A 56,724-nucleotide genomic window follows, 5' to 3' on the forward strand; every position below is an offset into this window, starting at 1 on the left:
AACACCCCCCCCCCCCCCCCCGTGGGGCCCCCCCGCGGGTCGCCCGGGGGCCGGCGCCCCCCCCCCCCGCGCCCCCGGCGACGCGTCGCCGTCGACCGAGCCGACCGAAACGGCCTCGCCGAGCCCGTCCAGCAACGACGACGGCGCGGGCGAGGGCCAGGGACGCGGGCGGCGCGCACACCAGCACTGATCCGATTTGTCGTAGTAAAACGGCTCGCGTGGCCCCGGCCCCGCGAGTCGTTTTATCCTGAATGCCCTGGTCAGCACTCTGTGCGGTACCCGTTAGGTCTCAGCTGTGAGGATCCTCATCTACCAGGCCCGGAAGGCCACATACACTTCACGCCGATGGACACGACTGTCGCCGACACATTGATCGGCACAACGATTGACGGGCGCTACCGGATCACCGGCCGGGTCGCCCGTGGTGGCATGGCGACCGTTTACACGGCGATGGACGATCGGCTCGGGCGGACGGTCGCGCTGAAGATCATTCACCCGTCGCAGGCGACGAACGTGCACTTCGTCGACCGCTTCACCGAAGAGGCGAAGACGATCGCCCGGCTCACCCATCCCAACGTCGTCGCCGTTTACGACCAGGGCCGCCACCAGGGCCTGCCCTACCTGGTGATGGAGTATGTGCAGGGCCGCACCCTGCGCGACCTGCTCAGCCAGCGCCGCCGGCTCAACCCGGTCGAGGCGCTCGCGATCCTGGAGCAGATGCTCGCCGCGATCGCCGCCGCGCACCGCGCCGGCCTGGTGCACCGCGACGTGAAGCCGGAGAACGTGCTGGTCGCCGAGGCGCCCAGCGGCGGCATCGCCAACCTCGTCGACAGCGTGGTGAAGGTGGCCGACTTCGGCCTGGCCCGCGCCGTCGAGGCGAGCTCTACCGACGACGCCGGCCAGCTGATGGCGACCGTGGCCTATGTCGCACCAGAGCTGGTCACCGACGGGCACGCGGACGCCCGCACCGACGTCTACTCGTCCGGCATCGTGCTCTTCGAGATGCTCACCGGCCGGGTGCCCTACGAGGACGGCGAGCCGGTGGAGGTCGCCTGGCAGCACGTCGACAACGACGTCCCGGCGCCGTCCGACATCGTCAAGGGCCTGCCGACCGTGCTCGACGACCTGGTCATCCGGGCCACCCGCCGCGACGCGGGCGCCCGGCCGACCGACGCGGGCGCGATGCTCTCCGAGGTGCAGGTGGTCCGCGACGACCTCGGCGCCGCGAACGTCGAGACCGCGCTGCTGCGCCAGGTCCCGGCCCGCCCGCTCGCCGCCGACGCCACCGCGCTGGTGCCCGCCGTCGGCGACACGCCCGGCAACCGGCCGACCTGGGCCCGACTGCCCGATCAGGGCCCGCGCCCCCGCGGCCAGCGCCGCGCCGGCGGGCCGCCGCCGCCCGCCGCCGGCACCGTGATCGGCGGGGCGGGCGTCGACCGGCGCCGCATCATGATCATCGCCGCGATCGCGGTGATGGTGCTCACCATCATCGGCAGCACCTGGTGGGTGACCCTCGGCCGCTACACCGACGCGCCGCAACTGGTGAACAGCAGCCGGGCGCAGGCCGAGCAGGCCGCCGCGCAGGAGGGCTTCGAGCTGCGCATCGGCGACGGCGCGTTCAGCGAGACAGTCGCCAAGGACGTCGTGCTGAGCCAGGACCCGCCGCCGGCCAAGCGGATCATCAAGGGCGGCATCATCACCGTCTCGCTGTCGCTGGGCCCCGAGCGCTACCAGGTGCCCGACGTCGTCGGCCTGGAGGCCTCCGCGGCCCGCGGCGACATCGAGGCCACCAAGCTGAAGTTCAAGCAGGGCACGGGCAAGTACAGCGACTCCGTGCCGCAGGGCGTCGTCATCTCCACCGACCCGAAGGCCGCGACGGAGCTCAAGCCCGGCGGGACAGTCACCGTGGTGGTCAGCAAGGGCCGCGCGCCGATCAGCGTGCCGGAGTTCAAGGGCAAGAACATCAACGAAGCCCGCAACGAGGCACAGCGCCTCGGCCTCATCGTGGTCGAGCAGTACAAGGACAACGATCAGCCCACCGACACGGTCATCGACCAGTCTCCGAAGGCGGGCACCGGCGCCGAGAAGGACGACGAGATCAAGCTGGTGGTCAGCAAGGGCCCGCCGCTGATCAGCGTGCCGAACCTCGCCAACCAGCCGTGTCAGCAGGCCGCCCAGGCGCTGCAGGGCCAGAACCTGCGGGCCCGGCTGGACGGCAACCCCAACGGCGCGGTCAAGTTCCAGAACCCGTTCGCGGACACGCCGGTGCCGCCGCAGACCGAGATCGTCCTGCTGTGCGGGTGAGCCGGCCCGTCGGTTCGCACACGAAGACGTCGGGCGGGCTGGCCAAGGCGGCCCTGCCCTACGCGGACGCGGCCGGCTCCGAGGCGCTGCAGGTCTACGTTTCCAACTCGCGCGGCTGGGCGCTGCCGCCGGGCGACCCGAAGCAGGACATCCTGTTCCGGGACGGCTGCGGCGAGCGGGGCCTGCCCGCATACATCCACGCCTCGCTGCTGGTCAATCTCGGTTCGCCGACCGAGCTGACCGTGGAGCGGTCGGTGCAGACGCTCGAGCACGCGCTGCGCCGGGGCGCCGCGATCGGCGCGACGGCGGTGGTCTACCACGCGGGCAGTGCGGTCGACGAGGACCACGAGGACAAGGCGCTGCACCGGCTCCGCGAGGCGCTGCTGCCGCTGCTGGACACCGCGGCGGCGCAGGGCCTGCCGAGGATCCTGGTGGAGCCCAGCGCGGGCGGCGGGCGCAGCCTGGCCTCGAAGGTGCAGGACCTGGGGCCGTACCTGGCCGCGGTCGAGCACCACCCGTGGCTGGGCGTCTGCTTCGACACCTGCCACGCCTGGGCGGCCGGGCACGACCTGGCCCGGCCCGGCGGCATGACGGAGACCCTGGACGCCCTGGTGGCGACGGTCGGCCCGGAGCGGCTCCAGCTGATTCACGCCAACGACTCCAAGGACGAGTGCGGCTCGACCCGCGACCGGCACGAGACCATCGGCGCGGGCCGGATCGGCACGGCGCCGTTCGCCGAACTGCTGGCCCACCCGGCGACCGCGGGCGTGCCGGTGATCGTCGAGACGCCGAGCAAGGAACACGAGGGCCACGCCGCCGACATCGCCGTGCTCAAGGAGCTGCGGCCGTAACGGGCCGGGGGCGAATAGTGCCCGTCCGGGGACACCCTGCGGCACCGGCGAGCCGCTAGGCTCCGAAGGTGAGCGGCAACGAGCTCGGGATGTTCCTGCGGACTCGGCGCAAGGGGATCACCCCCGCCGAGGCCGGGCTGCTCACCGGGCACAGCCGGCCGGCCGGGCTGCGCCGCTCCGATGTGGCCGCCCTCGCCGGGATCAGCGTGGCGGACCTCACCAGCATCGAGCAGGGCCGCGACCCCCACCCGGACCCGCCGGTGCTGGCGGCGCTCGGCGACGCGCTACGCCTCACCCCCACCGAGCGAATGCAGCTCTACCAACTCAGCAGGGCCGCCACCGACACCGGTTCCAGCCGCCCGCACCGGGAGGTACGGGCAACCGTGCTGGCCCTGCTGCGCAACCTCGAGCCGGCGCCGGCGGTGCTGCTCAACAACCTGAGCGAGGTGCTGGCGCACACGGACGGCTACGAGGCGGTGGGCGGCCCCGCCGGGCTGCTCGACGGCACCCCGCCCAGCCAGATCCGCTTCGTCTTCACCGACAGCCGGGCCCGGACCGTCTACCCCGACTGGGAGTGCATCGCGGACGAGCAGGTCGCCGCGCTGAAACGCGGCCCGTTCCGCGCGGACCCGGCCATCGCGGCGCTGGTGGACGAGCTGACCGTCACGGCCGGAGAGGCCTTCACCCGCCGACTGCACACCGTCACCGGCCCGGCGGGCGCCACCGGCGTCGCGCGCCTGTTCCACCCCGAGGCCCGCGAGATCCACCTGGCCTACGAGACGCTCGAACTGCCCCCGGCCGACAATCAGCGGCTGGTCGTCTACCTGCCCGCGGACCGGGCGGCCGCGGCCGCGCTCGCCCGGCTGACCACACCGGGCCCCACGGGCGCGCACCGTTACGCGGTCTTCGGACCGGTCCTCACCACCGACCCCGCCGGGACGGACCCGGACCTGCCGCAGCCGCGAAGGCCCGGGCTCCGCCTGATCTCCGGCGACTAGGTTCTGTCCCGAGCAGCGGAACTGATCTTCGGGGTCGAAGGGCCAGCAGGACTCGTCACGCTGGGAGCACCCTCCCATCCACGCATACATTTTCCACCCGGCCTCGGGCCAGAAGCATCCGGCCGCCGGGCCACGTTGGAACTGCTGTGATGAACCTCGGGCGCGCTTTGCCGGCGGCATTACCGGTATTATTTCGACGCGCGTGGTACTGCACCTAAATTGCCGCGCCGATCCGGTGAACGCTATTGCCGAAATGAGATTGGCATGATCATTCACGGGCGTGTCGGGGCGGGGTGCGGGAGAATTCTCCGGTGGGACAGATGTCATTGTTCGGCAGGTCGGAATTGGCGGCGATGCGGGACCGGACCGCGCGGCGAAACTATTCAGCCGCCGCTGAGGAATTTCGTCGTGAGCACGAGCGTCATCGCCGGTGGGGTCTTCAGCAACGCCATGGTGAGAAGCTTCGCCGTAACCGCCTGAGTCGCTCCGCAGCCCTGGCAGCGCCGGCTCCCGAGAGCGGGCCGGCCCACCTCACCGCGCCCGCGTCGCCTACTGCACCACGAGTGTCCGCCGCACCGCGCGTGCCTGCCCCATCCGCGTCGCCGTCCGCAGCACGAGTGCCTGCCGCGCCGCCAGCGGCCACCCCACCCACATCGCCCTCCGGACCACGCCTGCCAGCTGCACCGCCAGCAGCCACCCCACCTGCAGCACCCTCCACACCGCGCGTGCCCACCCCACCCACATCGCCCTCTGCACCACGTGTGCCTGCAGCGCCACAAGCGGCCACCCCACCCGCAGCACCCTCCGCACCACCCATGCCGGCCGCGCCGCCAGCGGCCACCCCACCCGCAGCACCTTCCACACCACCCGCGCCTGCTGCGCTACGAGCGGCCGCCCCATCCGCAGCGCCTTCGCACCGCGCGTGCCCACCCCACCCACATCGCCGCCTGCACCACCCGCGCCTGCAGCGCCACGAGCGGCCACCCCACCCCCAGCACCCTCCACACCGCGCGTGCCCACCCCACCCACATCGCCGCCTGCACCACCCGCGCCTGCACCGCCACGAGCAGCCACCCCACCCCCAGCACCCTCCACACCACCCATGCCGGCCGCGCCGCCAGCAGCCACCCCACCCGCAGCACCCTCCGCACCACGCGTGTCTGCCGCGCCGCGGCCTGGTCTCGCACCGCCGCCGACCCAGCCGCCGCAGCACCCGGCGGCACCGATCCCGGCACCGATCCCGACACTCCGGCGACCACGATCACCTCGGTCGCCGACCCGCCTGCCACCGCCGGCAGGGCACCCCTGCTGGCAGACACTGCCAGCCCGGACATCGCCTCGACGGCCGTGGACGGCACCGCCGGTGTCATCGCCGACAGCCGCGGTGCCACTGCCGTGCGTGCCACGACCAGCTCCCAGCGGACTCACCGCGGGAAAAGATGGGTCAGCAGCCACCCGGCGGGCGCCACCGATACCGTCGCCATCCGTCTCGCGACCGGAACCCTCCCCATCCGCCTCGCGAACAGGGCCTCCATCACCACCTCGGCCGCGATCGGGTCCCGGTGGGCATTCCCTGAATGAAGATGGCCACTGCGAGACGGTGGGCACGGTGACACTCGGCCATTTCCGCCACGCTCGGCTCCGCGACGGTCACCGTGCGAACGCCAGCCCAGAGTCCAACAGAAACCATTTCCCGCCAGGTAGATACTCGACACTCGCACGGCGGGTGAAACGGGCCGCCTAGCAGCAGGTGAAACGGGTCGCCCCTCGGTGGGCAAAAAGGGCCACCCCACTGCGGACGAAAGAAGTCACCGCGCGCCAGGTGAAATGTGTTGACCGCGGCAAGAAAAAAGGGTGCCCCGCAGCAGGTGAAATGTGCGGCGCAGGCGATTCGCCGCGATCGCGCGCCCCCGGAATGCGGACACGAGGCCGAGGTTTGACGATGCGGAATACGCGCTCACATCGGCCGCCAGAGAGCGCCCCCCGGCATCCAGTTAGGCGTCATCGCCTTGGTCTGCGCTTCGCGACCGGTCGCTGTGAGGCAGACCGGCTCCGGTGCAAGGTTGTCCTTGGCGGCATGGCCATGGGATCTCTGTCGATCAGGATCCGCGGGACAGAACCTGGGGAGAGGCGGCTAGGAGAGCAGTTCCCCGAGGACCGATGCCGCGTGGTCCACGTCGTCGTCGGTGAGGTCCAGGTGTGTCACCAGGCGCGCGATGCGCGGCAGCATCGCCGCGATCAGCACCCCTCGCTCCGCCGCCGCGGCGGCCAGCGCCGGCGCGTCCAGCTTCGCGCCGCTCAGGTCCAGCGGCACCAGGTTCGTCCGGACCCGGGCCGGGTCGACCACGCCGAACGGCTCGAGTGCCTCGGCGAGCCGACGGGCCCGTGCATGATCGACGGTGAGCCGGGCCAGGTGGTGGTCGAGCGCATGCCGCCCGGCCGCCGCCAGAATGCCGACCTGCCGCATGCCGCCGCCGAGCCGCTTGCGGATCAGCCGGGCCTCGGCGATCTTCTCCGTGCTGCCGACCACGAGCGAGCCGACCGGCGCGCCGAGGCCCTTGGAGAGGCACACCGACAGCGTGTCGAAGATCCGGCCGTAGACGTCGAGCGGCACGCCGTCGGCGATGTGCGCGTGCCAGATCCGGGCGCCGTCGCAGTGCAGCGCGACGCCGGCCTCGTCGGCCACCGCCCGCAGCCCGCGCAGGGTCTCCAGGCTGATCACCCCGCCGCCGCCCAGGTTGTGGGTCTGCTCGACGGCGATCGCCCGGGTCGGCACCGACGGGTAGCCCACCGGGCGGATCATCTCGGCGATCTGCTCCACGTCGAGGTCCGCGCCGGCCGACGGCCAGGTGCGGGTGGAGATGCCGCCGAGCGCGGCGGCCGCGCCCTGCTCGTACGTGACGACGTGCGCGTCGCCACCGGCGAGCAACTCGCCGCCCCGCGGCACGACGAGTTGCAGCGCGATCTGGTTGGCCATCGTGCCGGACGGGGTGAACAGGGCCGCCTCGTGCCCGAACAGCGCTGCCACGTGCCGCTCGAGGGAGATGACCGTCAGGTCGTCGCCGAAGACGTCGTCGCCGACCTCGGCGCCCGCCATCGCCGCGCGCATCGCCACGGTCGGCCTGGTGACGGTGTCCGACCGCAGGTCAGCCACGGAGCATCTCCGCGACCAGGAACGCCAGCTCGAGGCTCTGCTGGGTGTTGAGCCGCGGGTCGCAGGCGGTCTCGTAGCGGTCCGGCAGGTCGAGGTCCTCGATGCCCTGCGCGCCGCCCAGGCACTCGGTGACGTCCTCGCCGGTCAGCTCGATGTGGATGCCGCCCGGGTGGGTACGCAGGCCGCGGTGCACCTCGAAGTAGCCGAGCACCTCGTCGACGACCCGGTCGAAGTGCCGGGTCTTGTAGCCGTTCGACGACTCGTGCGTGTTGCCGTGCATCGGGTCGCACTGCCAGACGACCTTGGCGCCGCTGGCGGTGACCTTCTCCACGATCGGCGGCAGGTTGTCGCGGACCTTGCCGTTGCCCATCCGGCTGATCAGGGTGAGCCGGCCCGGGATGTTGTCCGGGTTGAGCTTCTCGCACAGCTCGATGGCGGTCTCCGGGCTGGTGCCCGGGCCGAGCTTGACGCCGATCGGGTTGGCGATGCGGCTGATGAAGTCGATGTGCGCGTGGTCCAGCTGCCGGGTGCGCTCGCCGATCCACAGGAAGTGGCCCGACAGGCCGTAGGCCTTGCCGTCGGAGACCCGGGTGAGCGCGCGGTCGTACTCCAGCGCCAGGGCCTCGTGCGAGCAGTACAGGCTGACCGTGCGCAGCGCCTCGTCCTCGGTCATGCCGCAGGCGCGGATGAAGTCGAGGGCGCGGTCGATCTCGCGGGCGATCGCCTCGTAGCGCTCGCCGGCCGGCGAGGCCCGGACGAAGTCCTTGTTCCAGTCGTGCAGGCCGGCCAGGTCGGCCAGGCCGCCCGACAGGTACGCCCGCAGCATGTTCATCGCGGCGGCCGAGTTCGCGTACGCCCGGATCATGCGCTGCGGATCGGCGACCCGGGCGGCCTCGTTCGCCTCGAGCGAGTTGATCAGATCGCCGCGGTACGCCGGCAGCCCGAGCGAGTCCGTCGCCGACGAGCGCGGCTTGGTGTACTGCCCCGCGACCCGCGCCACCTTCACCACCGGCATCGACGCGCCGTAGGTCAGCACGACCGCCATCTGCAGCAGGGTGCGCGCGTTGGCGAGCAGGTGGCTCTCGGTGTTGTCCGCGAAGGTCTCGGCGCAGTCGCCGCCCTGCAGCAGGAACGCGCGCCCCTCGCAGACCTCGGCGAGCCGCACCCGGAGCTGGTCGACCTCGTACGGCGCGACGACCGACGGCACGTTGTCGAGGACCTGACAGACCGACCGCACCTCGTCCAGGTCCTGCCACGGCGGCATCTGCACCCGCGGCAGGGACCGCCACCGGTCCAGGCCGAGGGCCTCGTCCTCGGCGGAGTCGGTGGAGGGACGGGAGGTCTGCAGGGCCGTGGCGCCGACCCCGGGATGACTGAGCTGGTGCCACTCTCGGCGCATGACGAGAGCCTAAACGTCGAACGAAAGGGGGCGCCGGGAGGATCCCCGGCGCCCCACTCTCTAGGAACTGATTGCTACGAGCCTCAGCCGAGGCCGTTCTTGATCGCGGTGATCAGCTCGCCGTTGCTGGTGTCGCCGGAGAACTCCCAGAAGAACGCGCCGCCGAGGCCCTGGTTCTTCACGTAGGTCATCTTGCCGGCGACGGTGCTCGGGGTGTCGTAGCTCCACCAGTTGCTGCCGCACTTCGAGTACGAGGTGCCGCCGACGGTGCCGGTGGACGGGCAGCTGTTCTTGAGGACCTTGTAGTCCTCGATGCCCGCCTCGTAGGTGCCCGGCGCCGCGCCGGTCGCCGTGCCGCCCGGTGCGGCCTGGGTGACGCCGGTCCAGCCGCGGCCGTAGAAGCCGATGCCGAGCAGCATCTTGCTGGCGGGCACGCCCTTGCTCTTCAGTTTCTGGATCGCCGCGTCGGACCAGAAGCCCTGCTGCGGGATGCCGGTGTACGAGGTCAGCGGCGAGTGCGGGGCGGTCGGGCCCTGCGGCGCGAAGGCGCCGAAGTAGTCGTAGGTCATCGGGAAGACCAGGTTCAGCTTCGAGATGCCCGACGCGTAGTCCGCCGCGTCCAGCTTGCCGCCGTTCGAGCCGTCGGCCGAGATCGCCGAGGTGACCAGGAAGTTCTGGCCGAACTTGTTGCGCAGCGCGCTGATCACGTTGTTGTAGGAGGCCGGGCCGCTGGCGTCGCAGGACAGGCCGCAGGCGTTCGGGTACTCCCAGTCGACGTCGATGCCGTCGAAGACGTCGGCCCAGCGGGAGTCCTTGATCAGGTTGTAGCAGGAGTTCGCGAACCCGGTCGGGTTGGCCGCCGCCTGGGTGAAGCCGCCGGACCAGGTCCAGCCGCCGAACGACCAGATCACCTTGATGTTCGGGTACGCCTTCTTGAGCTTGCGAAGCTGGTTGAACGAGCCGCGCAGCGCGCCGGCGTCCCACGTGTCGGCGACGCCGTCCACGCTGTCGGCCGCGGTGTAGGCCTTGTCGTAGTCGGCGTACGAGTCGCCGATCGAGCACTGGCCGCCGGTGGTGTTGCCGAAGGCGTACAGGATGTGGGTCAGCTTGGCGGCCGAGCCGCTCGTCACGATGTTCTTGACGTGGTAGTTGCGGCCGTAGACGCCCCACTCAGCGAAGTAGCCGACGACGGCCTTGCCACCCGGGGGCTGGGTCGGAGGCGTCGTGGGCGGCGTCGTGGGCGGGGTGGTGGGGGAAGTGGTCGGGGGCGTGGTGGGCGGCGTCGTCGGCGGGGTGGTGCCGCCGCAGGCGCCGTTGTCGATCCAGACGTCCCACTGACCGCTGTGGGTGGAGGGGCTCTCGTTCTGGGTCCACCACTTGGCGGTGAAGTTCTTGCCGGACTCTGACGCGGTCATGTCCTTGGTGTAAACCGCCGTGGGGCTCCAGGCGGCGGCACAGGCAGCGGCGGCCGACGCCTGGACCATGGGCAGCGCAGCGGTCGCGACCGCCACGATGGCCCCGGCCCACAAGGCGCGGCGGAGGGATTTCATCACTGCGTCTCCTCAAGAACAGTTAGGAAACCTTCCAAAGGGAAGTTGAAGAGACGGTAGTCATATCTATGAACTTCAGTCAAGAAGGTCAACGCCTAATAAGCGTGACGTTAACTTTTTCGAGTTGGAAGCGACGGCGTGCACTCGCTCGGCCACTGCGCGTAGTCTGCGGTCATGACCATCTTTGACGTCGACATTTCCGCACTCTCCGGCGGATCGGCCGATATGGACCGCTACCGCGGGCAGGTCGTCCTGGTGGTCAATGTGGCCTCCAAGTGCGGACTGACCCCCCAGTACGCGGGCCTGGAAACCCTCTACAACAGGTACGCGGACCGCGGACTGGTCGTCCTCGGCGTTCCGTGCAACCAGTTCGGCGGCCAGGAGCCGGGCACCGCCGCGGACATCGAGGACTTCTGCGTGGTCAACTATGGCGTCACCTTCCCGATCACCGAGAAGGTCGACGTCAACGGGCCCGGGCGGCACCCGCTTTACACCGAGCTTGTGGGCGACGGCCCGGACATCCAGTGGAACTTCGAGAAGTTCCTGATCGCCCCCGACGGCGAGGTCGCCGCGCGATACGGGCCGCGTACCGAGCCGGAGGACGGCGAGATCGTCGCCGCGGTCGAGAAGCTGCTCCCGTCCGATCGCCCCGCCACCGACCCTGACCGGACTGAAGACGGTCCCCCGAGCCGCCGATGAGCCTCCACGTGATCGGCGTCGACGCGTACGCACTCGGCTGGGTGGGCGTCGAGCTGCGCGACGGCGCGTTCGGCCGGGCGATGCTGGCGTCCACGCTCTACGAGATCGTCGCCGGCAGCTCCGGCGCGGCCGTGATCGGCGTCGACATACCCCTCGGGATGCTCCCCGACGGCTGGCGCGCGGCCGACACCCTCGCCGCCGACCAGCTCGGCCCGCGCCGCAGCAGCGTCTTCCGGGTGCCGCCGAAGGCCGTGTGGCAGGAGGGCGACTTCGCCGCCGCCAACCGGCTCTGCCGCGAGCTCACCGGCTCCGGGCTCAGCCGCCAGTCGTGGGCGCTGCGCCCGAAGCTGCTCGAGGCCAACGCCATCTGGGAGCGGCACCCGGGGCTGCTCTTCGAGGCGCACCCCGAGGTGTCGTTCCGGCAGATGGCGGGCGAGCCACTCGCGTACGCGAAGAAGACCTGGACCGGGCAGGCCCGGCGCCGGGAGCTGCTGGCCCGGCACGGCATCGTGCTGCCCGACCACCTCGGCCCGGCGGGCCAGGCCCCGCCGGACGACGTGCTGGACGCGGCCGCCGTGGCGTGGAGCGCGCATCGGATGGCGACCGGCGCGGCGCAGAGCCATCCGAGCCCCCCGGAGGAGAACAACGGCAGCCGCATCGCGATCTGGTACTAGGACGCATCTGGCCCTAAGCCTGCGCGGCGATCTCCCGGGCGCGGTCCCGGGCCGCCTCCAGCGCGGCCAGCATGGCGGCGCGCACGCCGTGGTTCTCAAGCTCGCGGATCGCCGAGATCGTCGTGCCCGCGGGCGACGTGACGGCCTCGCGCAGCTTCACCGGGTGCTCCCCCGAGTCGCGCAGCATGATCGCGGAGCCGATCGCCGTCTGCACGATCAGCTCGTGCGCGACCTGGCGCGGCAGGCCGAGCAGGATCCCGGCGTCGATCATCGCCTCGACGAGCAGGTAGAAGTAGGCCGGCCCCGAGCCCGAGAGCGCCGTGACGGCGTCCTGCTGCGATTCCGGCACCCGGATGGTCGCGCCGAGCGGCTTGAACATCTCCTCGGCGACGGCCAGGTGCTCGCCCGTCGCGTGCGGGCCGGCCGAGATGGCCGTCATCGCCTGGTCGACGAGCGCCGGGGTGTTCGTCATGACCCGCACGACCGGGGTGCCCTTGGGCAGCCGGGCCGCGAAGAAGCCGGTCGGCAGGCCCGCGCAGAGCGAGATGATCAACTTGTCGGCGGGAATCTTCGGACCGATCTCGGCCAGCAGCGCGTCCGCGTCCTGCGGCTTCACCGCGATGGCCAGCACGTCGGCCTCGGCCACGGCGGTCGCGTTGTCCACCGTCCGGACGCCGTAACGCTCCCGCAGCTCCTCGGCGCGGGCCGGGCGGCGGGCGGTGACGAGCAGCCGCGCCGCGGGCCATCCCGCGCGGAGCAGGCCGGACAGCACCAGCTCACCGATCTTGCCGGCGCCGAGCACCGCGACGACAGTCATGCGTCCTCCCCCTCGCAATGACGGAAAGGGGCGGGCTCGTCGTTACGCCCGCCCCTTTCCGCACACGGATCTCAGCTGCCGAAGAAGACTTCGGCCTCGTCGTACCGGGCAATCGGCACGGTCTTGAGCTCACCGGTGCCGTCGGCGAGCGGGACCCGGACGATGTCGGTGCCGCGCAGCGCCATCATCTTGCCGAAGTCGCCCTCGTGCACGGCGTCGATCGCCTGCAGGCCGAACCGGGTCGCGAGCACCCGGTCGAACGCGCTGGGCGTGCCACCGCGCTGGATGTGACCGAGAACGACCGTGCGGGCCTCCTTGCCGGTCTTCTCCTCCAGCTGCTGCGCCAGCCACTGGCCGATGCCGCCGAGGCGGACGTGGCCGAACGAGTCGAGCTCCTGGTTGTGCAGCACCATCTGGCCCTCGAGCGGCTGCGCGCCCTCGGCGACCACGACGATCGGCGCGTACTCGACCTGGAAGCGCTTGGTCACGTAGGTGGCGACCTGGTCGACGTCGAAGTTGCGCTCCGGCAGCAGGATGACGTTGGCGCCGCCGGCGAGGCCGGCGTGCAGCGCGATCCAGCCGGCGTGCCGGCCCATGACCTCGACCACCAGGGTGCGGTGGTGCGACTCGGCCGTGGTGTGCAGCCGGTCGATGGCCTCCATCGCGATGTTGACCGCGGTGTCGAAGCCGAAGGTGTAGTCGGTGGCGTTGAGGTCGTTGTCGATCGTCTTCGGCACGCCGACGACGTTCACGCCCAGGTCGTTGAGCTTGGTCGCGACGCCGAGGGTGTCCTCGCCGCCGATCGCGACGAGCGCGTCGACGCCCTGCTCGGCCAGGTTGGCCTTGATCCGCTCTACGCCACCCTCGATCTTGAAGGGGTTGGTGCGGGAAGAGCCCAGGATGGTGCCGCCGCGCGGCAGGATCCCCCGGACCTCGGCGATGCCGAGGGGCTTCGTGAGGCCCTCCAGCGGGCCCTTCCACCCATCGCGGAATCCAACGAACTCGTGCCCGTAAGTGGCAACACCCTTACGGACGACAGCCCGGATCACCGCGTTCAGACCGGGGCAGTCGCCGCCGCCGGTGAGCACGCCGATACGCATGATTACTCGTCCTCCCTGATCGGGTCGCGAGATGCCCGTCTCCCTGGGGAAATGTCGTCCGGCTGCATTGCCGGGTCCCGGGGCGGGCCGCAAACGCACTGTAGTCGCCGGGCCGGGCCGGGACCAAAACGCCCCTCCGGCAACCGCGGTGTTTCGTTCTCGCCGGTCCGGGGTCTTTCCGGGGGCGGCGGCCCCGCGCCGACGCCGCGCGGGCGGTCCGGGCCGCCCGGGCCCCGGTCACGTCGCGTCACCTCGGCGACGTGACGCGGCGGTGCCTCACGCCGTCGATCGGGCCTCGGTCATGGCGTTCCAGCGGGCCAGGTTGTGCTTCGCGTCCACCAGGGCGTCGTGGCGGCCCTGCGCCGTCGGCAGCGCCGGCTTGCCCAGCTCGTCCCAGAGCTGGCGCAGGTCCTTGGTGAAGCGGGGAATCTCGCGCGGCAGCGCCGGCATCGCGCCCCACAGCTGCGCGAGCGCCACGTGGTCGTAGGCCGCGTACCAGGCCCACAGCTCGATCTGCTCGTCGCGGCCCCGGACCGGCTCGCGGAGGAACTCGTAGAGGTCGTCGCGGATGCGCTCGCGGGAGCGCCAGGCCGGGTCGGCCGGGGACGGGAGCTTGTCGAGCACGTTGCGGCGCACCCAGGGCACCGCCCGGGAGTCGTCGAACTGGGTCGAGACCGCGTAGAACTCGCGGCCGAACTCGTCGACGACGCCTATCGACACGAGGTCGACCACGCGGCCGTCCTCGATGAATTCGCAGTCGTAAAAATACCGGTAAGCCATCGCCGACCATCCTCGCCTATGGCCGGCCGGTCGTCTCGGCCAGGGCCTCCTCGGCCCGCACCAGGGCCTCGCGGGTGCCCTCGCGCTCGCCGCGGGCCAGGCGCCGCGCGGAGTCGTCCGCCTGCACCGCCCAGCGGAAGCGGAGCAGCACCGGCAGCGCCGCGTGCAACTCGTCCTCGTCGATCGGGCCGGCCGCGAGATAGCCGTCCAGCAGCTCGGCCGACGTCTCGAGGCCGCCGGCGTAGACGACCGCCGCCGCCACGTCGTAGAGCAGCGGACCGGTGCCGCTCGCCCCGCAGTCCAGCAGGCCCGCCCGGCCCGTCGCCGGGTCCACCAGGAAGGTCTCGGCGGCCGGGTCACCGTGCAGCACCCCGTAGGTGAGCCGGTCCGTCACCGTCAGCCTGGTCATCGCCGTGACCGCGTCGGCGACCGCCGGGCGCAGCCACGGCTCGATCGACAGGTGTGGCGCGTCCGGGTCGAGCAGGTTCCAGCGGCGCAGGCCCGGGTGGTGAAAGCCCTGCAGCGTGCGGTGCACCGCGCCGAGGCGGTCGCCCCAGAACTGCTGGTCGATCGGGTCGCGGCGGTCCAGGGTCCGGCCCGGCGCCCGGCGGAGCACGGCGAACGCCCCGGCGGGCGTCTCCGCGGTGAGGCCGCCCGCGAGGGTGCGCACCGGCTCGCCCGCCTCGATCCCGGTGCCGCGCAGGTGCTCGGCGGCGGCCAGCCCCGCCTCGACGGCCTGGCGGGCGGCCGGCTCGGCCAGGCGGACCACGAAGCGCTCGCCGCCGGCGGTCACGTCCCAGCCCCGCGACAACAGGCCCCCGGGAAGCGCCCTGGTCTCGGCGGGCACGAGGTGCCAGCGTTCGCGCAATGTCGATCGAAGAAGGGCGTCATCCGGCACGGCGGCGATTATCCCGGTACAGACCGTAATGACAACGGACAGCATGGGCGATAGTCACGCGGGGCGATTGGAGGGTGTACAGATAGCTATGAGCGCGGGATGATCGTATGCGTCTGCTGGATGTATCAAATGGCGTCGCCGGCGCTCTTCATGCTAAGAGTGATCGTTCGCGTCGTGGGGCCGGCGCCGGACAACTGTGTCCACGGGGGTCCCGATCGGGGAGGGACTTACCGTGGATCATCGCCTAGCAGAGCAGGGTGACGCGCTCACAGGCGTAGAGATGTTCGCCGGGCTGGAGCCCGACGTACGCCAGCGCGTCATCGCCGCCGCCGTGCCGCGGACCTATCGAAAAGGTCAGATCCTTTTCGTCGAGCACGACCCGGGCGACTCCTTGATCATCCTGCGCCGCGGCGCCATCGCCGTCTTCCGCACCGCACCGACGGGCGAGCGCGCGGTTCTCACGGTGGTCCGCCCGCCCGACGTCCTCGGCGAGGTGTCCCTTCTGGACGCGCTGACCCGCTCGGCCTCGGCCGAGGCGATCGAGGACAGCCAGGCGCTCGCCCTGTCCCGGGTCGCCTTCATCGACCTCGTGCACTCCAACCCGCGCATCCTGGACGCGGTGATGCGGTCCGTGGGCGCGCTCATCCGCCGGCTCACCGAGCAGAACGCCGACCACGTCTTCCTCGACCTGCCGGGCCGGGTCGCCAAGACGCTGGTGCGGCTGGCCGGCGAGAGCCAGGCGCCGATGATCACGATCGAGCTCAACCAGAGCCAGCTCGCCGAGATGGCCGGCGGCTCCCGCCAGAGCGTCAACCAGGCCATCGGCTCCTTCGCGAGCCGGGGCTGGCTGCGCACCGAGGGCCGCCGCATCGTGGTCACCGACGTGTCCGCCCTGCGCCGCCGCGCGGGAATGGCAGACCGGTAGGCCTCGCCTCCGGCTCGGCGGGGGCGCCTAGTCTCTTCCGGCACCCTCGACGCCGGCGGGCGCGGTCCGACTCTGGTTGCCGCCGCCGGTGGGGTTGGCCGGAGCAACGATCGCGGTCTTCAGGCTGGCGGCGTAGACATCGACGTACTCGCGGCCGGTCAGGGTCATCAGCTCGTACATGATCTCGTCGGTCACCGCCCGCTCGACGAAGCGGTCGCCGAGCGAGGACGCGTAGCGGGAGAAGTCCAGCGGCTCACCGAAGCGGATCTTGACTCGCTTGATCTTCGGCACGAGTTTCCCGGTCGGCTGAATCTCGTCGGTGTTGAGCAGTGCCACCGGCACCACCGGGGCGCCGCTCTCCAGCGCCAGCCGGGCGACGCCGGTCTTGCCGCGGTAGAGCCGCCCGTCGGGCGAGCGGGTGCCCTCCGGGTAGATGCCCGCGATGTTGCCCGACCGCAGCACCCGCAACTGGGTTTCCAGGGCCGCCCGGGCCGCCTTGCCGCCCGAACGGTCCACCGGGATGGCCCCCGTGCTGACGAAGAACTGACGCATGAGCCGGCCCTTGATCCCCTTGCCGGTGAAGTACTCCGCTTTGGCGACGAACGTCACCCGCCGTTTTACCAGCAGCGGTGTGAAGATCGAGTCGGAGAATGAGAGGTGGTTGCAGGCAAGGATCACCGGGCCAGAGGGCGGAACGTGGCTAAGCCCCTTCACATCGGGGCGGAACAGACATTTTAGGACGGGTCCGAGCACCACGTACTTGAGCAGCCAGTAGAACACCGAAGTCCTTTCCCGCGCGCCACGGTCGTGGGCAGAGGAAAGCGTACGAAGCGGGAGCGGCGCGCCACAACGCACTCCCGTAACCGGCATCTGTCGTGTCACCATTCAAGACACGGTCGGGCCGATGCAGCACGACCACACGACACCGCCGTAGAGGCGGACACGACGCGCGACGGCGCGGAGCGAGGAGTGAGCAGGGTGTCAGCGGGTGGCGCCCGTCGCGGGCGGCGGGACAACGGACTCGACGCGGCCGACTACGCGGCTGCGGGCGATGTCGATCCGCGCGTCGGTGAGCACCTGCTCGACGTCCTGGCGGCCGGCGGAATCGCCGCATACCTGCAACCGTCCGCCGACCTCAACCCCATCCTGCGCGCGACCACCTTCCCCGCGCGGCCCACCGACCGGCTCTACGTCGACCGTCTCCACCTCGACACCGCCCGCGAGCACCTCGACAAGCTGACCGGCGGCGTCGGCCCGACCCCGCCCGCGCTGCGCAGCGACACCCGCACCGAGGCCGGCGGCGACCAGAACGACGTCGACGCCGAGTGGGCCAAGATCGTCGCCGGGTTCCACACCGCCGTCGACCCGACCGCGCCGCCGTGGCCGGCCGCCGAGGGCGTCGACCCGACCCGGGCGCCCGACCCGCCGAAGCCCGACGCCCCGGAGCAGCCACGCCAGCCCGGCGGCATGCTCCCGTCGGCCGCCGACTTCTCCGGCGTCTCGCTGAACCGCCGCCGCACCGACGAGCCGTCGCTGCTCGACGGCCTGGACACGTTCGGCACCGGCACGGACGACGACATCGACGACGACGAGCGCTACACGCCCCCGCCCCCGCCGCCGCTGCCGCACATCTCCAAGTACGCGGTCGCCGGCGTCCTGGGCGTGGTCCTCGGTTTCGTGCTCTTCCTCTTCCCGTGGCTGCTGCCGATCGACCGCAACTACGTGACCCTGATCGGCTTCTCCGCGATCGTCGGCGGGGCCGTGACGCTGGTCTGGCGACTGCGCTCCGGTGACGACGACGACGACTTCGATGACGGCGCGGTCGTATGAAAAGCGACATAGACCACCAACATTGTTTCGCTCGGTAGTCATCGCGTAGCCTCTCGTGGATGCGCCAGAGCTCGCTCGTGGTCGTCGCCAACCGTCTTCCGCTCGATGACAGCGCCGCGCCGGACGGTGCCTGCGAGTGGCGGCGCAGCCCCGGCGGCCTCGCCAGCGCCCTGCACGCGATCCTGCAACAGACCCCCGCGACGTGGATCGGCTGGGACGGCGGCATCGACAGCGCGCCCGCCCTGCCCGACATCGGCACCCTGCGGATCAGGCCCGTGGCACTGTCCGAAGAAGAGCTCCGCGGCTACTACGAGGGCTTCGCCAACTCGACGCTGTGGCCGCTCTACCACGACGCCGTCGAGCAGCCCGTCTTCGACCGCGGCTGGTGGGAGACCTATCAGGACGTCAACCGGCGCTTCGCCGAGGCGGCCGCCGAGGTCGCCGAGCCCGGCGCCGCGATCTGGGTGCAGGACTACCACCTGCAGCTCGTGCCGCAGCTGCTCCGCGAGCTGCGCCCGGACGTGCTGATCGGCTTCTTCCTGCACGTGCCGTTCCCGCCGCCCGAGCTGTTCATGCAGCTGCCCCGCCGCGCCGAGCTGCTGCGCGGGATGCTCGGCGCGGACCTGGTCGGCTTCCAGCGGCCGCAGGCGGCGCACAACGTGGCCCAGCTCGCCGTGAAGCTGTTCGGCGCGAAGACCACCGACGACCAGATCACCGTCGACGGCCGGGTCGTGCGCACCGGCGCCTTCCCGATCTCCATCGACGTGGCGGAGATGCAGGCGCTCGCCGCCCGGCCCGACGTCGTCGAGCACGCCGAGCAGCTACGGGCCGACCTGGGGCAGCCGCGACGGGTGCTGCTCAGCGTCGACCGGCTCGACTACACAAAGGGGATCGAGCACCGCCTGACGGCGTACAGCGAGCTGCTGCGCGACGGCCGGGTCAAGGTCCGCGACACGGTGATGGTGCAGGTGGCCGTCCCGAGCCGGGAACGGGTCGACAGCTACCGGATCCTGCGGGACCGGATCGAGGGCGAGGTCGGCCGGATCAACGGCGAGTACGGCCGCGTCGGCGAGCCCGCGATCCACTACCTGAACCAGTCGTTCGACCGCGCCGAGCTGGCCGCGCTCTACCAGACCGCCGACGTGATGGTGGTGACCCCGCTGCGCGACGGCATGAACCTGGTCGCGAAGGAGTACGTCGCCGCCCGCGCGGCGAGCACCGGCGCGCTGGTGCTCAGCGAGTTCGCCGGTGCCGCGGCCGAGCTCGAGGACGCGTTCCTGGTGAACCCGCACGACGTCGACGGGCTGAAGACGACGCTGCTGCAGGCGATGGACGCCGAGGCGGCGGACCTCAAACAGCGGATGACGGCGATGCGCGAACACCTCGCCCGGCACGACATCCTGGCCTGGGCGCTCGCCTACCTGACCGCCCTGGACCACACCGGCCGGCTGGCCGCCGGGCTACGCCGCTAGCTCCTTGCCGAGCCAATCCAGGATCGCGTCGATCGGCTCCTGCCAGTTGGTGTCCAGCATCAGGTCGTGGCTCATGCCCGGGAACAGCAGCGGCGCGCCGCCGAGCCGGGCCGCCGCGCGGTTCAGCGCCGAACGCGGCACCACCCGGTCGTCCGGGCTGCCCACCACCAGGGTCGGCGGCGCGCCCACCGGCTCCGCCGCCGGCTTCGCGAACAGCACCTGCCGGTAGACCCGGGCCGGGGCCCGCACCAGCCGCTCGCGGTAGGCCTCGGCCTCCGCCAGGCCGGCGCCGAAGAGCTGCCTGCGGCTCAGCCGGGGCGCCGCGCCGAACAACGCCGGCAGCGTGCCGAACGGGTTGGTCCGCAGCGCCGCGCCGAGCGCCGGCCAGCCCGGCGGCACCGGTGCGGCCAGGACCGCGGCCCGGGCCGGGTAGCGGGTCAGCGCGTGCGACACCAGCAGCGCGCCGGCGCCGTGACCCACCAGCACGGCCTGGCGCGGCAGGCTCGCCGCCACCTGGATCACGTCGTGCACGTACGCCCGCAGCGACCCCTCGGCCCGCGGGCTCACCGCGTACGCCGGGAAGCCCCGCGAGGCGGTGTGCGCGAGCCAGTGCTCGGCGAACGCCCAGGCCCCGTGCCCGAGCCCGGGAACGAACAGCACCGGCGGCAGGTTCTCCGGGCTGTCCGGGAGCGCCTCGATCACCTCCCGCTCGACCGGCGGCACCGGCGCGGTCCAGTCCGCAAAACGCAGCAACTGCGGGCTCATGCTGTGCCGACCTTTCGCATGCGCTCCTGGCCCTCGCTGCGCTCGGTGCAGTCGCTCATGCTGTGCCGACCCTTCGCATGCGCTCCTGGCCCTCGCTGCGCTCGGTGCAGTCGCTCATGCTGGCTCCATCTGCTTCAACAGGTCCTCGAGTGCGCGCAGGTAGCTGGTGTGGCTGACCTCGAACCAGTGCCGCGACGACGGCACCACCCGGAGCCGGGTCCACGACCCCAGCGGCCGCGTCGACTCCTTCTGCTGCACCGCCGCCGCCCGCACCGGGTCGGACGCCCGCAGCCGCAGCCAGCGGGCCACGGCGACGCTCTGCCAGTGCGCGAGCGGGAACAGCCCGGCGTCGGCCTGCAGCAGGCCGATCACCGCGAGCGTGGGGTGCTTGCGGGCGAACGCGTGCAGGTGCAGGTCCGGCCTGCCGTCCTCGTCGGTGTCGAGCAGCTCCGGAGCCAGGAACTCGAACCGCGGCAGGTAGCCCGTCGCCGTGATGATCAGGTCGGGCTCGATGCGCCGGCCGTCGGCGAGCTCCACAGTCGATCCCTCGAGCCGGGTGACGTCCGGCACCGCGCTGATCCGGCCGTGACCCAGGTAGTGGACGAGCTGGCTGTTGACCACCGGGTGGCTCTCGTAAGGGCGGTGGTCCGGCCGGGGCAGCCCGAACCGGGTGCCGTCGCCGACCGTGAGCCTGAGCGTGCGGCGATAGAGCCACTGGCGCAGCCGCAGCGGCAGGCGCAGCTGCAACAGCCTGCCGTTGACCTGGTCGGCGGGGCGGCCGAAGACGTACTTGGGCGCGTACCAGTAGCCGCGGCGGGTCGAGTGCCAGACGGTGGTGGCCTGCTGGGCGGCCTCGACCGCGATGTCGCAGCCGGTGTTGCCGCCGCCGACGACGAGCACCTTGCGGCCGCGGAGCTGCGCCGGGTCTTTGTAGGCCGACGCGTGGATGACCTTGCCCCGAAACTCCGAGGTGTCGACCGGCAGCGGCTTCGGCGACCAGTTGTGCCCGTTGGCGACGACGACCGCCGCGTACCGCTGGATCCGCTCGGCGCCGCCGCCGGTGCTGCGCGTCGTCACGTCCCAGCGCCCGTCGCCGGCCCCGGTGACGGCCACGACCTCGGTGCCGAACCAGATGCTGTCGCCGAGCCCGAAGTGCTGCGCGTAGCGCTCCAGGTAGCCCAGCATCTGGCTGTGGTGCGGGTAGTCCGGCCAGTCGTCCGGCATCGGGAAGTCGGGGAACTCGGTGAGCGGGCGCGAGGAGATCAGGTGCGTGCTCGCATAGACCGGGCTGCGGTCGTGCCGCCAGTTCCAGGCGCCGCCAACGGACGTCTCGCGCTCGTAGCAGTCGACGGAGAAACCCTGCTCACGCAGGCTCTTGATCGCAGCCAGACCGCTACCGCCGGCACCGATCACACAGACCGCGTCGTGCCGGTCCGCGATGTCAGAAGTGTCTTGCACCCGGAGATACTCGCAGACGCGAACCCAACTCGGAAGCGCACGGAAGGGCTACGAAGCGGGCAGCACGAGATCCGCCAGAACCGGAAGATGATCACTGGCCCGGCGGGCCTGCTCGGTCTCGATGACCTCGTACCGCGAGACGTCGATGTCGGGCGACACGAACAGCCCGTCGAGGCGCAGCCGCGGCAGCGTCGCCGGGAACGTCAGCGCCGAGGAGGCCGTTCCGGCGGTGTCGACGAGGCCGTCGGCGACCGTACGCCAGGCCCCGCCGCCCGGGCCCTCGTTGAGGTCGCCGGCCGCGATCAGCGGGCCCTCGACGGCCGACAGGGCCTCCTTCCAGCGGGCCGCCTGGTCGGGCCGCTCCCGCGCGTCGGTGGCGAGATGCGAGCCGGCGACGGTGAACCGCCCGCCCCGCACCGAGCAGCGCGCGAACGCGGCACCGCGCAGGTGCCGCCCCGGGGTCAGCGGATAGCGCAGGCACCACGCGTCGTGCACCCGCACCCGCAGGCTGACCAGCAGCAGATTGCCCAGCGACGGCAGCCCGCCGGCGGCGACCACCATGCCGAAGTCGTCGGCGAGGGCCGCGCACTTGTGCCGCCAGCGGAACCGCCGCGGCGCCTCCTGCACGACCACGACGTCCGGGTCGAGGTCCCGGACAAGCCCGGTCAGGGCCGCCCGGTCGTCGCGCAGCCCGTGCACGTTGTAGCTCAACACCCGCAGCGGGACCCCGGACACGTCGTGCTCCTCGTCGTCGATTGGGATCCGCCGGGCGCCCGTCAGATCCGTCGTGCCAGGTCGGCGGCGCCGAGCACGCCCGCCGTGTTGCCGGTCTCCGCCGCCTTGATCTCGGCGACCGGGAACCGGCCCCGCTGGGCAAGCTGCTCGCGATAGGTCCGCTCGGTCGGCCCCATCAGCAGGTCACCGGCGTCGATGACGCCGCCGCCGACCACCAGCACCTGCGGGTCGAAGATCTGCGCCAGGTCGGCCATCGCCACCCCGAGCCAGTAGCCGATCTGCGCGAACGCGTCCCGGGCCACCCCGTCGCCGCGCTGCGCGGCCTCGGTGACCATCCGCCCGCTGATCGCGAGGGCGTCACCGTCGGCGAGCTCGAGCAGCAGCGCGGCCCGGCCGGGCTCCTGCCGGGCGCCGGCCCGCGCGAAGCGGACCAGGGCGTTGCCGCTCGCATACTGCTCGAGGCAGCCGAGCCGCCCGCAGCCGCACGGATGGCCGTCCGGCACGGACTGGACGTGCCCCAGCTCGCCGGCGACGCCGTTCGCACCCCGCCACAGCGCGCCGTTGAGCACGACCCCGCCGCCGATTCCGGTCCCGACCGTGATCATCACCATCGAGTCGTCGGCCTGCCGCGCGGCGCCGTAGCGGAACTCGGCCCAGGCCGCTACGTTCGCGTCGTTCTCCAGCACGGTCGGCAGCCCCACGGCCTTCGACACGTAGTCACGCACCGGCTCGTCCCGCCACGCCAGGTTCGGCGCGAAGAGCACCGTCGCCCCCGCGGCGTCGATCCACGCGGCCGCGCCGATGCCGACGGCCTTCGCGTCGGGATAGGCGGCGGCCAGCTCGGCGGCCACCGCCACGATCGTGTCCCGGGTGCCCTCCGGGTCGTGGGCCGGGGTTTCGCGGCGGGTCTGCGCGAGCACGACGCCCTGCTCGTCCACCACCCCGCCGGCCACCTTCGTGCCGCCGACGTCGACTCCGATGGTCAGCGTCACGCTGCTAGTTCCCCTCTGTTGTGTCACACCGGGTCGCCGGGCCGGGCGTCGTCGCCCGTGCCGGCATCCCGGTCCTCGGCCGCAGAAGCGACCGGCGCATTGCCCGGAACATCATGATCCACGCTGGGCATATCCGCCACGCCGGTACTGCACCTCGTGTCGCCATTTGCCGGGTTGCGACGGTGGTGACCGTGGTGGCGCCCATCACAGGATGGGATGGGTAGCCCATCAGACTGTCACTTCCCAGACCCTTCTCCCGTACGCGCAGCGGCGTCCTCAACCGCAGCAGCGGCGTCCTCGACCTGCTCGCGCTCCGGACTTCCCGCACGCTGCGCGGCGGACCGGGCCGCCTCACCGGTGGCGGCCCGGCCGGTCGGCGCGCCCCCTGCCGCCCGCACGCCGGCAGCCCCGGCCGCCTCGGACGAGGCCCGCTCATCCGACCCGGAACGCTGCCGCCCCACAACCCGCTCAGCCACCCCAGAGCGCCCGGAGACCGCAAACGACTCAGGCACCTCAGCCGCCGCAGAAGTCTCAGCCGCCGCAGAGGACTCAGCCGCCGCCGACGACTCGGACGCCGCAGGTAGCCCAGCCGCAGAAGACTCAGGCGCCGCAGCCGATTCAGCCACCGCCGTGGGCTCAGGCGCCACAGACCGCTCAGCCACCGCAGATGGCTCGGCCACCGCAGAAGACTCAGGCGCCGCAGAAGACTCAGGCGCCGCCGACGATTCGGATGCGGCAGGCAGCCCAGCCGCCGAAGACCGCTCAGCCACCGCAATTGGCTCAGGGGCCGCAGGTGGCTCGGATGCCGCGGAGGGTTCAGGCGCCGTGGACGGCTCCGGGGCTGCGGCGGGCTTTGTCGCGGGTCGCCGGGTTGGTCCGGCTCGCCTCGGTATCCGCGTCGCGGCCGCCCAGGGGTCACTGACCGGCAGATTTCCCGCGACCGGTGGAGCCCCATCGACCGGTTCGGGCTCATCCGGGGCCGGGCCGGCTTCGGCCGGGCCGGGCTCAGCCGCCGCCGGCTTCGGCTCGGGTGCGGGCCGAGGAGCCCGGGTCGCCGCCGTCCAGGGGTCGGCTCCCTCGCGGACCTCCTGCTCCGTAGGAACACGATCCTCCGGCCGCGCCGCACGGCCGCGGGTCGCCGCCGACCACGCCTCGTCCGGGGTGGCCGTCGGCCTCGGCGGCGGCTGCGGCTTCGACCGGGTCCCGGTGGCGCCGGACATCGCCGACAGGCCGCGAAGCATCCGCGCCAGGCCGCTCGCGACGTCTCCGGCGCCGGTGGCCAGGCGCTCGGCCGATTCGGCGTTCGGGTTGCGCAGGCCTTCGATCGCCCGGCAGATCGGGCACACGCAGCACTCCGCGCTGCCCGTCGACCAGCCGCCGCGCTGACCTGCCTCCGGCCGGTGACCGGCGGCGCCGGGTTCGCTGCGGTCGCCACCGAGGAATTGGCCGACCACGCCGGACAACAGGTCGCCCAGTCCGGGCGTACCGGATGAATCGTCCTGGTCGTCGCGGCCGGAGCGCGCGGCACCCGGGCCGCCGTCCGCGACCATCGCGAGCACCGTGGCGACCAGCCGCTCGGCCTCCTGGCGTGCCGTTCCCGTGGTCCCTGCCATGTCCTGCTCCCCTTGCTCGCGCGGCCGCCGGCGAGCCGGGCCCGTCCGGGCCGGCTACGCCGCGGCGAGGCTCTCGACCCGGCGCTTGAGCTCCTTCAGCGCCGTGTCCATGATCATTTTCTCCGCCTTGCGACGGAACATGCCGAGCATGCCGATGGAGAGCTCCACCTCGAGCATGTACTGCACCATGGTCGTGCCGTCACCATTGTCGGTCAGGTCATAGGAGCCGTTCAGGCTCCGCTGCATCTTCGACGGCGCGACGAGGTGCCACTCGATCCGGGACAGATCCTCCGCGTACGCGTAGTCGAGGGTGTAATCGTCCGACAGCGGCCCCGCGTCCATGACGAAGCGGACCTGGGCGGCGTAGCCGTCCTCGTATTCCTCTATGACCTCTACCTGCTTCATCGCGTCCGCCCATTCGGGGTAACGCGGGAAGTCGCAGATCACCGCCGCCACCTCAGCGAGGGGCGCATGGACCTGAATCGACTGGGTCGAGGTGTCCGCCATGGCTGGCAGGCTACCCGGTCCGAGCCCGGTTCCGGACCACCGGGGACCGAGCTTCGGCGGGTCGGATCCGCGCCCGGGACCAGCACCGGACCGGCGCGGGGCAATCTGCCGGGCGCGGCTGCTCGCCTCGGCCGCGGCGGCATCCCGATCACCGCGCACCCGGCCCGGCCGGGTGCGCCGCCCCGCCGGGCCGGATCGCCGATGGGCCGTTGTCACAGAGTGCCGCTACGATCCGTCACGTGCCAGCCTCAGCCCGCGTTCCCGAGCGCATCCATCCGCTCGCGGTGGCGGCCCGCCTCGTCATGCTCGCCCTCGTCGCGGCCCTCACCCTGATCGCCACCCACGACGTCGGCCAGTTGCGCTGGATCGCGCTGCTGCTGGTCGCGGCCCTGCCGGCCATCTTCTGCCCGGATCACCGCATCGCCGCGCCGCTGGGCCGGTTCGCCGAGGTCGCGATCACCGGCCTGGCCGCCGGCTCGGTCGCCGCCGCGGCGGACGCGACCGGCACCGTTGACGCGGGCTTCGGCGCCGAGGCGGTCCTGCCCTACCTGGCCGTCCCGCTGCTCGCCGCGGCGTTGCGGCGGCGGCCGACCGAGGGCGCCGCGCTGCTCGGCGTCGCGGCCGTCTCGATGGTCGTCGGCGGCATCCTGGTCAGCGACGCGGACGGCAGCAAGGTCATCACCCAGCCCGGCTACCTCGCCGCGGGCGGTCAGTGGCTCGTGCTCGGCGCGATCATCACCTTCGCGGCCGACACGATGCGCCAGCTGATGGCCCCCGTGGAAAACAAGCCGCAGCCATACGCGGAGGCCACCCGCCTGCTGACCCAGCTGCGCAGCGTCGCCCGTTCGCTGCCCGGCGCCACCCTCGACCCCGGCGGCATCTCCGAGCACCTGCTCGAGGAGTTGCGGGCCGTCGCCCCCGGCCACCGCGCGGCCGTGCTGTCGGCCAGCGGCGGCGGGCGCCTGGTGGTGCTGGCGCAGACCGGGGCCGAGCGGGTCGACTGGGAGGTCACCCTCGACGCCGACTCCGCGATCGCCGACGCCTGGGCCTCGCAGCAGCCACACACCGCCTCGCGCTCGCAGGCCCGGTCGCACCGCGGCGGCGACGCCTCGTCGCTGGTGGTGCCGCTGGTCGCGGGCGTGCGCACGATCGGCCTGGTGATCCTGGAGGCCGACGTGGCGAACGCGTACCCGTCGGCGGTCGTCGCCCGGGTCACCGAGGTGACCGGCCCGGCGGCGCTGCGCCTGGAGGCGGCGCTGCTCTTCGACGATGTCCGCTCGCTGGCGACCAATGAGGAACGTCAGCGGCTGGCCCGCGAGATCCACGACGGCGTCGCCCAGGAGCTCGTGATGGTCGGCTACGGCATCGACAACGCGCAGGCGACCCTGCCCGAGGGCGCGGACGAGACGGCCGAGGAGCTGCGCACGCTGCGCGGCGAGGTGACCCGGGTCATCACCGAGCTGCGGCTGAGCCTGTTCGAGCTGCGTTCCGAGGTGGACCGCAACGGCGGCCTCGCCGCCGCCATCGCCGAATACGCCCGCACCCTCGGCACGTCGGCCGGCCTGCGGGTGCACTTCACCTTCGACGAGTCCACCGCCCGCCTGCCCGCCGCGACGGAGGCCGAGTTGCTGCGCATCGCCCAGGAGGCGATCACGAATGCCCGCAAGCACGCCGGCGCGTCCAACCTCTGGGTAACGTGCACGGTCGACCCGCCGTACGCGGAGATCGAGGTCACCGACGACGGCAAGGGCTTCGCCGATGATCGGCCGGACGGGCGCTACGGCCTTGCGATCATGGCCGAGAGGGCGGAACGTATCCGGGGTCGGCTGGAGATCAGACCGCGACACCCCAGCGGGACAACCGTTGCGGTAGTGCTCGGAACCTCGGCTCGGCGCGATAGCGTGCGGGATAGCGTTTCCGCACCAGAAGGGGAGTAACCCGAGCATGTCGACCAGTCCGATGCCGACGACCCGCACCAAGGTGCTGCTCGTCGACGATCACGACCTGATCCGTAAGGGGCTGCGGCACGCGTTCGAGCGGGACCGGCAGTTCGAGGTCGTCGGGGAGGCCGCCACGGCCGCCGAGGCCGTCCGGCAGGCCGGCGCATTGCAGCCCGACGTGGTCATCATGGACCTGCGCCTGCCCGACGGCAGCGGCCTCGAGGCCACTCGCGCCCTGCGCAAGAACAACGCCAACATGGGCATCGTTGTGCTCACCATGTACGCGGGCGACGACCAGCTTTTCGGCGCACTCGAGGCCGGGGCCAGCGCGTTCGTGCCCAAGACCGCGCCCGCCGACGAGGTGGTCGCCGCCGCCCGGCACGCCGCCTCCGCACCGAGCGCGTTCACCGCCGCCGACCTCGCCGAGGCGATGAAGCGGCGCCTGGCCCCGTCCGGCCCGCAGTTGTCGCCGCGCGAAGGCCAGGTCCTGCGCCTGCTCGCTGACGGCATGAGCGTCGCCGGCATCGCCAAGCAGCTGTTCGTCAGCGAGTCCACGGCCAAGACCCACATCTCAAAGCTCTACGAGAAGCTGGGCGCGGCCAACCGCGCACAGGCGCTGATGACCGCGCTGCGGCTCGGCCTGCTCGAGGCACCGGACGCCCCGAAGTTCTGATCTCCGCAACGGCATCCGCCCGTCACCCTTGCTCGGGGTGGCGGGCGGATTCGCTTTTCCGGGCACGGTCCCGGCATCTTCGGCGATTCTGGACTACTCAATTTTCAGACCCGTCGAAACACTTCCGGCCCACCCGTCACGCGTTCCGCTACTCATCCTGATCGACGAGCCGAGGCATCGACGCGGCCGCACCCGACCTACCCCGACGCCAAACCCCACCCGCAGACCGGCCAACGGGCCGCCAACTACAGCCCGTCATCGACTGCGACTACCGCCTGCAATCAGGCGCGGCCCGCCGTCAGGCGGCGGGCGGCGAGGTAGGCCTCGCAGCCGAGGCAGAGCCCGAAGGCCGCGTTCAGGAATGCCGCCAGGAGACCGAAGGCGGTGAACACCATGCCGAGCGTCGTCGCACCGCTGAGGTAGCCGATCGACGCGATCGCGAGGAAGACGAAACCGACCAACTGCGCGAAGCGCACCGGGGCGGCGTCCTCCCGCTCCTCGGTCGGACCGAGCCGCGGTGCGATGAGCGTGCGGTAGGCGAGGGCGTAGGGCCCGCGGCGAGGATCAGCGGCGGTGATCGCGAAGACGATCGTCTGCGCGAGCGCGAGCCATCCCCAGCCGGTCGCGAGGACGACGGCGAGGACGACGGTGGTCAGCGCCGCGGCGAACCGCGGCCCACGCGGATCAAGCTGCATTCTGCGAGAGTGGCACGCCCGCGCGCCGGCAGCGTGGTGAGTCCCATCACCCGGGCACGGGTGCAGATTCGCAGGCCGGCGCCAGCTCCAAGGCAGATCCGCCGCGGTCGTCCGCGGCGCGGAAGTGTGCTCTCAAACCGTGGTGGCACCCGCAGACAGGGCGACCGAACGGCCAGCGACCAGAACGACGCCCGCACGCGTGGGCGGCCCGCGCCGGGCTCGCGGCCGCGAGCAGGAACAGGCCCCGGTGGCGGACCCGCTCTTGTTCATGGGATCGGTAGGCGCGGTTGGTGGCACAGGGCCGCCGGGCTGCCGGTGGCCGACCTGTCGCCGGGCTGCCGCCGGCCACCGGGCCCGCGTCCTGCTGACCCGGCTCCAGGATCTGGGCGGCTGGTCAGCGCGCCGGCAGCAGGTCGGCCAGCGCCGCGATGAGCTGCGGTTTTCGGGGCACGCCGGTGGCGCGTTTGACGACCCGTCCCTCGGCGTCGAGCACGAGCAGGGTCGGGGTTCGCCAGATGCCCAGCGCACGCACCGCCGCCAGGTGGCTCTCCGCGTCGACCTCGACGTGCTGCACGCCTGGCAGCAGGCCGGCGACCTCGGAACTGATCCGCCGGACCGACCGGCACGGCGCGCAGAACGCCGAGGAGAACTGCAGCAGCGTTGCGGAGGCCGGCCCCACACCGAGTGCCTGGAGCAGGTCGGGATCGATCCGCTGCCCCGCCGCACTCGGGTCGACGCCACCCGTGGCATCCGACGGCAACTCCACCCCGCCCGGCGACGAAGACGCCCCGGACGGCGACACCCCACCCGACGGCGACACGTCAGAGGCCGACACCCCACCAGCATGCGCCACCCCAGAGGGCGGCAACTCAGAGGGCGGCAGCTCACCGGCAAGCGGCGCCGGACCGGCAGAGGGCACCAATTCCGGCGGCGGCAAACCCGCCGAGGGTGAAACTTCGCCGGTCGGCGGCATCGCGCCGGGAGGCGACCACGCCGTGGCCGCGGCCGGGACCTTCACGGAGCGCAGACGCCCGTCAGCGCGGCGCCGCCACAATCCCGCGGCGGTGCCCAGCACCAGGACCGCCGCGACGACGATCAGGCCGGTGGTGTCCATCCGCCAACTCTGGCACGCGCCGCACCGCGCCGCGATGTGACCTACGACGCCGACTGATACGCGCTGGCCTGCAATCCGAACAGCTGCGCGTAGATGCCGTCCTCGGCCATCAGCGACCCGTGGTCGCCCTCCTCCACCACCGCGCCGTGGTCCAGGACGTAGATCCGGTCGGCCTCGCGCACGCTCGCCATCCGGTGGGTGATCAGCACGACGGTGCGGCCGGCGGCGAGGTGGCGCAGCCGGCGGTAGACCTCGTGTTCGGCGCGGGCGTCGAGGTTGGCGGTGGGTTCGTCGCAGATCAGCAGCGGCGCGTCGCGGTAGAACGCGCGGCTGACGGCGAGCCGCTGCCACTGCCCGCCGGAGAGGTCGGCGCCGTCGGTGAAGTGGCGGGACAGCAGCGTGTCGTACTGGCGGGCGAGTTCCATGACGAAGTCGTGTGCGTCTCCGGCCCGGGCCGCCTCGAGCAGGACCTCGGTGTCGATGCCACGCTCGTACCGTCCGATGGTGATGTTGGCCCGCGCGGAGAGCGGCCATCGGGTGGGTTCCTGCATCACGACCGCGACCTGGCCGCGGACCGTTTCCGGGTCGCAGGCCGTGAGGTCGACGCCGTCCCATCGGATCGTGCCGCCCTGCGGCCAGTAGAGGCCGGCGAGCAGGCTGGCCAGGGTGGATTTGCCGGAGCCGTTCTCGCCGACCAGCGCGATGATCTCCCCGCGCCGCAGCGTCATGCTGACGTCGCGGACTGCGGGCCGTTCGGCGTCGGGGTAGCTGAACGTGACGCCGTCGAGCCGGATCTCCCGGAACCGCGTGGGGGCGGCCCTGCCGGGTTCCGGTTCGGTGCGCGCCCGCGAAAGGTCACAGAAGCCCTGAAAGTCGGCGAAGTACAGGCCCTGTTCGAAGACCCGGTTGGCGCTGAAGGCGAGCTCGGTGAGCCTTCCGATGCCCATGCTGATCGCGTACGCGGCGGCGCCGCCGACCGCGAGCTCCATGCGGCCGGTCCACAACAACCAGAGCAGGGTGGCGTAGGTGATTCCGGTGGCGACGCCGCTCAGCGCGGTGCCGACGAGGGTGGTGCGCACCTGGCGGCCGGAGATCCGGATCTCCTCGCCGGTCGAGACGGCGAGCAGCCGCCGCACCTCGGCGAGCAGGTATTCGCGCAGCGTGAAGGCCCGCAGCTCGGGTGCGGGCTCCCGGGCGGCGAGCAGCTCGGCGAGCATCCGCTGCCGCCGCCAGACGGCGATGAGCCGCAGCACCCGCCGGTAGCCGAGCCGAGCCGACCGCACCGCGGCCCAGCCGATGGGCAGCACGGCGAGCACGAGCAGCGGCAGCAGCACGGGGTGCAGCACGGCCAGGACGCCCGCGGCGGCGGCCAGGCCGATGAGGTTGGTGCCGAGTTCGATGGCCCGGTCGACCAGCTGCTGCGCCGCGGAGATGCCGCGGTCGCGGGCGCGTTCCATGGCGTCGCGCCAGCCGGGATCGTCGAACGTGGACAGGTCGACCCGGGTGGTCAGCTCGAGCAGGCGCATCTCGGCGGCCGCGTAGACCCTGGGTGACAGGCGCCCGTTGGCCGCGGCGGCGGCGGAGGTGAGCAGGCCGCGCACGGCCAGTGTCCCGATGAGCAGGAGCAGCGAGGGCACGGCCGCGCGTACGCGCTCGGGTGTCGGGCCGTCGCGGAGCAGCCCGTTGAACACGCCGACAACGCTGATGATGCCGATGGCGCTGGCGACCCCGGCGGAGAGTTGCAGGCCGGCGACGGCGACGGTGGTGCGCCGGCCGGCCTGCCAGGCGAGCGACCAGGCGGACCGGAGCAGCCGGGGCAGCCGCCGGAACATCCGCAGGAAGGTGGTGTTGGCGGCCTCTTCGGTGCTGGTCAACCAGTACGGGAGGGCGAGCTCCTCGCCTTCGGACCACTCCCCCTCGCCGCCGGCGCCGATCGTCGCGCCCGGTTCCGGCCCGCCTTCCGGCTCGTCGGCCTCCCGTTTCGAGTCCTGCTCACCGATGTCGTCCTGCCGGATGGCGTCCTGCATCGACGGCTCCCGTCCCGTGGGCTCTCCGCCGTTCTACGCCTCACTCACGTGACGTGTCTATCCAAATACGAGGAGTGACTATTCATTCATTTCGAGGTCAGGTCGCGAGCAACTCCGCCAGCCGGGCCGCCTTGGTCTCCCAGCGCCATTCACGCTCCACCCAGGACCGGCCCGCCGCGCCCATCTCCTTGGCCCGCAGCGGGTCGGCCAGCAGGTCGACGAGCCGTCCCGCGATCGCCGGCACGTCGCTCCCGCCGACCACGTAACCCGTCTCACCCTCGCGCACCGCGTCCGGCGCCCCGCCCGAGTCGCCCGCCACCACCGGCAGCCCGGTGGCGGACGCCTCCAGGTAGACGATCCCCAGGCCCTCCACGTCGAGGCCGGCGCCGCGGGTGCGGCACGGCATCGCGTAGACGTCGCCGGCGGCGTAGTGGGCCGGCAGCTCCTCCCAGGGGACGGAGCCGGTGAAGACGACGTCGGACTCGACGCCGGCGGCGCGGGCCAGCTCCCGCAGCTTCTTGCGGTAGGGGCCGCCGCCCACGATCAGCAGGGCGGCGCCGGGCACCCGGCGGCGGACGATCGGCAGGGCGCGGATCAGCATGTCCTGCCCCTTGCGCGGGACCAGCCGGGAGACGCAGACGATCACCGGCCGGTCGCTCAGGCCGTGCTTCGCCCGCACCACCGAGCCGTCGACGCCCGGGTGGTAGGTGTCCGCGTCAACCCCGGGCGTCAGCCGCTCCAGGTCGGTCAGCCCGTGCAGCGCCCGGTCGAGGCGTACCCGCTGGAATTCCGTCAGGTAGGTCACCACGTCGTTGCCGCGCGCGGTCCGGCGCAGCAGCTGCCGGGCGCCCGGCAGGGCCGCCCAGCCGATCTCGTGCCCGTGCGTCAGCGACACCGCGCGCTCGATGCCGGCCCGCCGGCGCAGCCCGTCGGCCAGCAGCCCGAGCGGCGCCGCCGCGCCGAACCAGACGCTGTCGCAGCCGTGCGACCGCGCGATCTCGGCGGCCCGCCGGGCGACGGCGGGCGTCGGCAGCAGCACGCCGGTGTCCTCCCGGATCACCTCGAACGGCTGCTCGGCGTCGAACTTCCCGGCGCCCTTCCAGGTCGACGCGTACGCGACGACCGAGCCGGGCGGCTGGCGCACCGCAAGGTTGTGCACGAACTGCTGGATGCCGCCCGGCCGCGGCGGGAAGTCGTTGGTGACCAGCAGGACGCGGCCCATCAGCGCTCCCCGCGGGCGTATGCGCGCGCGGCGGCCACCCGCTCCACGGTGGACGGGTGCGAGGCATACATGAGGTACTCCCAGGTCGGCGGGTCGGGATCGGAGAGGTTGACGGTGCCGAGGCGGCGCTGCATCGCCTCGAACGTCGCCGCGTCACCGGTCAGGTCGAGGGCGTGCGCGTCGGCCCGGGCCTCGACGCGCCGGGAGACCAATGCCTGGATCGGGCCGCCGATCAGCCCGGCCACGGTGACCAGCGCCAGCAGGAGCGCGATCGTGCGCGGCTCGCCCATCGAGCCGGTGCCGGCCAGCCGCAGCAGCCAGCCCAGCGAGCCGAGCAGGTAGAGCACGATCACCGCCGCGGCCGCGCCCAGCGCGCCGATGACCGTGCCGATCACCACGTCGCCGCGCTTGGCGTGGCCCAGCTCGTGCGCGGCGACGGAGACGACCTCGTCGGGTGTCGCCTCGGTCAGCATCGTGTCGTAGACCACGATGCGCCGGGTCGGCCCGAACCCGGACACATACGCGTTGACGGCCTTGGTGCGGCGCGAGGCGTCGGCGACCAGCACGTCGCGCACCGGGACGTTGTCGCGCGCGGCCAGGCTCATGAGCTCGGTGCGCAGCGGGCCCTGCGCCATCGGCGTGAACTTGTTGAAGATCGGCTCGACGACCACGGGCAGCACGAACGACAGCAGCACCACCAGCGCGGCCGCGCCCGCCGCCCCGAACGCCCACCACCAGTGCGGGGCGAGCCGGGTCACGGTGTAGAAGCCGAGCAGGGCGAGCCCGCCGATGACCGCACCGACCGCATAGGACTTGGCCATGTCGGCCGACCACGCGCCCCAGCCCTGGGTGGAGATGCCGTAGCGGACCACGATCACGTGCCGCCACGCCGCGAACGGCAGGGTGATCACCTCGACGACCAGCACCACGAGCAGCCCGCCGAGCACGGCCTGCGCGATCCAGTGGTCGCCGAACGGGCGCCCGGCGAACGACACCAGGCGCGCGCCCAGCGGCGTGAGCCCCAGCAGCAGCGCCGCGGCGAGCCCCACCGCGAGCGCGCCGTAGGACCCCGGGCGCAGGTCGGCGTGGAATGCCTTGGCCCGCCGCACCTGGTCGGCGGGGAGCCGGCCGAGGGCGTCAAGCTGGTCGGCGCGCGGGGCGGGCGGCCGGTGCCACGGAATCACCACCGCGGCGTAGACGACCAGCGCCACCACGAGCACGCCGAGCGTGCACGCCGCCCATTGGCGGGGCGTCATCGGTGCGGTCCGCTCGTCATGACCGCCCATCCTAGAGACATGATCACGCCACGTGGCGGCGGCGCGGGTAAAGCGGAACCTCGACCGGCGGCGCGGGCGTCTCCAGCAGCTCGACCTCGAAGCCGGCCAGCTCGAACGTCTCGAGCACGCGAAGCTCGCCGGGCGTCAGGTCGGCGATGCCGTCCGGGGTGTCATAGAGCGTGCTGACCAGGCATCCGTTGCACTCATCGCGCCGCTCGGCGCAACGCCCGCAGTCGATGATCATCGTTTCCTCCTCGGCCTGGCGGTGCGGCCCGCGCAGGGGGTGAGGGGAGCTGTCGCGGACCGACCACCATCGGTGACAGTCACGCTATGGAGGGGGTACGACAAAATCAGGAACGGGACAGCCTGCGCAGCAGCGAGTCGGCGCCCATCGGATACGCGCCGTGCCTGCGCACCCCGTCCGCGACCTCACGGTCCGACGAGATCACCACCAGCGGGCGGCCCGCCGGCTCGGCGCGCACGAGCTGGCGGATCAGCTCGTCGGCGGTGTCGCCCTTGCGCGAGAAGAGCACCCGTACGCCGCGCGGCGCGGGCGGCAGCCCGTGCACCCGCTCGGCGCCGTCGAACACCACAGTGACCTCGTCGCCGGTCTGCGCGGCGATGCCGCCGAGCCCGGTGATCAGCCGCTTGCGCTGCTGCTCGAGCGACATCTCGGCGAAGCCGCGCTTGGTGACGTTGTAGCCGTCGACGATCAGGTGCGCCCGGGGCAGGGCGAGCAACTGGTCGAGTCGGCCCGGATCGTCGGTGTCCTGCGCGCGCGGGCGGGATCGCTCCAGGGCGCCGGGGCGGTCCGCCGCCGCGTCGGCCACGAAGTCGGCCGGCCGCTTGTCGGTGGGTTCGAGCGCCAGCTCCCGGCGCAGGCCGGAGGCGGCCTGCCCGATCGTCTCGAGCAGCAGCCAGAGGCGTGCGTCGTCGGCGGACCGGGCCTCCTTGGCGTGCTGCTTGCCGGAGGCGGCCGCCGCCTCCGCCTCCGAGAGACGGGTGCGCAGCCGGCGCAGCTCCGCGTCGTGGTCCGCGGTGACCTTGGCCGCGCGGCCCTTCTCGGTGGCCAGCAGGTCGTTTGCCCGCTTATGGGCCGCCTGGGTCTCGCGCAGCGCGCGCGAAGCGGTGCGGGCCTCTTCACGGAGCTGGCCCAGTTCCTCGCGGACCCGGGCCAGCTCGTCGCGGAGCTTGTCGGCCTCGACCTTGGCGACCGCCCGATCGTGCTCGGCTCGGGCCGCCCGCTGTTCGGCCTCGCGGATCTGGCCCGCGATCGCGGCGCTGTCCGCCTCGGCCCGGACCGACTCACCGACCGCCGCGATCAGGTCGCGCCAGTTGTCCGGCCGGACCAGATAGGCCAGCGCCGCGACCTCGACCGGGTCGGCGGCCGCCGGCGCCAGGCCGCTCGCGACCGCCGCGCCCAGGTCGCCGGCGTCGCTGACGATGCGGCCGCTGATCCGCTGGCGGAACAGCGGGTCCGCGGCGAGCTGGGCGGCGATCGCCGGGCCGCCGAGCCGGGCCCGGCGGTTCGGCGCGAAGCGGGCGACCCGCCGCAACGGCACGGGCATCTCGTCGGCGGGCAGGCCCGGCAGCGAGGCGGCGGTCAGCACGGTGATCCGCTGCCGCACGGCCTCGGGCAGCGTGGGCTCCGGCGCCGCGTCACCTTCCGCGAGATCGAGCCCCAGGGCGAGGTCGGAGCCAGGATCGGGATCGGGTTCCCCGGCGCGGGCAGGGTCGTCCGCGGGTGCCGCCTCCTCGTGGGGGCGGTCGTCGAAGGGCGACGGCGCGGGCATTTCTCTATTCTCCCACCGTGGGCTGCGGAAAAGCTTGCGGTAGCAAATGATCTTTTCCCCCGCCGCCCCGAAGTTTGTCATACCCCCTCTTTAAATTGCCCGTCGTGGCACAACCCGCATACGTGCAGGGCACTCTGGACACCCTCCTGAGCGCCGACGGCTCCGTCGACCCGGCGGCGCTGTCCCTGCGAGACACGACGTTCGTGGTCCTCGACCTGGAGACGACGGGCGGTGCACCCGACGGCGGCGGCATCACCGAGATCGGTGCGGTCAAGGTCCGCGCCGGCGAGGAGCTCGGGGTGCTCGGCACCCTGGTCAACCCGGGCGAGCGCCTGCCGCCGTTCATCACGGTGCTGACCGGCATCACCGAGGCGATGCTCGCACCGGCGCCGCCGATCGAGGCGGTGCTGCCGAGCCTGCTGGAGTTCCTGCGGGGTGCCGTGCTGGTCGCGCACAACGCGCCCTACGACGTCGGCTTCCTCAAGGCGGCCTGCGCCCGGCACGGCCACCCCTGGCCGCAGCTGCGGGTGCTGGACACGGCCGCCTTGGCCCGCCGGGCGCTGACCCGCGACGAGGTGCCCAACCGCAAGCTCGGCACCCTCGCCCAGTTCTTCCGCGCGGCCGTCCAGCCCACCCACCGGGCCCTCGACGACGCCCGGGCCACCGTCGACGTGCTGCACGGCCTGATCGAGCGGCTGGGCAGCTTCAAGGTCCACACCCTGGGCGACGCGATCGAGTTCGCCAAGGCGGTCACGCCCACCCAGCGCCGCAAGCGCCACCTCGCCGACAACCTGCCGCACGTCCCTGGCGTCTACGTCTTCCGCGCCGCCGACGAGCGCCCGCTCTACGTCGGCACGTCGGTCGACATCGCCACCCGGGTGCGCAGCTACTTCACCGCCAGCGAGAAGCGGGCGCGGATGTCGGAGATGATCGCCGCCGCGACCCGGGTGGAGGCGGTCGAGTGCGCCCACTCGCTCGAGGCGGAGGTGCGCGAGCTGCGGCTCATCGCGGCGCACGCCCCGCCCTACAACCGCAGGTCGAAATACCCGGAGCGGGTGGTCTGGCTCAAGCTCACGGCGGAGGTGTTCCCCCGGCTCTCGGTGGTCCGCCAGCTGGCCGAGGACGACGCGGCCTATCTCGGCCCGTTCTCGTCGCGGCGCACGGCCGAGCTGGCCGCGGCCGCGGTCTACGACGCGGTGCCGCTGCGCCAGTGCACCCACAAGCTCTCGACCAAGACGATCACGCCGGCGTGCGCGCTGGCCGAGCTGGGGAAATGCCCGGCACCCTGCGAGCACGAGATCAGCCCGGAGGATTACGGCACGCGCGCCGCCCTGCCCTTTCGCACAGCGACCTATGGCGACCCGGAGCCGCTGGTCGACGCCCTGCTGGCCCGGATCGAGGCGCTGTCGCAGCGGCAACGCTACGAGGAGGCGGCGGTGATCAGATCCCGGCTCGTGGCGCTGCTGCGGGCCACCGTCCGGATGCAACGGCTGCGCGCGCTGACCAGCGTCGGCGAGCTGGTCGCGGCCCGGCGCAACGACGCATACGGATGGGAGATCGTCGTGGTCCGGCACGGCCGGCTCGCGGCCGCGGCGACGTCGCCGCCCCGGCTGCACCCGCGCCCGACGCTCGACATGGCACGGGCGACGGCCGAGACGGTCCTACCCGGACCGGGCCCGGTTCCGGCGGCGTCGGCCGAGGAGACGGAGCGGATTCTCGCCTGGCTGGAACGGCCCGATACCCGCCTGGTGGAAACTTCTGGCGACTGGGTGTCACCGGCCCGTGGCGCAGCGCGCTTCGCTACCCTGCTCACCAGGGCAGAGACCGCGGCGTCGATAAGAGACTCATCCGTTCGCTCATTGGTAACTAGCCGTTCGGATGACGCTCGCTCGCTTAGGCTGTAGGGCACGCGGCGCACGAAGCCGCGAAAATCGGTGGGATCCGTGCGTAGTGCACGGTCGATCGGTGAGGGGGTGTCCGAGTGGACGTCGACGCCGGCCACGGCGCCGCCCTTGGACGCGCCCTGCCCTCCACGCCCGGCGAGATTCCGCTCTCGCGCCGGCTGCGCTCGTTCCTCAGCTTCCAGGGCAATGAAGACGATCCGGTCACCACCCTCACCCGCACCCATCGTCACATCCACCCCTCCGCCGACGCGGGCGTGCTGCGCCGCAGCTACGCCGTCGCGGAGAACATGCACCGGGGACAGTTCCGAAAGAGCGGCGACCCCTACATCACCCACCCGCTCGCGGTCGCACAGATCTGCGCCGAGCTGGGCATGGACACGACGACGCTGGTCGCGGCGTTGCTGCACGACACCGTCGAGGACACCAGCTACACGCTGGAGACGCTGCACGGCGACTTCGGCCCCGAGGTGACGCACCTGGTCGACGGCGTGACCAAGTTCGACAAGGCGTTCTACGGCAAGGTCGCCGAGGCCGAGACGATCCGCAAGATGATCGTCGCCGCCGGCAAGGACGTCCGGGTGCTGGTCATCAAGCTCGCCGACCGCCTGCACAACATGCGGACGCTGGACGCCCGCTCCCCCGCCTCCCGGGCCCGGATCGCCACCGCCACCCTCGACGTGCTAGTGCCGCTCTGCGACCGCCTCGGCATTCAGGCCCTCAAGCGCGACCTCGACGACGTGGTGCTCTACCACCTCGAGCCGGACTCGTTCGCCCGCATCGACGAGCACGTCAAGAACCGCCCGGGCTGGAACGAATACCTCGAGGACGTCCGGACGAAGGCGTCGACCGCGCTGCGCCGCTCCCGGGTGGACGCAAAGGTCGCGCCCCGGCCCCGGCATTACTACTCGATCTGGAAAGACTCGGTCGCGGGTGGCCATGCGGTGCCGCTCGACCTGCCCCGCATCGCGGTGATCGTCGACGGCCCGGAGACCGACTGCTACGCCGCGCTCGGCGCGATCCACGGCCAGTGGCGGCCGGTGGCCGGCCGGTTCAAGGACTTCATCGCCTCCCCCAAGAACAACCTCTACCGCTCCCTGCACACCACCGTCACCGGACCCGAGGGCCGCCTGGTCGAGGTGCTGATCCGGACGGTCTCGATGCACCGCTGCGCGGAATACGGCGTGGCCACCGGCTACCGCTACCCCAAGTCGGCCGAGGCCGCCGAGACCCCCGGCGCCGACCAGCTCACCTGGCTCAAGCGGGTGCTCGACTGGGAGCAGGACACCACCGACGCGGGCCAGTTCCTCGCGTCGCTGCGCTGCGACCTCGCCGAGGGCCAGATACAGGTGTTCGCCCACGGCAACACCTATGACCTGCCGGCCGGCTCGACCCCGGTCGACCTCGCCTACGAGCTGAGCGCCGACAAGGGCGACGGGACCCTCGCCGCGACGATCAACGGCCGCCTGGCGCCGCTGAGCTCCCCGCTCCGCGACGGCGACGTGGTGGAGATCTTCACCGAGACCGACGGCCACGTCGAGGTGGAGCCGGGCGCCGCACCGCGGGGCCCGCGCAAGGAGTGGCTCGGCTTCGTCAAGTCGACCCAGGCCCAGATGCAGATCAACCGCTTCTTCGCGGAGGAGAACGCACCGGGCATCAGCATCGTCGACAAGGTCCGCCTGGGCCGCGCGACGATCGGCCTGACGCTGCGCAAGCACGACCGCGGCCTGGCGAGCGAGGTGCCGCTGCGCCGCCTCGCCGAGGAGCTCGGCTATCCCGACCTGGAGACCATGCTGGTCGCGGTGACCGAGCGCAACCTGGAGCCCGACCAGGTGGTCGAGCAGCTCATCGCCCTGGTGGACCACCCAGACTGAAACGCTCGCGCCCGGCCGATAACCTTGCGGTGTGAAACTCCCTCGGCGGTTGCGTGGCGTCGCGTACCAGACGTTCTACCGGCTGCCGTACCCCGTGCGCCGCGGCATCGTGCGCCTGATCGTCCCCAAATATCTCGTCGGCGCGGTCACCATCGTCCGCGATTCGGAGGCCCCCGAGCCGGGCCGCCTGCTCCTGCTCCGCCAGCCGCCGGGGCGCCGCTGGGGCCTGCCGGCCGGCCTGCTCAAGAAGGCCGAGGCCCCGGCCGTGGGCGCGGCCCGTGAGCTCGTCGAGGAATCCGGCGTGGTGATCCACCCGGATGCCCTGACGCCGGCGGTCCCGAACGCTATCGTCCATCCGAAGGGCTGGGTGGACACGATCTTCATGGGCGCCGTCCCGGCGTCGACGACCCCGCTCGTGGTGGACGGGGGCGAGGTCCTGGAGGCGCGCTGGTTCCCGCTGGACGATCTGCCGCCGCTGACTCCCAACACGGCGCTCCTGCTCGGCGTCTACGGCATGGGCCCGCTCGCGACGCAGCAGGCCTCATGACGATCTGCGCGGTGGTGCTCGCGGCCGGCGAGGGCCGGCGGCTGCGCCCGCTCACGGAGTTGCTCCCCAAGGCGCTCTGCCCGGTCGGCAACGTCGCCCTGTTGGACCGGGCGCTCGCCCGGCTCGCCGGCCTGGGCCTCACCGGCCCGTCCGACGTGGCGGTCAACGCGGCCTACCTCGCCGACCAGGTGGTGGCGCACGTCGGCGACCGGGCCCACCTCTCGGTGGAGCCGGACGGCCCGCTGGGCACCTCCGGCGGCGTCGGCCGCCTGCTCCCCTGGATCGACGGCCGCGGCGCGCTGGTCGGCAACGCCGACGCCTACCTGGCCGACCCCGGCCGCGAGCCCGGCAAGGACATCGCGGCCCTGCTCGACGGCTGGACCGGCGAGACCGTACGCATGCTCACCCGGCCCGTGCCGGAGGGCGCCGCGGGCGGTTTCAGCGGGCAGCGCTTCGCCGGCTTCTCCCTGCTCCCCTGGCGCTACCTCCGCGACCTGACGGACCGGCCCTCCGACCTGGTCCGCACCGTCTGGCGCCCCGCGGAGGCCGCCGGCGACCTGGAGCTGGTCACCTACGACGGCGACTACATCGACACCGGCACCCCGGCGGACTACCTGAGGGCCAACCTGCACGCCGCGGCGGGCCTGATCGACCCGTCGGCCGTCGTCGACGGCGTGGCCCGGCGCTCGGTGGTGGGCGCGGGCGCCCAGGTGCACGGCTCGGTGACCGGCTGTGTGATCTGGCCGGGCGCGACGGTGACGGCACACGAGTCGCTCAGCGACGCGATCCGGGCCGGGTCGGGCCTGACGGTCACCGCCTGATTCGCACCGCCCTGCCCGCGCGTGGATAGCATGAAGCGAATCATCCGCCTCATAGCCGAGGAGACCGCGTGAACACCGCGATCGTGCACATCGACTGCGCCACCGACTCGATTCCGGAGGTCGCGGAGGCGCTTGCCGCGCTGCCCGGGGTCAGTGAGGTCTATTCGGTCGCCGGCAACGTCGACCTGATCGCCATCGTGCGGGTTCCGCGCTTCGATGACATCGCCGAGGTCATCGCGGGCCGCATCTCCAAGACTCCCGGGGTGCTCAACACCGAGTCGCACATCGCCTTCCGGGCCTACTCGAAGCACGACCTCGAGGACGCCTTCGCGATCGGCCTGCCCGAGGCCGACTGAGCACTGCCACATACGCGAAGAAGGGGGCCCCGAGGGGCCCCCTTCGTCGTGCGTTCGCTACTGCTGCTGACCCGAGGTGATCTCCTCGCGCTCCTCGCGCGCGGTCACCGGCGGCATACCCGGCGAGACCGGGGCCTCGGCCGGCTTCTCCACCGGGTAGAAGAAGCCCTTCACCGCCGGCGCCAGGGCACCGAGCCGGTTCATCTTCTTCGGTACGACCCAGCCCGCGTACTCCAGCGGCAGCGGGTGGCCGTGGTCGTCCACCGGGCCGAGCGGCTGGTGGATCTCCACGAACCGGCCGTCCGGCAGCCGCTTGATGATGCCGGTCTCCGCGCCGTGCGCGAGGACCTCGCGGTCGTGCTGCTGCAGGCCCAGGCAGATCCGGGCCGAGACGAAGTACGCCAGCGGCGGAAGGACGACCAGGCCGATGCGGCCACCCCAGGTCATCGCGTTCAGGCTGATGTCGAACTTGTCGGCGATGACGTCGTTACCGCCGGACAGGGTCGCCACGATGAAGAACGTGAACGCCATCGCGCCCAGGCCGGTGCGCTCCGGGTTGTCGCGGGGGCGCTGGAGCAGGTGGTGGATGCTCGTGTCCTTGAGGCGCCGGGCCTCGATGAACGGATAGAACATCGGAACCGTGGTCAGCGCGCCCAGGCCGACGACCGCGGGCCAGAACAGCGGCGGGATCACGTAGCCGTCGCCGATCGGGATGTCGATCTGCCAGGCCGGCATGAGTCGCACCAGGCCGTCCATGAACATGACGTACCAGTCGGGCTGGCTCGCCGAGGAGACCTCGGACGCCCGGTACGGGCCGAACAGCCAGATCGGGTTGATCTGGAACAGGCCGGCCATCAGCGCGATCACGCCGAACACGGCCATGAAGAAGCCGCCCTGCTTGAGCGCGTACCGCGGGAACATGCGCTCGCCCACGACGTTGTCGTTGGTCCGGCCGGGGCCGGGCCACTGGGTGTGCTTCTGCGCGAAGACCAGGCCCAGGTGCACGCTGATCAGCGCGAGCAGTCCGCCGGGGATGAGCAGCACGTGCGCGATGTAGAAGCGCCCGATGATGAACTCGCCGGGGAACTCGCCGCCGAAGATGGACGCCGAGATCCAGGTGCCGGCGACCGGGATGGACAGCATGATCGCCGAGGCGATGCGCAGGCCGGTGCCGGAGAGGCCGTCGTCCGGCAGCGAGTAGCCGGTGAAGCCGGCCAGGAAGCCGAGCAGGAACAGCGCGACGCCGATCGCCCAGTTGGCCTCGCGGGGCTTGCGGAACGCGCCGGTGAAGAAAATGCGCGCCATGTGCACGACGATCGACGCCATGAACAGCAGCGCCGCCCAGTGGTGCATCTGCCGCATGAACAGACCACCGCGCACCTCGAACGACAGGTGCAGCGAGGACGCGTACGCCGCGGACATCTCCGTGCCACGCAGCGCCGGGTAGGCGCCGTCGTAGACGACTTCCTTCATCGACGGGTCGAAGAAGAGGGTCAGGAAGACGCCGGTGAGCAGCAGCACGATGAACGAGAACAGGGCGATTTCGCCCAGCAGGAACGACCAGTGGTCGGGGAATACCTTGTTCAGCAGGCCGCGCAGCGGCGTTGCCGCCTTGTAGCGGTCGTCGAGCCCTTTGCCGACTGCTGCGGGGACCTGTGCCAGGTCAAGCTTTCGACGCTTCACGGCCGCTCCCAGAAGTCGGGCCCAACGGTTTCCTTGTAGTCCGACGCTGCCACGAGGAACCCCTCGTCGTCCAGCTTGATGGGCAGCTGGGGCAGGCGACGGCTGGCCGGACCGAAGATCGGGCGCGCGTTGTCAGTGATCATGAACTGCGACTGGTGGCACGGGCAGAGCAGCCGGTTGGTCTGCTGCTCGTACAGGCTGGCCGGGCAGCCGGCGTGGGTGCAGATCTTCGAGTACGCGATGAAGTTGCCCCACATCGAGTCCCTGTTGATCTCGTCGGCGTCGCTCGCCGCCCGGGCCTGAGCGGCGTCTTCCCCGCGCAGGTGGATGAGCAGGGTCGGCGAGTCCGCGTACTTGTTGGTGGCGCCGTGCGGGATGCCGGGGAACACCGTGATCTGGCCGCCGACGCTGACGTCCTCGGGCCGGATCGGGGTGCCGTCGGCCCGGGTGAGCCGCACCAACTCGCCGTGGTTCGGCACCGGGTCGAAGCCGGTGTGGAACATCATCGGCTGGGCGTCCCGGTGCGGGTTCTGGATCAGGCCGCCTACCAGCGGCGCGGCGGCGACCGCGCCGAGCGGCAGCAGGCCGAGCCCGATCGCGCCCTTGAGCAGCGGGCGCCGCTGCACGCCCATCTCCTCGCCGAGGTACGCGATGGTCTGTCCGGTGATCAGGCGGTCCTCGTCGCTGGACGGCTTGTTGTGCCGGTCCTGGATCGAGACCTCGTGCGGCAGCAGCTTCTTGGCCCAGGCCAGGATCGCGAAGCCCAGCGCCAGCAGCGAGACGCCGAGCGAGATGCCCAGGATCGGGGTGTAGTAGTCGCTGCGCGCGTGGCCGAGCTCGAACTCCCACGGCCAGACGATGTAGAAGACCAGGAAGACCGTCGCGCCGGCGCCGCAGAGCAGGAACAGCATGGCGATGTTGCGCACGACGCGCTTCTCCGCCTTGGAGTTCGTGCCCTGGAACTGCGACTCGTAGGTGACGATCTCGATGTCGTCGCGCCGGGCGCCCTCACGGACGATGTCGAATCGGGACAGCCGCGGGTCGTTGACGTCGACCGGCTCGGTGCCGGCGCCGTGCGCCCCGTCCTTCAGAACGCTCATGACTTCCCCGCAATCCACAGCGCCGCGAAGACCAGGATCGTGATACCCACGATGAAGATCGCCAGGCCCTCGGTCACCGGGCCGTACCGGCCGAGGTTGAACAGGCCGCCCGGGTCCTTCTCCTGCTGCAGCTGGTACTTCACGTACGTGATGATCTCGCGCTTCTCATCCGGCGTCAGTTCGTTGTCGCCGAACACCGGCATGTTCTGCGGGCCGGTCAGCATCGCCGCGTAGAGCTCCTGCTCGGTCGCGTCGTGCAGGGCGGGCGCGTGCTTGCCGGACGAGAGGGCACCGCCGCCGCCGCCGAAGCCGTGGCAGGACGTGCAGTTGAGCCGGAACAGCGCGCCACCGCGGGCCAGCGCCTCCGGGTTGTCGTCCAGGTCCATCGTCAGCGAGCCGCTCGGTACCTGCGGTCCGCCGCCCAGCTCCTGGATGTACTGGCCCAGCTGCTTCGTCTCCGCCTTGTCGAAGACCGGCTCCTTCTCCACCGCCTGCGCTTCCTGGCGGGTCATCGGCATCCGGCCGGTGCCGACCTGGAACTCGACGGAGGCCGAACCGACGCCGATCAGGCTGGGCCCGCGGCCGACGACACCCTCGGCGTTGCGGCCGTGGCAGCTGATGCAGCTGTTGTCGAAGTTCGCCTTGCCCTGCTGCGCCGCGGCGGAGAGCTGCCGCGTGTCGTCGGCGAACGCCCCGGGAGCGAATGCGGTGTAGACGCCGCCGGCCATCGCGAGCGCGGCGAGCATGCGGGCCGCGGCGCCGAGGCGCCGTCGCGCCCGGCTCGGCGCGGACCGCCGCCGGTTGAACACCCGGAAACGCCGTCCGGCGGGGGTGTCAGAAGTCATGGGCTGTGTCCCTCTGGGTTTTGACCTTGAAACTCTCACGGACGGGCGGCTACTGCAGCCAATAGATCATGGCGTACAGCGCGATCCACACGATGTCGACGAAGTGCCAGTAGTACGACACGACGATCGCCGAGGTCGCCTGCGCCGGCGTGAACCGACCCATCGTGGTGCGGATCATGTAGACGATGAAGGCGATCAGACCACCCGTGACGTGCAGACCGTGGAACCCGGTCGTCAGGTAGAACATGGAGCCATAACCGTCGCCGTTGAGCTTGATGCCCTCCTCGACGAGGTTGCGGTACTCGTTCGCCTGGCCGAGCACGAAGATGAGGCCCATGACGAAGGTGAGGGTGAACCAGCGCCGGAGCGCGAAGACGTCACCCTTCTCCGCCGCGAAGACACCGAGCTGGCAGGTGACCGAGGAGAGCACGAGGATGACCGTGAACGTCGTCGCGTACGGGATGTTGAGAACCTCGGTGTGCCTCTCCCACATCTTCGTGTAGTCCGCCGCACGGATTGAGAAGTACATGGCGAACAATGCCGCGAAGAACATGAGTTCGCTGGAGAGCCACACGATGGTCCCCACGCTGACCATGTTGGGTCGGGTCAGCGAGTGGATCCGGCTCTTGTCGATGGCTGCCGCTGTCACGGGCTCATTATTGCCCCGCGATCACTGCAACGTGTCGCGGGGGGCCTAATCCGGTATGTGTCACCGCCCCGTCATCCGGCGAACACCCTGATGGGCCTAGCCTCAGGAGGTGCAGCACACCGAAATGCCCACACTCACGATCGCCGGCGGGGATACTCTCCCCCCGCCGTTCAGCGTCGCCGAGATCTTCACCCAGATCCGGCTGACCAGCCTTCTCGCGCTCTTCCTGCTGATCGCGGCCGCCGTTTACCTGTACGGCGTGCACCGCATGCGGCGGCGCGGCGACCACTGGCCCGCGGGGCGCACCGTGGCGTTCATCGGCGGCGGCCTGGGATCCATCGCGGCGGTCTCGGTGTCCGGCATCGAGGCGTACGACACGACACTGCTGAGCGTGCACATGGTGCAACACATGGTGTTGTCAATGGTGGGACCGATCTTCCTGGCCCTGGGCGCGCCGGTGACCCTCGCCCTGCGCACGCTGCCCATCGGCAACCGCAGGGCGCTGCTGCGGGTGCTGCACAGCCGGTTCGTCGCGGTGCTGACGTTTCCGCTGGTCGCGTTCGGATTGTTCATCGCGAACCCGTTCATCCTCTACTTCACCGGCGCCTACCGGGCCACCCTCGAGCACCCGTGGCTGCACGAGGCCGTCCACGTGCACTTCATCGTCACGGGCTGCCTGTTCTTCTGGCCGCTGCTGGGCCTGGACCCGCTGCCGAACCGCTGGCCGTACCCGGCCCGGGCCCTGCTCATGGTGCTGTCCGTGCCGTTCCACACCGTGCTGGGCCTGACCATCATGCAGAGCCGGACCCTGCTCGGCGGTGACTGGTACCCGAACCTGGGCTTGACCTGGTCAAACCCGTGGAACGATCAGGTCGTGGCGGGCGGCATCCTGTGGGCGGGCGGCGAGATCGTCAGCGTCACGATGCTGGGCATCCTGGTCATGCAGTGGATCAGGCAGTCCGAGCGCGAGGCGAAACGGATCGACCGCGCCCTGGACCGGGCCGAGGCGGCCGAGCGCATGGAGGCGGCGTCCGCGACCAAGATCACAGACGAGACCCCTCCGGTACGACCACAGACGGACACCGAATAGCCCGTTCGGTACGATCAGCGCGCACCTACGAGCGTGGGAACCGGGGCACACATGAACGACGACAGCAAGCCGCAGCCGGACAAGTACACCGTCCTGCTGTACAGCGACGATCTCGCGGTCCGTGACCGGATCAGGCTGGCGATCGGCGTCCGCCCCGCCGCGGATCTCGCCGTGGAGTTCGTGGACGCCTCCACCTGGGAGGAGTGCCGGATCCTGCTGGACACCTTCGAGGTCGACCTGATGGTCCTCGACGGCGAGGCGGCACCGGCCGGTGGCCTGGGCATCGCCCGGCAGACCAAGGACGAATACGCCGACCCGCCGCCCACCTGCGTCGTGATCGCCCGCGCCGCCGACCGCTGGCTGGCCGCCTTCGCCCAGGTCGACGCGACCCTGGTGCACCCGCTCGACCCGGTGACCACCGGTCAGACCATCGCCGCCATGCTCCGCGGCCGCCGCAACGGCGTGATCCCGCTGGGCACCATGGGCAAGCTGGGCTGACACCCCCCTCTCTCCCCCCGCGAAGGAGTGCCCACCATGGGCGCACGTACCTGGCCGAACCTGCTGAGCGCCCTGCTGCGGGCCGAGGAGCTGTCGGCGCAGGACACCGCCTGGGCCATGGGCGAGATCATGGCCGGCAACGCCACCCCGGTGCAGGTCGCCGGCTTCGCGGTGGCGCTGCGCGCCAAAGGCGAGACGCCGGCCGAGCTGGCCGGCCTGGTCGAGGCGATGCTGGCCAACGCCACGGTCGTCGACCTGCCCGAGGGCGTGCGCGAGGACGCGATCGACGTGGTCGGCACCGGCGGCGACCGGGCGCACACGGTCAACATCTCCACGATGGCCGCCATCGTCGCGGCGGCCGCCGGGGTGACGGTGGTCAAGCACGGCAACCGGGCGGCCTCCTCCGCCTGCGGCACCGCCGACCTGCTCGAGTTCCTCGGCATCCCGCTCGACCTCGGCCCGCAGGGCGTGGCCCGCACGGTCGCCGAGGCCGGCATCGGCTTCTGCTTCGCGGCCCGCTACCACCCCGGCATGCGGCACGCCGCGGTGACGCGGCGCGAGCTGGGCCACCCGACGTTCTTCAACGTGCTGGGCCCGCTGACCAACCCGGCCCGGCCCCGCTCGGCGGCGGTGGGCTGCTTCGACCAGCGGATGGCGCCGGTGATGGCCGAGGTGTTCGCCGCCCGGGGTGACTCGGCGCTGGTGATGCGCGGCGAGGACGGCCTGGACGAGTTCACGACGGCCGCGCCGACCCGGGTGTGGATGGTCCGCGAGGGCACGGTCACCGAATCCGTGGTGGACGCCGTTGACCTCGGGCTGCCCCGCAGCAAGGCCGGCGATCTGCGCGGCGGCGACGCGGCGTTCAACGCCGGCGCGGCGCTGCGCATGTTCGCCGGCGAGCCCGGCCCGGTCCGCGACGCCGTCCTGGTCAACGCCGCCGCGGCGTTCGCGGCGCACGCCGGCTTCCCGGGCGGGTTCGCCGACACGATGCGCGCGGGCATCGCCCGGGCCGCGGAGACGGTGGATTCGGGGGCGGCTACGGCCCTGCTGGACCGCTGGGTCGAGGCGGCGCGGGCGGCCAAGGCCGCCGAAACGGTCTGACCTCAATATTTTTCTGACACGCCGAGCGGGGTTCCCGCACCGGCTCCTCCACCGTGACAACGTTTTAGTGACATTCGGGTATATCCACCTTCCGGCGAAGAGGAGCCACCCGTGCGAGAACGCGAACTGCGTTGCGTCATGTGCGATACCGAACTGCCTTTCGAGACCCCGCCCTGCGCCGACGGCCATGCGGAGGACTGCCCTGAGCTCCTCTGCACCCGGTGTGGCGCCGCGGAGATCCTGGCACCGGTGACCATCCGCGTGCTGTTGTCCGCCGGCGGGTCGCGGGTGGCGCCGCAGCAGCGCCGCGCGGCCTGACCCACCACCCGGCGGCACCCGCCCGTGACCGGCCCCGTGCCGCGTTGCGGGGGCACCGCGGGCCTCAAAACACAGAACGGCCCGCATCCCCCGGGGGATGCGGGCCGTTCCAACGTTCTCGGCCGGTCAGTGCTCGGCCGGGTGCCGGGTGCCCGAGTAGTACTCGAACAGCATGCCGCAGGCGCCGAGGATCACCATGATCAGGCCGAGGGCGATCAGCCACGCCATCCAGTAGACCAGGCCCATGCCGGCGATCGACGCCGCCAGCGCGATGCCGAACGGCCAGTAGCTGCCCGGGCTGAAGAAGCCGATCTCGCCGGCGCCCTCCGCGATCTCGCCGTCCTCGCGGTCCTCGGGACGCAGGTCGATGCGGCGGGCGACGAACCAGAAGAAGCCGCCGCACATCGAGCAGAGCAGTCCGGAGAGGGTGAGGGCGACGAAGCCGATCCACTCCAGCTGTCCGGTTTGGCCGTGTGTCCACACGCCGTAGACGGCAGCCGCGCCGAACAGGAAGACGGCGACGCCGGCGAAGATCTTGTATTCGGTCTTCAACTCGGGCTCCTACTTCCCTGCCGAGGCGGGATCGTCTTTGTGGTTCCAGGATCGGCCCTGCCGGCGGGTGTCCAGCGGCACGGTCGTGACCGCGAAGCGCTCGTCCCCGGTGTAGCCGATCACGCCCATGGCATCCGGAGTGGTGGCACCGGCCACCTTGGCGGCGAGGAACTTCTCGTACTTCTCCGGCGAGACAACCACGAGCTCAAACTGCATGAAGGCGTGGTAGGTGCCGCACAGCTCGGCGCAGCGGCCGACGTAGCGGCCCTCCTTGTCGAGGGTCACCTCGAAGGTGTTGCGCACGTTGCCGGGGAACACGTCGCGCTTGAAGAGCATCTCCGGCACCCAGAACGAGTGGATGACGTCCTTGCTGGTCTCCTCGAAGCGGATCTTCTTGCCCGTCGGCAGGACCAGCAGCGGGATGACGTCGCTCGATCCGAGCGTCGACGCCACGGTCTTCGCGTCGGCGCCGGGCGCGTCCCGGTAGTTGAACTGCCAGTTCCACTTGAAGGCGACGACCTCGACGGTCATGTCCGGCTTCGCCGACAGCTTGTCCACGTTGGTCTGCACGATCGCGGTGTAGTAGAAGAGCACCGCGACGATCAGCACCGGCGTGACCGTGTAGAGGATCTCCAGCGGCATGTTGAACCGGGTCTGCACGGGCAGCTTGTCGCCGCGCTTGCGGTACCGGATCATGCACCAGAAGATCAGGCCCCAGACGAAGAAACCGACGACCAGCGCCGCGATCACCGAGGCGATCCACAGGTCGTACATCCTGTGGGCCTGCGGGGTGATGCCGCCCTCCGGCCACCCGAAGCCACCGAAGGCGCTTCCGATCCCGTTCAACGAACAGCCCGACAGCAGGGCCAGCAGCATGGCACCACCGACACCGAGCCCGGCTAGCCGTACGACGCGCGGCCGTGCGACCGAACTCCTTGAGACCACCTGCTCCTGCCTCCCTAGAGCACCGCCCGGTGCGAAATCGGACACCGGCGGCAAGGTGTCACCGACGGTCGCACACTACTCGACCTGGCCCGGCCACCCGATTACCGGGGGTCCGATCATCGAGGTACCCGCGCAACCACTGATCATGTGGACGATACCGTCCTGAAGATGGAATTCAGGGCTGTTCATGCCGGTGCGCCCACGTACCTCGACGCGGCCACGGCCGCGCCCCTGCATCCGGTGGCCCGCCAGGCCCTGCTCGCCGCCCTCGAGGACGGCTGGGCCGACCCGGACCGGCTCTACACCGCGGGCCGGCGGGCCCAGCAGCTTCGGGACGCGGCACAGGCCACCGTCGCCGACTGCCTGGGCGTACGCCAGGACGAGGTGTCGTTCCTCTCCTCCGGTACGGCCGCGGCGCACGCCGCCGTGCTGGGCGGGCTCGCGGGACGCGCGCGGGCGGGCCGGACACTCGTGCACTCGGCCGTCGAGCACTCCGCGGTGCTGTACGCCGCCGCGCTGGGCGAGGCGGTGCCGGTCGGCGTCGACATCCGCGGCCGGCTCGACCTGGACGCCTGGCGCGAGGCGGTCCCGGCCGCCGGGGTGGCGCTGGCCGCCCTGATCAGCGCCAGTCACGAGGTCGGCACCGCGCAGCCCGTGGCGGCCGCCGCCGAGGCCTGCGCCGCGGCCGGGGTGCCGCTGTACGTGGACGCCGCCCAGTCGATCGGGCGCGCGAGCGTGCCACCGGGCTGGTCGCTGCTGACCGCCAGCGCGCACAAGTGGGGCGGCCCGCCGGGCGTCGGCGTGCTGGTGGTGCGCAAGGGGGTGCGGTGGCGCTCGCCGTACCCGGGTGATGATCATCACCGGCCGCGGCCGGTGGGCGCGCTCGACCTGCCGGCCGTCGTCGCGGCCGCGGCGTCCCTGCGCGCCGTGCTCGCCGAGGCGGACGCCGAGGCCGTACGGCTGTCGGCGCTGGTGGAGCGGATCAGGGCGACCGTCGCGGCGACCGTGCCCGACGTGGAGGTCGTCGGCGACCCCGTCGAACGGCTGCCGCACCTGGTGACCTTCTCCTGCCTGTACGTCGACGGCGAGGCCCTGCTGCACGCGCTGGACCGGCACGGCTTCGCGGTCTCGTCGGGCTCGTCGTGCACGGCCTCGACGCTGCGGCCCAGTCACGTGCTGGAGGCGATGGGCGTGCTCAGCCACGGCAACGTACGGGTGTCGCTGCACCGGGACACGACGCCGGACGACGTCGACCGCTTCCTGGCGGTGCTGCCCGGTGTGGTCGCGGAGATCCGCAAGGAGGCGGGGATGTGATCGAGGTGGACTCCCGCGGCCGGCGCTGCCCGCTGCCGATCATCGACCTCGCGAAGAGGATGCCGTCCGCCGAGGTCGGCGAGGTGATCCGGGTGCTGGCGGACGACCCGGCGGCGGCCAACGACATCCCGGCGTGGTGCCGGATGAAGGGCCACGACTACCTGGGCAGCCCGGCGCCGGACGCCTACGAGGTGCGCAGGGTCAGGTAGTCGACGACCGGCTCGACCGGCTCCTGGGCCAGGAACGTGTCGACGACCAGCCGGGGGCCGGGATAGGGCTCATATTCGGTCTGGCGCTCGAGCACCCGGACCCAGTCGGGGATGCCGTCGTGCGCGCGGGCCGCATAGCGGGACTCGACCCGGCGGCGGTGCTCGGCGTCGTCGCCGCAGACCACCTCGACGACCCGCAGCGGGACGTCGAGGTGCTCCGCGAGCTCGGTCCAGAGCTGCCGGGCCGCCTTCACCGGGTTGACCGCGTCGATGATCACGTGGTGACCCATCCGGAGCTGGGTCTCGGCCAGCGCCGCCACCACCCCGTACGCGGCGTAGCCGGGCCGGGGTTCGGTGACGTCGTAGGCCTGCATCGTGAAGTCGACGGTGTCGACGGCGAGCACCGCGGCCGGCAGAACCGCCCCCACCTGCTGGGCGAGGGTGCTCTTACCCACGCCCGGCAGACCGGCGAAGACGGCGAGGACCATCGGGCTACGCCGGGGCCGGCAGGTGCGGCTGGATCTCCGCGGCGGCCACGTCACCGTAGGAGTCGGCGAGGCGCTTGAGGAAGAAGTCCTGCTTCACGTCGTATTCCTGGGGGCCGACGGTCTCGAGGACCAGGGCCGCGACCAGCGAACCGACCTGCGCGGCGCGCTCGAGGCCGACGCCCCAGCCCAGCGCCGCGAAGAAGCCGGCCCGGAAGCCGTCGCCGACGCCGGTCGGGTCCTCGGCGATGACGTCGCGGGCGACCGGCACGTGGATGCGCTCGATGCCGCGGCCGGTGATCTCGACGCCGTCCTTGCCGAGCGTGGTGACCCGGATCTTGACCTGCTCGAGGACCTGCTCGCTGGTGAGACCCGCCTTGGTCTCCAGCAGCGACCGCTCGTAGTCGTTGGTCATCAGGTAGTCCGCGCCGCGGATCAGCGTCATCACGTCGCTGCCGTCCATGCGGGCGAGCTGCTGCGACGGGTCGGCGGCGAACGCGTAGCCGCGGGCCCGGCACTCCTGCGAGTGGCGGATCATGGCGGCCGGGTCGTTGGCGCTGACCAGCACCAGGTCCAGCCCGCCGGCACGCTCGGCGACCGGGGCGAGCTCGATGTTGCGGGCCTCGCTCATCGCACCGGCGTAGAAGGACGCGATCTGGTTGAGGTCGTCGTCGGTGGTGCAGACGAAGCGCGCGGTGTGCGCGACCTCGCTGACGTGCACCGAGTCGCAGTCGACGCCGTGGCGCTCGAGCCAGGACCGGTAGTCGGCGAAGTCGGCACCGACCGCGCCGACCAGGATCGGGCTCAGGCCGAGCTTGCCCATGCCATAGGCGATGTTCGACGCCACGCCGCCGCGCCGCACGACCAGGTCGTCGACCAGGAACGAGAGCGAGACCTTGTGCAGCTGGTCCGCGATGAGCTGTTCGGCGAACCTGCCGGGGAAGTGCATCAGGTGGTCTGTGGCGATCGAGCCGGTAACGGCGATCTTCATGTCGGCCCTCGTGGTCGGGTGCGATTACCGGGTGAGCCTACCGGCACCCGGCGCGGACAACATCCGGGCGTCGCCCGGCTGACACGCGAAAGGGCCGCCCCCGAAACCAGGGACGACCCTTTCGCAATACGGTCAGTGGAACGAGTCGCCGCAGGCGCAGGAGTTCTGCGCGTTCGGGTTGTCGATCGTGAAGCCCTGTGCGTCGATGCGGTCGGCGAAGTCGATCGTGGCACCCGCCAGGTAGGGCGCGCTCATCCGGTCGACGACCACCTCGACCCCGTCGAAGTCGGAGACGACGTCGCCGTCCAGCGACCGCTCGTCGAAGAAGAGCTGGTATCGCAGGCCGGAGCAGCCACCGGGCTGCACGGCGATGCGCAGGCGCAGGTCGTCGCGACCTTCCTGCTCGATGAGGCCCTTGACCTTGACAGCCGCGACGTCGGTCAAAATGACGCCGGTCGGCGCGGCCGTGGTGACCTCGGTCGACTCGGTGTGCGCTTCAGTGGTCACGTTGCGGTTCTCCCTGCCGGTCCGGTGATGTGCCGTACCGGCCAACGCTAACCCTGTTCGGTTGTATTCCCAATTGCTCTGGCGGAGATGTCGAACACCTGCTCAGCGGCTCCATTGCCGGGCGAGCCTGGCGGCGATCTCGCGCAGGCCCCGGGCGGGCTCGGCCAGCGCCCGCTCCTCGGAGCCGAAATGATCCACGAGGGCGTAGGTCTCGGTGACCCCGGCGCCGGCCGCCTCGCGGTGGCCGGTCTCGTTGCGCCCGGCGACGACCACGCAGGGCAGGCCCCGGTCGCGGGCGCCGCCCGCGATGCCGGCCGCCACCTTGCCGCGCAGCGACTGATGGTCGAAGGACCCCTCGCCGGTGATCACCAGGTCGGCGGCGTCCAGCTGCGCCTCGAGGCCGATCAGTTCGGTGACCAGCCCGATGCCGGAGACCACCCGGGCGCCGAGGGCGAGCAGGGCGGCACCGATCCCGCCGGCCGCGCCGCCGCCGGGCAGACTGCGCAGGCCGTCGACGCCGAGGGCCTTCTCCAGCACGCCCGCGAAGTGGTCGAGCGCGGCGTCGAGCCGGAGCACGTCCTGCCTGGTGGCGCCCTTCTGCGGGCCGTAGACGTTGCTGGCGCCGTGCAGCCCGGTCAGCGGGTTGTCGACGTCGGTGGCGGCCACCAGGCGCACCTGGCGCAGCCGGGGCGTGCCGCCGAGCCCGGCCGCGGTGATCAGCGGCGCCCCGCCGTGGGGCAGGGCGTAGCCGCTCTCGTCGACCGGGGCGGCGCCGAGCGCGGCGAGCATCCCGGCGCCCGCGTCGTTGACCGCCGAGCCGCCCAGCCCGACCACGATCTCCGCGGCGCCGGCCTCCACCGCCGCGGCGAGCAGCAGGCCCAGCCCGTAGGAGGTGGCGGCGTTGACGTTGCGCTCGGGTGCGGCCAGCAGGTGCAGCCCGCAGGCCTGTGCGCTCTCGACGTAGGCAGTGGCGCCGGCCAGCAGGATCTCGCCGCGCGCCGGGCGCCCGAGGGGGTCGACGGTGGCGACCGGCACCCGGCGGCCGTCGAGCGCGGCGGCCAGCACCTCGACGAATCCCGGCCCGCCGTCGGAGAGCGGGCGCAGCACCGTCTCGTCGCCCGGGGCGGTCTCGTGCCAGCCCTCGGCGACGGCGGTGGCGGCCTCGGCGGCCGACAGCGTGCCGGCGAACTTGTCCGGGCAGATCAGTACGCGCACGCTGAGACGGTACGGGCCGCCGCCGCGGAGTGCCATAGGACACCCTTTCGACCCCCGACGGCGCGGCAACGTTGTGGAAACATGGTTGCGTGACGCCGACCTGGACCGAACCCTCAAACACCGCAACGGCGCTGCTGCTCCTCGGCCGCGGCACCGACCCCGCCAGCGAGCGCGGCGTCGACTGTCCCGGCGATCTGCCGGCGCCGAGCGACCCCGACCTCGTCGCCCGCGCCGCCGCCGCCAAGGCCGCGCTCGGCGACCGGGTCTTCGTGCTCGGTCACCACTACCAGCGCGACGAGGTCATCCAGTTCGCCGACGTCACCGGCGACTCGTTCAAGCTCGCCCGCGAGGCCGCGGCCCGGCCGGACGCCGAGTTCATCGTCTTCTGCGGCGTGCACTTCATGGCCGAGAGCGCCGACATCCTCACCGGCCCCGAGCAGCGCGTCGTGCTGCCCGACCTGGCGGCGGGCTGCTCGATGGCGGACATGGCCGTGCTGGGCCAGGTCGAGACGGCCTGGGACGAGTTCACCGACCTGGGCATCGTGGGCGACGTGGTCCCGGTGACCTACATGAACTCGTCGGCCGACATCAAGGGCTTCGTCGGGCGCAACAACGGCGTCGTCTGCACCTCCTCCAACGCCAAGCGCGCCCTGACCTGGGCCTTCGAGCAGGGGCAAAAGGTCTTCTTCCTGCCCGACCAGCACCTCGGCCGCAACACGGCGGTCCTGGAGATGGGCTTCGACCTGGACGACTGCGTGCTCTACGACCCGCACAAGCCGCACGGCGGGCTCACCCCGGAGCAGTTCCGCGACGCCAAGATGATCCTCTGGCGCGGCCACTGCTCGGTGCACGGCCGCTTCACCGTCGACAGCGTCCGCGAGGTCCGCGAGCGGGTGCCCGGCGTCCGCGTGCTGGTGCACCCCGAGTGCCGGCACGACGTGGTCCGCGCCGCCGACGAGGTCGGCTCCACCGAATACATCATCAAGGCCCTCGACGCGGCGCCTGCCGGTTCGGCCTGGGCGATCGGCACCGAACTCAACCTCGTTCGCCGAATGGCGCTGGCACACCCCGACAAACAGGTCATGTTCCTGGACCGGACGGTGTGCTATTGCTCGACGATGAACCGGATCGACCTCCCGCACCTCGTCTGGGCGCTCGAAGAGCTCGTGGCGGGCCGGGTTCCCAACCAGATCACGGTCGACGCGGACACCGCGAAGTACGCCCGGGCGGCTCTCGACCAGATGCTCGCGCTCCCGTAAAAATCTTACTCTGCGTAATCGGTGGTAAGCCGTCTGCACGCCTGGACCTTTCTGTTGCCTTAATCATCAGCAATTCGTGCCGTCCTAGGCGTTGTCGAGATTTCTGCACTGGTCACTCAGGGCTATGCTGCCCGGGCGGCAGCCGCTGGTCCCCCACCGCCGGCTGCATCCCTAATCCGCATCCGGGCGTGTTCACACGCCC

The 56,724-nt window shown here is 71.8% G+C and carries 55 protein-coding genes; 23 read left to right on the forward strand and 32 right to left on the reverse strand.

Going from position 1 to position 56,724, the window contains the following annotated elements; all coding sequences use genetic code 11:
- Nucleotides 1–345: 345 nt before the first annotated feature.
- The 3 genes from pknB (at nt 346) to AB0F10_RS13345 (ending at nt 4,153) form a co-directional block, all read left to right on the forward strand.
- Nucleotides 346–2,304, forward strand: coding sequence for a Stk1 family PASTA domain-containing Ser/Thr kinase (gene pknB / locus AB0F10_RS13335; RefSeq protein ID WP_360623361.1), 1,959 nt, complete (start codon nt 346–348; stop codon nt 2,302–2,304).
- Nucleotides 2,295–3,155 carry a deoxyribonuclease IV gene (locus AB0F10_RS13340; RefSeq protein WP_360623363.1) on the forward strand — a complete coding sequence of 287 codons (861 nt, stop codon included), beginning with the start codon at nt 2,295–2,297 and terminating at the stop codon, nt 3,153–3,155. The genes pknB and AB0F10_RS13340 overlap by 10 nt, the downstream gene beginning before the upstream one ends.
- A gap of 68 nt (nt 3,156–3,223) precedes the next feature.
- Nucleotides 3,224–4,153 (forward strand): helix-turn-helix transcriptional regulator, encoded by a 930-nt coding sequence (locus AB0F10_RS13345; RefSeq protein ID WP_360623365.1) that lies wholly within the window; start codon nt 3,224–3,226, stop codon nt 4,151–4,153.
- A gap of 549 nt (nt 4,154–4,702) precedes the next feature.
- Here AB0F10_RS13345 and AB0F10_RS13350 read toward each other — a convergent pair.
- The 5 genes from AB0F10_RS13350 to AB0F10_RS13370 form a co-directional block, all read right to left on the reverse strand.
- Entirely contained in the window at nt 4,703–5,083 is a 381-nt protein-coding gene (locus AB0F10_RS13350; protein ID WP_360623367.1) for a hypothetical protein, read from the reverse strand.
- Nucleotides 5,035–5,559, reverse strand: a complete 525-nt coding sequence (locus AB0F10_RS13355) for a hypothetical protein (RefSeq protein ID WP_360623369.1) — start codon at nt 5,557–5,559, stop codon at nt 5,035–5,037. The genes AB0F10_RS13350 and AB0F10_RS13355 overlap by 49 nt, the downstream gene beginning before the upstream one ends.
- Before the next feature lie 728 nt (nt 5,560–6,287).
- Nucleotides 6,288–7,307 carry a GntG family PLP-dependent aldolase gene (locus AB0F10_RS13360; RefSeq protein WP_360623371.1) on the reverse strand — a complete coding sequence of 340 codons (1,020 nt, stop codon included), beginning with the start codon at nt 7,305–7,307 and terminating at the stop codon, nt 6,288–6,290.
- The gene (locus AB0F10_RS13365) at nt 7,300–8,706 is read right to left on the reverse strand and encodes a class II 3-deoxy-7-phosphoheptulonate synthase (protein WP_360623373.1); all 1,407 of its coding nucleotides are present in this window, start codon (nt 8,704–8,706) and stop codon (nt 7,300–7,302) included. The genes AB0F10_RS13360 and AB0F10_RS13365 overlap by 8 nt, the downstream gene beginning before the upstream one ends.
- An 83-nt stretch (nt 8,707–8,789) precedes the next feature.
- Nucleotides 8,790–10,259 (reverse strand): glycosyl hydrolase family 18 protein, encoded by a 1,470-nt coding sequence (locus AB0F10_RS13370; RefSeq protein ID WP_360623375.1) that lies wholly within the window; start codon nt 10,257–10,259, stop codon nt 8,790–8,792.
- A gap of 171 nt (nt 10,260–10,430) precedes the next feature.
- Here AB0F10_RS13370 and AB0F10_RS13375 point away from each other — a divergent pair, with 171 nt between their 5' ends.
- Complete coding sequence (locus tag AB0F10_RS13375; protein ID WP_360623377.1) at nt 10,431–10,955, forward strand: glutathione peroxidase; 525 nt, start codon at nt 10,431–10,433, stop codon at nt 10,953–10,955.
- Nucleotides 10,952–11,629, forward strand: a complete 678-nt coding sequence (locus AB0F10_RS13380) for a DUF429 domain-containing protein (RefSeq protein WP_360623379.1) — start codon at nt 10,952–10,954, stop codon at nt 11,627–11,629. Before AB0F10_RS13375 ends, AB0F10_RS13380 begins: the two co-directional genes overlap by 4 nt.
- Before the next feature lie 13 nt (nt 11,630–11,642).
- Here AB0F10_RS13380 and proC read toward each other — a convergent pair whose 3' ends face one another.
- From proC to AB0F10_RS13400, 4 genes are all read right to left on the reverse strand, one after another.
- On the reverse strand, nt 11,643–12,446 hold the full coding sequence (gene proC, locus AB0F10_RS13385) for a pyrroline-5-carboxylate reductase (RefSeq protein ID WP_360623381.1): 804 nt from the start codon (nt 12,444–12,446) through the stop codon (nt 11,643–11,645).
- Between the two features lie 71 nt (nt 12,447–12,517).
- Nucleotides 12,518–13,546, reverse strand: coding sequence for a 6-phosphofructokinase (locus AB0F10_RS13390; RefSeq protein WP_360623383.1), 1,029 nt, complete (start codon nt 13,544–13,546; stop codon nt 12,518–12,520).
- Nucleotides 13,547–13,822: 276 nt separating this feature from the next.
- Nucleotides 13,823–14,326, reverse strand: coding sequence for a polyadenylate-specific 3'-exoribonuclease AS (locus AB0F10_RS13395; protein ID WP_360623385.1), 504 nt, complete (start codon nt 14,324–14,326; stop codon nt 13,823–13,825).
- Between the two features lie 16 nt (nt 14,327–14,342).
- On the reverse strand, nt 14,343–15,224 hold the full coding sequence (locus AB0F10_RS13400) for a phosphotransferase (RefSeq protein ID WP_360623387.1): 882 nt from the start codon (nt 15,222–15,224) through the stop codon (nt 14,343–14,345).
- Between the two features lie 232 nt (nt 15,225–15,456).
- Here AB0F10_RS13400 and AB0F10_RS13405 point away from each other — a divergent pair, with 232 nt between their 5' ends.
- Nucleotides 15,457–16,149 carry a Crp/Fnr family transcriptional regulator gene (locus AB0F10_RS13405; RefSeq protein WP_023359859.1) on the forward strand — a complete coding sequence of 231 codons (693 nt, stop codon included), beginning with the start codon at nt 15,457–15,459 and terminating at the stop codon, nt 16,147–16,149.
- Between the two features lie 27 nt (nt 16,150–16,176).
- Here the strand turns inward: AB0F10_RS13405 and AB0F10_RS13410 are convergent, their stop codons facing one another.
- A complete protein-coding gene (locus AB0F10_RS13410) occupies nt 16,177–16,929 on the reverse strand; it encodes a lysophospholipid acyltransferase family protein (RefSeq protein WP_360623465.1) in 753 nt (250 codons plus the stop codon).
- 198 nt (nt 16,930–17,127) lie between these two features.
- On the opposite strand from AB0F10_RS13410, the gene AB0F10_RS13415 reads away from it, so the two are divergent.
- On the forward strand, nt 17,128–17,979 hold the full coding sequence (locus AB0F10_RS13415; RefSeq protein ID WP_360623467.1) for a DUF308 domain-containing protein: 852 nt from the start codon (nt 17,128–17,130) through the stop codon (nt 17,977–17,979).
- Nucleotides 17,980–18,038: 59 nt separating this feature from the next.
- Nucleotides 18,039–19,451: a trehalose-6-phosphate synthase gene (locus tag AB0F10_RS13420; RefSeq protein WP_360623389.1), complete on the forward strand. Its 1,413-nt coding sequence runs from the start codon at nt 18,039–18,041 to the stop codon at nt 19,449–19,451.
- On the opposite strand, the gene AB0F10_RS13425 is transcribed toward AB0F10_RS13420, so the two are convergent.
- From AB0F10_RS13425 to AB0F10_RS13440, 4 genes are all read right to left on the reverse strand, one after another.
- Entirely contained in the window at nt 19,440–20,216 is a 777-nt protein-coding gene (locus AB0F10_RS13425) for an alpha/beta fold hydrolase (protein ID WP_360623391.1), read from the reverse strand. The genes AB0F10_RS13420 and AB0F10_RS13425 overlap by 12 nt on opposite strands.
- Nucleotides 20,217–20,330: 114 nt before the next feature.
- Entirely contained in the window at nt 20,331–21,674 is a 1,344-nt protein-coding gene (locus tag AB0F10_RS13430) for an NAD(P)-binding domain-containing protein (protein WP_360623393.1), read from the reverse strand.
- Between the two features lie 48 nt (nt 21,675–21,722).
- On the reverse strand, nt 21,723–22,409 hold the full coding sequence (locus AB0F10_RS13435) for an endonuclease/exonuclease/phosphatase family protein (protein ID WP_360623395.1): 687 nt from the start codon (nt 22,407–22,409) through the stop codon (nt 21,723–21,725).
- A gap of 41 nt (nt 22,410–22,450) precedes the next feature.
- On the reverse strand, nt 22,451–23,401 hold the full coding sequence (locus tag AB0F10_RS13440; protein WP_360623397.1) for an ROK family glucokinase: 951 nt from the start codon (nt 23,399–23,401) through the stop codon (nt 22,451–22,453).
- A 1,161-nt stretch (nt 23,402–24,562) separates the two neighbouring features.
- Here AB0F10_RS13440 and AB0F10_RS13445 point away from each other — a divergent pair.
- Nucleotides 24,563–24,787, forward strand: coding sequence for a hypothetical protein (locus AB0F10_RS13445; RefSeq protein WP_360623399.1), 225 nt, complete (start codon nt 24,563–24,565; stop codon nt 24,785–24,787).
- Between the two features lie 281 nt (nt 24,788–25,068).
- On the opposite strand, the gene AB0F10_RS13450 is transcribed toward AB0F10_RS13445, so the two are convergent.
- A complete protein-coding gene (locus tag AB0F10_RS13450) occupies nt 25,069–25,521 on the reverse strand; it encodes an SRPBCC family protein (RefSeq protein WP_360623401.1) in 453 nt (150 codons plus the stop codon).
- Nucleotides 25,522–25,760: 239 nt separating this feature from the next.
- Between AB0F10_RS13450 and AB0F10_RS13455 the strand changes: the two genes are divergently transcribed.
- Complete coding sequence (locus tag AB0F10_RS13455; RefSeq protein ID WP_360623403.1) at nt 25,761–27,458, forward strand: GAF domain-containing sensor histidine kinase; 1,698 nt, start codon at nt 25,761–25,763, stop codon at nt 27,456–27,458.
- A gap of 7 nt (nt 27,459–27,465) precedes the next feature.
- Complete coding sequence (locus AB0F10_RS13460; protein ID WP_023359837.1) at nt 27,466–28,134, forward strand: response regulator; 669 nt, start codon at nt 27,466–27,468, stop codon at nt 28,132–28,134.
- 281 nt (nt 28,135–28,415) lie between these two features.
- Here AB0F10_RS13460 and AB0F10_RS13465 read toward each other — a convergent pair whose 3' ends face one another.
- The 7 genes from AB0F10_RS13465 to AB0F10_RS13495 form a co-directional block, all read right to left on the reverse strand.
- A complete protein-coding gene (locus AB0F10_RS13465; RefSeq protein ID WP_360623405.1) occupies nt 28,416–28,829 on the reverse strand; it encodes a DUF4395 domain-containing protein in 414 nt (137 codons plus the stop codon).
- Nucleotides 28,830–29,223: 394 nt separating this feature from the next.
- Entirely contained in the window at nt 29,224–29,943 is a 720-nt protein-coding gene (locus tag AB0F10_RS13470) for a thioredoxin domain-containing protein (protein ID WP_360623407.1), read from the reverse strand.
- Nucleotides 29,944–29,984: 41 nt separating this feature from the next.
- On the reverse strand, nt 29,985–31,970 hold the full coding sequence (locus AB0F10_RS13475; protein ID WP_360623409.1) for an ABC transporter ATP-binding protein: 1,986 nt from the start codon (nt 31,968–31,970) through the stop codon (nt 29,985–29,987).
- A 97-nt stretch (nt 31,971–32,067) separates the two neighbouring features.
- Nucleotides 32,068–33,192, reverse strand: coding sequence for a glycosyltransferase family 4 protein (locus tag AB0F10_RS13480; RefSeq protein WP_360623411.1), 1,125 nt, complete (start codon nt 33,190–33,192; stop codon nt 32,068–32,070).
- Nucleotides 33,192–34,448, reverse strand: coding sequence for a M48 family metallopeptidase (locus tag AB0F10_RS13485; RefSeq protein WP_360623413.1), 1,257 nt, complete (start codon nt 34,446–34,448; stop codon nt 33,192–33,194). Before AB0F10_RS13485 ends, AB0F10_RS13480 begins: the two co-directional genes overlap by 1 nt.
- Before the next feature lie 43 nt (nt 34,449–34,491).
- Nucleotides 34,492–34,713 (reverse strand): hypothetical protein, encoded by a 222-nt coding sequence (locus AB0F10_RS13490; RefSeq protein ID WP_360623415.1) that lies wholly within the window; start codon nt 34,711–34,713, stop codon nt 34,492–34,494.
- A gap of 106 nt (nt 34,714–34,819) precedes the next feature.
- Nucleotides 34,820–36,262, reverse strand: coding sequence for an NYN domain-containing protein (locus AB0F10_RS13495; RefSeq protein ID WP_360623417.1), 1,443 nt, complete (start codon nt 36,260–36,262; stop codon nt 34,820–34,822).
- Nucleotides 36,263–36,366: 104 nt separating this feature from the next.
- On the opposite strand from AB0F10_RS13495, the gene AB0F10_RS13500 reads away from it, so the two are divergent.
- From AB0F10_RS13500 to AB0F10_RS13520, 5 genes are all read left to right on the forward strand, one after another.
- Entirely contained in the window at nt 36,367–38,166 is a 1,800-nt protein-coding gene (locus tag AB0F10_RS13500) for a DEDD exonuclease domain-containing protein (RefSeq protein WP_360623419.1), read from the forward strand.
- Nucleotides 38,167–38,243: 77 nt separating this feature from the next.
- Nucleotides 38,244–40,037: an HD domain-containing protein gene (locus AB0F10_RS13505; RefSeq protein ID WP_360623421.1), complete on the forward strand. Its 1,794-nt coding sequence runs from the start codon at nt 38,244–38,246 to the stop codon at nt 40,035–40,037.
- A gap of 31 nt (nt 40,038–40,068) precedes the next feature.
- Entirely contained in the window at nt 40,069–40,584 is a 516-nt protein-coding gene (locus AB0F10_RS13510; protein ID WP_360623423.1) for an NUDIX domain-containing protein, read from the forward strand.
- Nucleotides 40,581–41,405, forward strand: coding sequence for an NTP transferase domain-containing protein (locus AB0F10_RS13515; protein ID WP_360623425.1), 825 nt, complete (start codon nt 40,581–40,583; stop codon nt 41,403–41,405). The genes AB0F10_RS13510 and AB0F10_RS13515 overlap by 4 nt, the downstream gene beginning before the upstream one ends.
- 68 nt (nt 41,406–41,473) lie before the next feature.
- The gene (locus AB0F10_RS13520; protein WP_360623427.1) at nt 41,474–41,761 is read left to right on the forward strand and encodes an Lrp/AsnC ligand binding domain-containing protein; all 288 of its coding nucleotides are present in this window, start codon (nt 41,474–41,476) and stop codon (nt 41,759–41,761) included.
- Nucleotides 41,762–41,818: 57 nt separating this feature from the next.
- On the opposite strand, the gene AB0F10_RS13525 is transcribed toward AB0F10_RS13520, so the two are convergent.
- Genes AB0F10_RS13525 through AB0F10_RS13540 form a run of 4 tightly spaced genes read right to left on the reverse strand, consistent with a single transcriptional unit; the run spans nt 41,819 to nt 46,038 of the window.
- Complete coding sequence (locus tag AB0F10_RS13525; protein ID WP_360623429.1) at nt 41,819–43,444, reverse strand: ubiquinol-cytochrome c reductase cytochrome b subunit; 1,626 nt, start codon at nt 43,442–43,444, stop codon at nt 41,819–41,821.
- A complete protein-coding gene (locus tag AB0F10_RS13530; protein ID WP_360623431.1) occupies nt 43,441–44,544 on the reverse strand; it encodes a Rieske 2Fe-2S domain-containing protein in 1,104 nt (367 codons plus the stop codon). Before AB0F10_RS13530 ends, AB0F10_RS13525 begins: the two co-directional genes overlap by 4 nt.
- Nucleotides 44,541–45,389: a c-type cytochrome gene (locus AB0F10_RS13535; RefSeq protein ID WP_360623433.1), complete on the reverse strand. Its 849-nt coding sequence runs from the start codon at nt 45,387–45,389 to the stop codon at nt 44,541–44,543. The genes AB0F10_RS13530 and AB0F10_RS13535 overlap by 4 nt, the downstream gene beginning before the upstream one ends.
- 49 nt (nt 45,390–45,438) lie before the next feature.
- Nucleotides 45,439–46,038: a heme-copper oxidase subunit III gene (locus tag AB0F10_RS13540; protein WP_360623435.1), complete on the reverse strand. Its 600-nt coding sequence runs from the start codon at nt 46,036–46,038 to the stop codon at nt 45,439–45,441.
- Between the two features lie 124 nt (nt 46,039–46,162).
- Here AB0F10_RS13540 and AB0F10_RS13545 point away from each other — a divergent pair, with 124 nt between their 5' ends.
- The 4 genes from AB0F10_RS13545 (at nt 46,163) to AB0F10_RS13560 (ending at nt 49,045) form a co-directional block, all read left to right on the forward strand.
- On the forward strand, nt 46,163–47,128 hold the full coding sequence (locus AB0F10_RS13545; RefSeq protein ID WP_360623469.1) for a cytochrome c oxidase assembly protein: 966 nt from the start codon (nt 46,163–46,165) through the stop codon (nt 47,126–47,128).
- A gap of 51 nt (nt 47,129–47,179) precedes the next feature.
- Entirely contained in the window at nt 47,180–47,626 is a 447-nt protein-coding gene (locus AB0F10_RS13550; protein ID WP_360623437.1) for a hypothetical protein, read from the forward strand.
- Nucleotides 47,627–47,662: 36 nt separating this feature from the next.
- Complete coding sequence (gene trpD, locus AB0F10_RS13555) at nt 47,663–48,727, forward strand: anthranilate phosphoribosyltransferase (protein WP_360623439.1); 1,065 nt, start codon at nt 47,663–47,665, stop codon at nt 48,725–48,727.
- Between the two features lie 111 nt (nt 48,728–48,838).
- Nucleotides 48,839–49,045 (forward strand): hypothetical protein, encoded by a 207-nt coding sequence (locus tag AB0F10_RS13560; protein ID WP_360623441.1) that lies wholly within the window; start codon nt 48,839–48,841, stop codon nt 49,043–49,045.
- A 126-nt stretch (nt 49,046–49,171) separates the two neighbouring features.
- Here the strand turns inward: AB0F10_RS13560 and AB0F10_RS13565 are convergent, their stop codons facing one another.
- Together AB0F10_RS13565 and coxB are read right to left on the reverse strand one after the other, a co-directional pair.
- Entirely contained in the window at nt 49,172–49,597 is a 426-nt protein-coding gene (locus tag AB0F10_RS13565) for a cytochrome c oxidase subunit 4 (RefSeq protein WP_360623443.1), read from the reverse strand.
- A gap of 9 nt (nt 49,598–49,606) precedes the next feature.
- The gene (coxB, locus tag AB0F10_RS13570) at nt 49,607–50,473 is read right to left on the reverse strand and encodes a cytochrome c oxidase subunit II (protein ID WP_360623445.1); all 867 of its coding nucleotides are present in this window, start codon (nt 50,471–50,473) and stop codon (nt 49,607–49,609) included.
- Between the two features lie 237 nt (nt 50,474–50,710).
- On the opposite strand from coxB, the gene AB0F10_RS13575 reads away from it, so the two are divergent.
- A complete protein-coding gene (locus AB0F10_RS13575; protein WP_360623447.1) occupies nt 50,711–51,856 on the forward strand; it encodes an aminotransferase class V-fold PLP-dependent enzyme in 1,146 nt (381 codons plus the stop codon).
- A complete protein-coding gene (locus tag AB0F10_RS13580) occupies nt 51,853–52,065 on the forward strand; it encodes a sulfurtransferase TusA family protein (RefSeq protein WP_360623449.1) in 213 nt (70 codons plus the stop codon). The genes AB0F10_RS13575 and AB0F10_RS13580 overlap by 4 nt, the downstream gene beginning before the upstream one ends.
- On the opposite strand, the gene AB0F10_RS13585 is transcribed toward AB0F10_RS13580, so the two are convergent.
- The 4 genes from AB0F10_RS13585 to AB0F10_RS13600 form a co-directional block, all read right to left on the reverse strand.
- Complete coding sequence (locus AB0F10_RS13585; protein ID WP_360623451.1) at nt 52,041–52,553, reverse strand: ATP-binding protein; 513 nt, start codon at nt 52,551–52,553, stop codon at nt 52,041–52,043. The two genes, AB0F10_RS13580 and AB0F10_RS13585, sit on opposite strands and share 25 nt — an antisense overlap.
- A gap of 4 nt (nt 52,554–52,557) precedes the next feature.
- Nucleotides 52,558–53,541, reverse strand: coding sequence for a carbohydrate kinase family protein (locus tag AB0F10_RS13590; RefSeq protein ID WP_360623453.1), 984 nt, complete (start codon nt 53,539–53,541; stop codon nt 52,558–52,560).
- Between the two features lie 132 nt (nt 53,542–53,673).
- Nucleotides 53,674–54,048: an iron-sulfur cluster insertion protein ErpA gene (gene erpA, locus AB0F10_RS13595; RefSeq protein ID WP_360623455.1), complete on the reverse strand. Its 375-nt coding sequence runs from the start codon at nt 54,046–54,048 to the stop codon at nt 53,674–53,676.
- A 102-nt stretch (nt 54,049–54,150) separates the two neighbouring features.
- Nucleotides 54,151–55,299 carry a glycerate kinase gene (locus tag AB0F10_RS13600; RefSeq protein WP_360623457.1) on the reverse strand — a complete coding sequence of 383 codons (1,149 nt, stop codon included), beginning with the start codon at nt 55,297–55,299 and terminating at the stop codon, nt 54,151–54,153.
- Between the two features lie 53 nt (nt 55,300–55,352).
- On the opposite strand from AB0F10_RS13600, the gene nadA reads away from it, so the two are divergent.
- A complete protein-coding gene (gene nadA / locus AB0F10_RS13605; RefSeq protein ID WP_360623459.1) occupies nt 55,353–56,522 on the forward strand; it encodes a quinolinate synthase NadA in 1,170 nt (389 codons plus the stop codon).
- Nucleotides 56,523–56,724 lie beyond the last annotated feature (202 nt).

The organism is Actinoplanes sp. NPDC026623 (assembly GCF_040638275.1).
Classification (GTDB): Bacteria; Actinomycetota; Actinomycetes; order Mycobacteriales; family Micromonosporaceae; genus Actinoplanes.

Coding starts and splice junctions, on each gene's coding strand:
- AB0F10_RS13515 (WP_360623425.1), top strand. CDS start 40,581: ATGACGATCTGCGCGGTGGTGCTCGCGGCCGGCGAGGGCCGGCGGCTG.
- pknB (WP_360623361.1), top strand. CDS start 346: ATGGACACGACTGTCGCCGACACATTGATCGGCACAACGATTGACGGG.
- AB0F10_RS13485 (WP_360623413.1), bottom strand. CDS start 34,448: ATGACGCCCCGCCAATGGGCGGCGTGCACGCTCGGCGTGCTCGTGGTG.
- trpD (WP_360623439.1), top strand. CDS start 47,663: ATGGGCGCACGTACCTGGCCGAACCTGCTGAGCGCCCTGCTGCGGGCC.
- AB0F10_RS13480 (WP_360623411.1), bottom strand. CDS start 33,192: ATGGGCCGCGTCCTGCTGGTCACCAACGACTTCCCGCCGCGGCCGGGC.
- AB0F10_RS13590 (WP_360623453.1), bottom strand. CDS start 53,541: ATGAAGATCGCCGTTACCGGCTCGATCGCCACAGACCACCTGATGCAC.
- AB0F10_RS13380 (WP_360623379.1), top strand. CDS start 10,952: ATGAGCCTCCACGTGATCGGCGTCGACGCGTACGCACTCGGCTGGGTG.
- AB0F10_RS13470 (WP_360623407.1), bottom strand. CDS start 29,943: ATGGACACCACCGGCCTGATCGTCGTCGCGGCGGTCCTGGTGCTGGGC.
- AB0F10_RS13495 (WP_360623417.1), bottom strand. CDS start 36,262: ATGCCCGCGCCGTCGCCCTTCGACGACCGCCCCCACGAGGAGGCGGCA.
- AB0F10_RS13450 (WP_360623401.1), bottom strand. CDS start 25,521: ATGGCGGACACCTCGACCCAGTCGATTCAGGTCCATGCGCCCCTCGCT.
- AB0F10_RS13475 (WP_360623409.1), bottom strand. CDS start 31,970: ATGCAGGACGCCATCCGGCAGGACGACATCGGTGAGCAGGACTCGAAA.
- AB0F10_RS13375 (WP_360623377.1), top strand. CDS start 10,431: ATGACCATCTTTGACGTCGACATTTCCGCACTCTCCGGCGGATCGGCC.
- AB0F10_RS13490 (WP_360623415.1), bottom strand. CDS start 34,713: ATGATCATCGACTGCGGGCGTTGCGCCGAGCGGCGCGATGAGTGCAAC.
- AB0F10_RS13425 (WP_360623391.1), bottom strand. CDS start 20,216: ATGAGCCCGCAGTTGCTGCGTTTTGCGGACTGGACCGCGCCGGTGCCG.
- AB0F10_RS13365 (WP_360623373.1), bottom strand. CDS start 8,706: ATGCGCCGAGAGTGGCACCAGCTCAGTCATCCCGGGGTCGGCGCCACG.
- AB0F10_RS13420 (WP_360623389.1), top strand. CDS start 18,039: ATGCGCCAGAGCTCGCTCGTGGTCGTCGCCAACCGTCTTCCGCTCGAT.
- AB0F10_RS13585 (WP_360623451.1), bottom strand. CDS start 52,553: ATGGTCCTCGCCGTCTTCGCCGGTCTGCCGGGCGTGGGTAAGAGCACC.
- AB0F10_RS13465 (WP_360623405.1), bottom strand. CDS start 28,829: ATGCAGCTTGATCCGCGTGGGCCGCGGTTCGCCGCGGCGCTGACCACC.
- proC (WP_360623381.1), bottom strand. CDS start 12,446: ATGACTGTCGTCGCGGTGCTCGGCGCCGGCAAGATCGGTGAGCTGGTG.
- AB0F10_RS13535 (WP_360623433.1), bottom strand. CDS start 45,389: ATGACTTCTGACACCCCCGCCGGACGGCGTTTCCGGGTGTTCAACCGG.
- AB0F10_RS13545 (WP_360623469.1), top strand. CDS start 46,163: ATGCCCACACTCACGATCGCCGGCGGGGATACTCTCCCCCCGCCGTTC.
- AB0F10_RS13600 (WP_360623457.1), bottom strand. CDS start 55,299: ATGGCACTCCGCGGCGGCGGCCCGTACCGTCTCAGCGTGCGCGTACTG.
- AB0F10_RS13530 (WP_360623431.1), bottom strand. CDS start 44,544: ATGAGCGTTCTGAAGGACGGGGCGCACGGCGCCGGCACCGAGCCGGTC.
- coxB (WP_360623445.1), bottom strand. CDS start 50,473: ATGCTGCTGGCCCTGCTGTCGGGCTGTTCGTTGAACGGGATCGGAAGC.
- AB0F10_RS13390 (WP_360623383.1), bottom strand. CDS start 13,546: ATGCGTATCGGCGTGCTCACCGGCGGCGGCGACTGCCCCGGTCTGAAC.
- AB0F10_RS13395 (WP_360623385.1), bottom strand. CDS start 14,326: ATGGCTTACCGGTATTTTTACGACTGCGAATTCATCGAGGACGGCCGC.
- AB0F10_RS13550 (WP_360623437.1), top strand. CDS start 47,180: ATGAACGACGACAGCAAGCCGCAGCCGGACAAGTACACCGTCCTGCTG.
- AB0F10_RS13460 (WP_023359837.1), top strand. CDS start 27,466: ATGTCGACCAGTCCGATGCCGACGACCCGCACCAAGGTGCTGCTCGTC.
- AB0F10_RS13575 (WP_360623447.1), top strand. CDS start 50,711: ATGGAATTCAGGGCTGTTCATGCCGGTGCGCCCACGTACCTCGACGCG.